Origin of the sequence: uncultured Microbacterium sp. (assembly GCF_963521645.1) — a bacterium.
In the GTDB taxonomy this organism is placed as follows: Bacteria; Actinomycetota; Actinomycetes; order Actinomycetales; family Microbacteriaceae; genus Microbacterium.
This window is the reverse complement of sequence record NZ_CAUQVQ010000003.1, coordinates 57,672-98,705: the sequence shown is the minus strand read 5'-3', so window position 1 is coordinate 98,705 and position 41,034 is coordinate 57,672. Positions and strand designations below refer to the sequence as shown.

Below are 41,034 nucleotides of genomic sequence, written 5' to 3'. Positions count from 1 at the left end.
CCCCCCCCGGCGCCTCCCAGCCCGCGCCGGCGCGCGCCCCCGCCGCCCCGGGCGCCCCCCCCGGCGGGGCGCGCGGTGGGGGCCCCCCCCCCCCCACTTCTCTGTCACATCGAGGTCACTGACCTCGACGCTCGCGCAGCTGGGTCAGAGCGTCTTCGAGGAGCTGGACGGCTTCCTCATCGGTACGGCGCTCTTTCACATATGCCAGGTGGGTCTTGTACGGCTCGGTCTTCGCGAGTGCAGGAGGATTCTCCTTGTCGCGACCGGCCGGGAGCCCCGACTGCGGGTGGTCGATCGTCTCGGGGATCTCCTCTTCGGGCAGCCCCGCCGCGAAGTAGCGCACGGTCTCGTTGCCGAGTCCATCCCAGTAGGAGACCGCGATGCGTTCTGCGTGGTAGCCGTGGTCCTGCTCGCCCATGGGGCCGGAACCCACTCGGGTCCCTCGGATCGCGTTGCCGCCGGTAGCCATCAGATCACCTCGAACTTCGTGATGAGACCGAGCGCGACGATCGACACGAACCACGCGAGTGCGAGGATCACCGTGAAGCGATTGAGGTTGCGCTCAGCGAGGCCCGACGAGCCGACAGCCGACGTCATGCCTCCACCGAACATGTCGGACAGGCCGCCGCCGCGACCCTTGTGGAGGAGGATGAGGAGAGTCAGCAGGACGCTGGTGATACCCAGCACCACCTGCAGGACGAACTCGAGAATTTCCACGAGGAAGAGCCTTTCGCTGGGGCAGGATTGCCCCGGTAACGGTCAAGTATACGGTGCGGCGGGGCCGGAGCCCCGCCGCACACTCATACGCCGACGTGCTTCTCGAAGCGGATGATGGCAGCGAACTCATCGACCACGAGGCTCGCGCCTCCGACGAGTGCGCCGTCGACATCGGGTTCACGCATGAAGCTGGCGATGTTCGCCGCCTTGACCGATCCGCCGTACAGGATCCGAGTGCGCGCCGCAGCATCGTCACCGAGGACCTTCGCGACCACCGTGCGCAGCACGGCGCAGACGTCCTGCGCCTGCTGAGGGGTCGCGGCCTGTCCCGAGCCGATGGCCCAGACCGGCTCGTACGCCACGACGATGTCCGCATCCTTCGAGAGGCCCTGGAGTGCCACCTCGAGCTGACCGACGGGAACGGCGCTCGCGCCGAACTTCTCGAGATCCTCGGCCGTCTCGCCCACGCAGATCACCGGGGTCAGGCCGTGCTTCAGCGCGGCCTTCGTCTTGGCCGCCACGACCTCGTCGGATTCCGCGTGGTATTCGCGGCGCTCGGAGTGACCGATGATGACGTACTTCGCGTCGAGCTTCGCCAGGAACGCCCCCGACACCTCGCCCGTGTAGGCACCGGAGTCGTGAGCCGAGAGGTCCTGCGCGCCCAGCGCGAACGGGATCTTGTCCGCGTCGATCAGCGTCTGTACGCTGCGGATGTCGGTGAAGGGCGGGAACACCGCGACCTCGACCGAGCCGTCCTCGTGCTTGGCATCCTTGAGAGTCCAGTGCAGCTTCTGCACGAACGCGACCGCCTGCAGGTGGTCGAGGTTCATCTTCCAGTTTCCCGCGATCAGCGGGGTGCGGGTGTTCATGCCCATCCGAGCACCTCCAGTCCGGGTAGTTTCTTGCCCTCGAGGAATTCGAGGCTGGCGCCGCCGCCGGTCGAGATGTGACCGAACTGGTCATCGTCGAATCCGAGTTGACGCACGGCCGCGGCCGAGTCGCCGCCGCCGACGACGCTGAGGCCGTCGACCTCAGTGAGCGCCTGCGCGACGGCCTTGGTGCCGCCGGCGAACGCGGGGAACTCGAACACGCCCATCGGGCCGTTCCAGAACACGGTCGCAGAGGAGCGGATGACCTCGGCGAACCGCGCCGCCGTCTCGGGGCCGATGTCCAGACCGATTCCCGACGAACCGAAAGCGGTGCTTTCGATCGCGTCGGCGGCCGTCGTCTCGTGGTCGGCATCGGCCGAGAACGAGGAGGCGACGATCACATCGGTCGGGAGCACGAGCTCGACGCCGCGCTTCTCGGCCTCGGCGATGTAGCCGCGCACCGTCTCCAGCTGGTCCTCTTCGAGCAGGCTCGATGCCACCGCGTGCCCCTGAGCCTTCAGGAAGGTGAAGAGCATCCCGCCGCCGACGAGGATGCGATCCACGCGCGGCAGCAGGTGCGAGATCACGCCGAGCTTGTCGCTGACCTTCGAGCCGCCGAGGACGACCGCGTACGGACGCTCGGGATTCTCGGTGAGGCGATCGAGCACGTCGAGCTCTGTGGCGATGAGCAGGCCGGCAGCCGACGGCAGCAGCTGGGCGAGGTCGTAGACGCTCGCCTGCTTGCGGTGCACGACGCCGAATCCGTCGGAGACGAGGACGTCTCCGAGCTCTGCGAGCTGAGCCGCGAAGGCGCCGCGCTCCGCGTCGTCCTTCGAGGTCTCCCCCGGGTTGAATCGCAGGTTCTCGATGACGACGACGCCGCCGTCCTCGAGCGAGGCGACAGCCTCCTGCGCCGACTCGCCGACGGTGTCGCGCGCGAACGCGACCGGCGTGCCGAGCAGCTCCGACAGTCGCTGGGCGACCGGGGCGAGGCTGTACTGCGGGTCGGGCGCCCCATCGGGGCGTCCGAGGTGCGAGCACACGACGACGCGGGCTCCCGCGTTGATCAGTGCGTTGAGGGTAGGCAGCGAGGCGCGCACACGGCCATCGTCCGTTATGACCCCGTCCCGCAGGGGGACGTTGAGATCACAACGGACGATGACGCGCTTGCCCTCGAGCGAACCCAGTGAGTCCAGGGTGCGCAGAGTCATGGGCGGAGTCTCAGAGACGCTCTGCCACGTACTCGGTCAGGTCGACGAGACGGTTCGAGTAGCCCCACTCGTTGTCGTACCAGCTCGAGACCTTGACCAGGTTGCCGCTGACGTTGGTCAGCGTCGCGTCGAAGATCGACGAGTGCGGGTTGTGCACGATGTCGCTCGAGACGATCTGGTCCTCGTTGTACTGCAGGAAGCCTGCGAGGCGTCCGTCGGCGGCGGCCTTCTTGTAGGCCTCGTTCACCTCGTCGACCGTGAGGTTCTCGCGGTCGGTGATGAGCGTGAGGTCGACGATCGAGCCGGTGGGAACCGGCACGCGGTACGACGAGCCGCTGAGCTTGCCCTGCAGCTCCGGCAGGACCTCGCCGATGGCCTTCGCGGCACCGGTCGACGCCGGGGTGATGTTGATCGCCGCCGCGCGAGCACGACGCAGGTCGCTGTGCGGGCCGTCCTGCAGGTTCTGGTCTGCGGTGTAGGCGTGCGCGGTCATCATGAAGCCGCGGTCGATGCCGAACGCGTCGTTGAAGACCTGTGCCAGCGGTGCGAGGCAGTTGGTGGTGCACGAGGCGTTGGAGATGATGTGATCGGTCTCCGGGTTGTAGGTGTCCTCGTTCACGCCCATGACGAACGTGCCGTCGACGCCGGTGCCCGGAGCCGAGATCAGCACCTTCTTGGCGCCGGCCTCGATGTGCTTCTTCGCGAGCTCGGCCTTGGTGAAGAAGCCGGTCGACTCGATGACGATGTCCACTCCCAGCTCACCCCACGGGAGGCCGGCGGGGTCGCGCTCCGCGAACGCCTTGATCGCCTTGCCGTTGACCGTGATGCTCTCGTCGTCGTAGCTGATGTCAGCGTCGAGGACGCCACCCACGGAGTCGTACTTCAGAAGGTGGGCAAGGGTCTTGTTGTCGGTGAGGTCGTTGACCGCGACGATCTCGATGTCCGCTCCCTGCGCGAGAGCCGCGCGGAAGTAGTTGCGTCCGATACGGCCGAAGCCGTTGATACCGATCTTGACAGACACTCAGGTCTCCCTGTTTCTCGTGCGCTGTGCGCAGCAATCGTGCGTACGCGATGCGCGGGGGTTTTTGGCTGAGATGGCGTCCCGACGAGACTGGGCCCGTCGGGACGCGACCCGATTACGACAGTACCAGCAGGCCGTTCGTCTTCTCGCGGGCGACCTCGAAGCGCTGGGCGACGTTCTCCCAGTTGGCGATGTTCCAGGCGGCCTTGACGTAGTCGGCCTTCACGTTGAGGTAGTCGAGGTAGAAGGCGTGCTCCCACATGTCGAGCTGGAACAGCGGCACGGTGCCCTGTGCCGTGTTCGACTGCTGGTCGAACAGCTGCTGGATGATCAGGCGCTGGCCGATCGAGTCCCAGCTGAGCACCGACCAGCCGGAGCCCTGGATGCCGAGGGCGTTCGCGGTGAAGTGCGCCTGGAACTTCTCGAACGAGCCGAAGAACTCGTCGATCGCCGCCTTGAGCTCGCCCTCGGGCTGTCCGCCACCGGTGGGCGAGAGGTTCGTCCAGAAGATGGAGTGGTTGACGTGGCCGCCGAGGTTGAACGCGAGGTCCTTCTCGAGCTTGTTCACGTTCGCGAGGTTGCCGCTCTCGCGAGCCTCGGCGAGCTGCTCGAGTGCGGTGTTGGCTCCGGCGACGTAGGTCGCGTGGTGCTTGTCATGGTGCAGCTCCATGATCTTGCCGCTGATGTGCGGCTCGAGGGCTGCGAAGTCGTAGGGAAGGTCGGGGAGCGTATAGGTCGCCATGTCGCTTTCATCCAATCCGCGCCGCGCCGCGGCGCTTGCCGATCCTCTGCGCCGCCGAGGTGCGGCGTAGAGCGGACTTTTCTCATCCTAGTGACGACAACACGTCGCCGACTTCGATCCTTCCCCGATATGACGAAGCGAGGCGACCCCTTGACAGGGGTCGCCTCGCTCGGTCATCAGGAGTGATCAGACGTCGAGGCCCGCGGGGACCGCAGCCTCGGTTCCGGGGATCCCCTCCTGCTGAGCGCGCTTGTCCGCCATCGCCAGAAGTCGGCGGATGCGTCCGGCGACAGCATCCTTCGTCATGGGGGGATCCGCGTGATGCCCCAGCTCGTCGAGGCTCGCGTCGCGGTGCGCGAGACGCAGTTCACCCGCGACCTTGAGGTGATCGGGCACATCGTCGGCGAGGATCTCGAGGGCGCGCTCGACGCGCGCGCACGCGGCGACCGCGGCCTGCGCCGAACGGCGGAGGTTCGCATCGTCGAAGTTCACGAGACGGTTGACGCCGGCGCGCACCTCGCGACGCTGGCGCATCTCCTCCCACGCGACGGCGGTCTTCTGCGCCCCCATCTCACTCAGGACCGTGCGGATCGCCTCTCCCTCGCGCACGACGACTCGCGGCATGCCACGCACCTCGCGGGCCTTGGCTGCCACCCCCAGTCGGTGTGCTGCACCGACGAGGGCCATCGCCGCCTCCGATGTCGGGCATGACACCTCGAGCATCGCCGAGCGCCCCGGCTCGCTCAGAGTGCCCGCCGCGAGGAACGCGCCGCGCCACAGTCCCGCGATCTCGGCACGCGAACCCGTCGTGAGGCGGTTGGGAAGACCTCGGACCGGCCGGCGACGCTGGTCGAGCAGCCCCGTCTGACGGGCGAGGGTCTCCCCCGCCGCGATCACCCGGACGGCCCACCGGGCACCGTCGTTCGCGCTGCTCGACTGCACCTGGGCGATCTCGGGACGGACTCCGTAGATCTCCGCCAGATCGCGCGCGACGCGTTGCGCGAGCACCTCGGCATCCACCTCGGCCTCGACGGCGACCCGTCCGGCGATCGAGTGCAGACCACCGGCGAATCGGAGGATCGATGTGACCTCGGCGACGCGCACCGTCGGGGGTGCATTGCGGATGCTGACAAGCTCAGCCTTGACGTCGGTGGTTAGTGCCACGACACTCCTTCACGCTCACGCGCCGGATCGCGACGCAAACCTCCAGCTTACTCGGAACGGCGCGGGTCTTACTCCCGACCGAGGTCCCGGTGACGCACGTTGACGGCCACTCCGGGCACCGCTGCCACGCGCCGCGCCAGTTCCTCGGCCATCGCGACGGAGCGGTGCTTGCCGCCCGTGCACCCGATCGCGATCGTCGAGTGGCTCTTGTTCTCGCGCTGGTATCCCTCCAGCACAGGCGTGAGCGCCGCCGTGTAGGCGTCGAGGAACTCGGCCGCGCCCTCGCGGGACAGCACGTACTCTCTGACCGGCTCGTCCTTCCCGGTGAGTCCGCGGAGCTGCTCGTTCCAGAACGGGTTGGGAAGGAAGCGCATGTCGGCGACGAGATCGACGTCGGTCGGCAGCCCGTACTTGAACCCGAAGCTCATCAGGGTCACCCGATGCCGTGCGGCCCCCGCCTCGGAGAACAGCTCGGAGACCTGGGTCGCCAGTTGGTGGATGTTGAGCGCCGAGGTGTCGATGACGAGGTCGGCGGACTCCCGGATCGGGGCGAGCTTCTGGCGCTCGATGCGGATGCCGTCGAGAAGCGTGCCGTCTCCCTGCAGTGGGTGGGGCCTGCGCACCGATTCGAACCGTCGCACGAGCACATCGTCGGAGGCGTCGAGGAACAGCACTCGCACCGATCCGCGCGACCTCAGGGCGCGCGCCACACCGGGGAAGTCGTCGAACAGGTTGCGACCCCGCACGTCGACCACCGCCGCCACCTTGGGGAGCGCGTTGCCGCCCATATCGGTGAGGTCGAGGAGCGGACGGAGGATCTGCGGCGGCAGGTTGTCGACGACATACCAGCCGAGGTCCTCGAGTGCGTTCGCGACCGTCGTGCGCCCCGCGCCCGACATGCCGGTGACGATGAGGAACTCGCCCTTCTCCCCGTCAGCCATGGTTACTCCTTCTCCCCCGCAGGGACCAGCCTAGCGAGTGGAGAGATGGGTATGGATGTTCTGGGCGAGCACGGGTCCGATCCCCTGCACCTCTTCGATCTCCTCGGGCGCCGCCGCCCGGAGAGCGGTCACGGATCCGAAGTGCTTGAGCAGCACCTTGATGCGCGACGCCCCGAGCCCCGGGACCTCCGAGAGCACCGACGAGATGTCGTTCCGACGACGCTTGCGCTGGTGGGTGATCGCGAAGCGGTGAGCTTCGTCGCGCAGACGCTGCAGGAGGTACAGCGATTCGCTCGTGCGGGGAAGGATCACCGGGAAGTCCTCGCCCGGGAGCCAGATCTCCTCGAGACGCTTGGCGATGCCGCACACCGCGATCTCGGTGTGACCCGCATCGCGCAGCGCGCGAGCGGCGGCTTCGACCTGCGGCTTGCCGCCGTCGACGAGCAGCAGCTGGGGAGGATAGGCGAAACGTGGCTTGCGCTTGACCTCGCCGACGACTCCCTCGGCGAGGGCCTCTTCTGCGACCTGCTCCTCGGGGGTCGTCTCCTCCGGACGGTCGAGATACGCCAGGCGCCGACGCAGCACCTGATACATCGAGTCGGTATCGTCGGTCGTCTCCGCGATGTTGAACGAGCGGTACTGGTCTTTGCGGGGCAGTCCGTCTTCGAACACGACCATCGACGCCACGACGTTGGTGCCGCCGAGGTGCGAGATGTCGAAGCATTCGATCCGCAACGGCGCCTCGCTCATCCCGAGGGCCTCCTGCAGATCGGTCAGCGCCTGGGTCCGCGCGACGTAGTCGCTCGTGCGACGGGTCTTGTGACGGATCAGGGCCTGCTGCGCATTCAGCGTCGCGGTGCGCATGAGGTCTGCACGCTGGCCGCGCTGAGCGACGGCGATCTCGACCTTCTTCCCGCGCCGCTCCCTGAGCCAGAGCTCGAGTTCGGCGGCGTCGTCGGGCAGCGAGGGCACGAGGATGCGTCTCGGCACGTCCTGCGCATCGCCGTAGGCGCGCTGGAGCACCTGGTCGACGAGGTCGGCCGTCGAGATGTCGATCTCCTTCTCGATCGTCAACGCACGGACTCCGCGCACACGCCCGCCGCGGATCACGAAGTGCTGCACGGCTGCTGCGAGTTCGTCTTCGGCGATGCCGAACAGATCGGCGTCTTCGTCGGGCGCCAGCACCAGTGCACTCTTCCCGAGCACGGCCTCGATCGCGCCGAGCTTGTCGCGATACTTCGCCGCGGCCTCGTAGTCCATCGCGGCCGAGGCGGCGAGCATCCGCCTGGTCAGTTCCCGGGTGAAGCGCTCGTCTCCGCCGGCCATGAAGGCGACGAAGTCGTCGACCATCGCCCTGTGCTCCTCGATCGTCACCGTCATCGAGCAGGGGCCGCCGCATTTGCCGATCTGACCCGGGAAGCACGGCCGGCCTGTCGCCATCGCCCGCTTGTAGCTGGCATCGCTGCAGGTCCGGATCGGGAACGCCTTGATCATGAGGTCGATCGTCTCGTGCACCGCCCACACCTTGGGGTACGGACCGAAGTACCTCGCGCCGGGGATCTTGCGATTCCTGGTCACGATCACTCGCGGTGCCTCGTCGGCGAGAGTGACGGCCATGAACGGGTACGACTTGTCATCCTTGTAGCGGACGTTGAACGGCGGATCGAACTCCTTGATCCACATGTACTCGAGCTGCAGGGAGTCGACGTCGGTGGGCACCACGGTCCACTCCACCGACGACGCGGTCGTGACCATGCGACGGGTGCGCTCGTGCAGGGTGCGCAGAGGGGCGAAGTAGTTCGACAGCCGTTGGCGGAGGTTCTTGGCCTTGCCCACGTAGAGCACCCGCCCGTCGGCGTCGCGGAATCTGTACACGCCGGGGTTGGTGGGGATCTCACCCGCCCTCGGTTTGTACGAGAGTGCGTCGGCCATCAGCTGGCCTTCCGCGCAGAGCGCCCCTCATCCAGGATCTCGGCGAGGAACTGCCCGGTGTGGCTCTCCTCGACCCGGGCGATCTGCTCGGGAGTGCCTGTGGCGAGGATCTCACCACCACCCGAGCCGCCCTCGGGACCGAGGTCGATGACCCAGTCCGCCGACTTGATCACATCGAGATTGTGCTCGATCACGATGACCGTGTTGCCCTTGTCGACGAGTCCGTTCAGGACCTCGAGGAGCTTGCGCACGTCTTCGAAATGCAGACCCGTGGTCGGCTCGTCGAGAACATAGATGCTTCGGCCGTTGCTCCGCCGCTGCAACTCGGTCGCAAGCTTGACACGCTGAGCTTCACCGCCGGAGAGCGTCGTGGCGGACTGTCCCAGGCGCACGTATCCGAGGCCGACGTCGACCAGGGTCTTCATGTAGCGGTGGATGGCCTGGATCGGCTCGAAGAACTCCGCAGCCTCGGCGATGGGCATCTCGAGCACCTCGGCGATGTTCTTGCCCTTGTAGTGCACCGCGAGGGTGTCCCGGTTGTACCGCTTTCCGTGGCACACCTCGCAGTCGACGTAGACATCGGGGAGGAAGTTCATCTCGATCTTGATGGTGCCGTCACCCGAACAGGCGTCGCAGCGCCCGCCCTTGACGTTGAAGCTGAAGCGGCCGGGCTGGTACCCCCGGACCTTCGCCTCGGGGGTCTCGCTGAACAGCGAGCGGATCCTGTCGAACACACCCGTGTAGGTCGCCGGGTTGGACCGCGGGGTGCGGCCGATCGGCGCCTGGTCGACGTGCACGACCTTGTCGAGATTGTCGAGACCCGAGACGCGCGTGTGCTTGCCGGGCACCGTGCGCGCTCCGTTGAGCCGCGAGGCCAGCACCTGGTAGAGGATGTCGTTCACGAGCGAGGACTTCCCCGACCCGCTGACGCCCGTGACCGCGGTCAGGACGCCGAGGGGGAAGTCGACGCTCACGTTCTTGAGGTTGTTCTCACGCGCTCCGACGACACTGATCTTGCGCTTCTTGTCGAGCTTGCGGCGCTTCGACGGCGTCGGGATCTCGCGAGCACCCGAGAGGTACTCGCCCGTCATGGAGTCGGGCTCGTTCAACAGGGCCGAATAGGGTCCCGAGTGCACGACCGCGCCGCCGTTCACTCCTGCGCCCGGTCCGATGTCGACGACCCAGTCGGCCGCCTCGATGGTCTCTTCGTCGTGCTCCACGACGATGAGCGTGTTGCCCAGGTCGCGCAGCTTGAGCAGGGTGTCGATCAGTCGCCTGTTGTCGCGCTGGTGCAGACCGATCGAGGGCTCGTCGAGCACGTAGAGCACTCCCGTGAGACCCGACCCGATCTGCGTCGCGAGTCGGATCCGCTGCGCCTCTCCGCCCGACAGCGAGCCGGCGGAGCGGCTGAGGTTGAGATACGAGAGGCCCACCTGGAGCAGGAAGTCGAGCCGGAGCCGGATCTCCCGGAGCACCTGCGCGGCGATCTTGGCCTCTCGGTCGGTGAGCGTCAGCGTCTCCATGAAGGCTCGCGCATCGGCGAGGCTGAGGTGGGACACCTCGGCGATCGAGTGTCCGTGCACCTGCACCGCGAGCACTTCCGGCTTCAGTCTGTTCCCGTCGCACACGGGGCACGGCACTTCGCGCAGGTACTCGCCCCAGCGGGCGCGCTGCGTGTCGGACTCCGCCTGCGCGTACTGACGCTCGATGTACGGAACGACGCCCTCGAAGCCCGAGGCGTACCGCATCTCACGGCCGTAGCGGTTCTTGAACTTCACCGTGACCTTGTAGTTGTCGCCGCGGAGAATCGCGTCCTGCACGTCGACCCTGAGGTCCTGCCAGGGCGTGTCGAGCGAGAACTTCAGATCTGCCGCGAGTCCCTCGAGCAGGCGCTCGTAGTACTGGAACAGCCCCTTGCCCTGAGTCGTCCACGGGATGATCGCGCCCTCGCGGATCGAGAGCTCCTCGTCGCCGAGCATGAGGTCGACGTCGACCGACATGCGGGTTCCGAGTCCCGAGCAGGCCGGGCACGCGCCGAACGGCGCGTTGAACGAGAACGTGCGGGGCTCGATCTCGGTGAGAGTGAGTGCGTGGCCGTTGGGACAGGCGAGCTTCTCGGAGAAGGACTGCCAGGCGTCATCGCCCTCTTCGTCGACGAAGTTGACCTGAACGACTCCCCCCGCGAGTCCGAGAGCCGTCTCGACGGAGTCCGTGACGCGACCGAGGATGTCGTCGGCCGCGACGAGTCGGTCGACTACCACCGCGATGTCGTGCTTGTAGCTCTTCTTCAGCGTCGGCGGCTCGGCGAGCTGGATCAGATCGCCGTCGACGATGGCTCGCGAGTAGCCCTTCGCTCCGAGCTCGCGGAAGAGGTCGACGAACTCGCCCTTCTTCTGGGAGACGATGGGCGCGACGATCTGATACCGCGTGCGCTCGGGGAGACTCATGAGCTGGTCGGCGATCTGCTGCACGGTCTGTCGCTGAATGCGTTCGCCGCACTCGGGGCAGTGAGGGATCCCGATCCGGGCCCACAGCAGACGCATGTAGTCGTAGATCTCGGTGATCGTGCCGACGGTCGAGCGCGGGTTGCGGTTCGTCGACTTCTGATCGATCGACACCGCGGGGCTGAGCCCTTCGATGAAGTCGACGTCGGGTCGATCGACCTGGCCCAGGAACTGTCGCGCATATGCGCTCAGCGACTCGACGTAGCGACGCTGCCCCTCGGCGAAGATCGTGTCGAACGCGAGACTGGACTTTCCGGAACCGGACAGGCCGGTGAACACGACGAGCGAGTCGCGCGGGATGTCGATGTCGACGTTCTTGAGATTGTGCACGCGGGCACCGCGAACACTGAGTTTTCCTGGGGTTGCAACCGGGACGATAGGCACCGATCAAGTCTACGAGGGGCCACGGACATTGGCTCCGTGAGCGCTCACAGGAAGCGCGCGGCGCTCCGACGACGCGTTCGACGCGGTCAGGGCTGAAGCGGGCGACGACCGGCGAAGGCGGACAGCCCGTCGCGCAGAGCAGCGATCTGCGGGAGGTCCATCCCCACGGCCGCCATGACCTGCCGTGGCACGTCGAGGGCGCGCTCGCGCAGCGCCGCACCGGCGTCGGTCAGCGTGATGTCGAGTCGACGCTCATCGTGCGAGCTGCGCTGCCGGGCGACGAGCCCCTCGGCCTCGAGGCGCTTCACCAGCGGCGACGCCGTCGCCGGGTCGAGCGCGAGGTCTGCGGCGAGGTCGTTCAGAGGACGGGGAGAACGCTCCCACAGAGCCAGCATCACCAGATACTGCGGATGGGTCAGGCCGAGCGGTTCGAGGATCGGGCGATAGATCGCCACGACGTTCCGCGCGGCCGTGACCAGGGCGAAGCAGAGCTGGTTGTCCAGCCTGAGGAGATCGTCCGTGTGCGCCACGGCATCGACTATACAACGACCCTAATGGTTAGTACACTAATGAACATGTCGCAATCCGGTGACCGTCCCCCTCTTCGCACCCGCATCCGTGAGGCCGGTGGCCTCTACTCATGGGTCAACGGCAACCTGATTCGTCTCGCGGGTCCCGCCTCGGTGGGCCCTTACGAGAAGACTCCTCCTCCGAGCGCCGCCGAGCGGGCCGAACGCGCATGCCCGCTGTGCGGCGCACCGATGAGTGAGCACGAGATCGACCGTTCAGGCCCGAAGACGCTCGTGCACTGCCCCTGAACTCCGGAGCCCGCGCACGGCGGCCTGCGTCTTCACGCAGACTCGACCGCTGCGCGCCACCGTCGCCGGCGGGGCGTCAGGCGTGCCCCGCCTTCTCCATCGCACGCAACTCCTTCTTCATGTCCTGGACCTCGTCGCGCAGTCGACCCGCGAGTTCGAACTTGAGTTCCGCTGCCGCAGCGAGCATCTGGTCGGAAAGATCCTGGATCACCGCTTCGAGTTGCTGGGCTCCCTCTGCGGCGATCCCGGTTCTGCGGAGGTTCGGCGTGGGCGACTTCCCCTTTCCCGTCGCGCGACCGCGTCCCGAGAGCATCTCGGCCGTGTCGGCTCCCTCGCGAGCGAGCACTTCGGTGATGTCGGCGATGCGTTTGCGCAGCGGCTGCGGATCGATACCGTTCTCGAGGTTGTAGGCGATCTGCTTCTCGCGGCGTCGGTCGGTCTCCTCGATCGCCTTGGCCATCGAGTCGGTGATCTTGTCGGCGTACATATGCACCTCGCCCGACACGTTTCGCGCGGCTCGCCCGATGGTCTGGATGAGCGACGTCCCCGAGCGCAGGAAGCCTTCTTTGTCGGCGTCGAGGATCGCGACCAGCGACACCTCGGGAAGGTCGAGGCCCTCACGCAGGAGGTTGATGCCGACGAGCACGTCGTAGACGCCGGCCCGCAGCTCGCTGAGCAGCTCGACGCGTCGAAGAGTGTCGACGTCGGAGTGCAGGTACCGCACCCGCACGCCGTGCTCTCCCAGGAAGTCGGTGAGCTCCTCGGACATCTTCTTCGTGAGCGTGGTGACGAGGACGCGCTCGTCTCGCCCGACGCGCACCCTGATCTCTTCCAGGAGGTCGTCGATCTGCCCCTTCGAGGGCTTCACGATGATGTGAGGATCGACGAGTCCCGTCGGACGGATGATCTGCTCGACCACCCCATCGGCGATGCCCATCTCGTACTTGCCGGGGGTCGCCGAGAGATACACCGTCTGCCCGATGCGATTCTTGAACTCGTCCCAGCGCAGCGGCCTGTTGTCCATCGCGCTCGGCAGGCGGAACCCGTGGTCGACGAGTGTGCGCTTGCGCGACGCGTCGCCTTCGTACATCGCGCCGATCTGCGGAACGGTGACGTGCGACTCGTCGATCACGAGCAGGAAGTCATCGGGGAAGAAGTCGAGCAGTGTGTGCGGAGGCTCGCCGGGCTGACGGCCGTCCATGTGCCGCGAATAGTTCTCGATCCCCGAGCAGAAACCCAGCTGCTGCAGCATCTCGAGATCGAACGTGGTGCGCATGCGCAGACGCTGGGCCTCGAGCAGCTTGCCCTGTCGCTCGAACTCCTTGAGTCGCTCTTCGAGCTCGTGCTCGATCGTGCCGATCGAACGCTGGATCACGTCGGTCCCCGCCACGTAGTGCGAGGCGGGGAAGATCGGCACCGAATCGAGCTTCTCGATGACCTCTCCGGTGAGCGGGTGCAGAGAGTAGAGGGCCTCGATCTCATCGCCGAACAGCTCGATGCGGATCGCGTGCTCCTCGTACACCGGGATGATCTCGATGGTGTCGCCACGCACCCGGAAGTTGCCGCGCGAGAAGTCGACGTCGTTGCGGTTGTACTGCATCGCGATGAACTGCCTGATGAGAGCGTCCCGGTCGTACCGCTCCCCCACCTGCAGCGCGACCATGGCACGGAGGTACTCCTCCGGGGCACCGAGGCCGTAGATGCAGGAGACCGTGGAGACCACGATCACGTCGCGGCGGCTGAGAAGCGAGTTGGTGGTCGAGTGACGGAGACGTTCGACCTCGGCGTTGATGGACGAGTCCTTCTCGATGAAGGTATCGGTCTGCGGGACGTACGCCTCGGGCTGGTAGTAGTCGTAATACGACACGAAGTACTCGACCGCGTTGTTGGGCATCAACTCGCGGAACTCGTTCGCGAGCTGCGCGGCCAGGGTCTTGTTGTGCGCGAGCACGAGAGTAGGCCGCTGCACCTGCTCGACCAGCCAGGCGGTCGTCGCGGACTTTCCGGTACCCGTCGCCCCGAGCAGGACGACATCGGTCTCACCGGCGTTGATGCGCGACGCGAGCTCGGCGATGGCCTTCGGCTGGTCGCCGGCCGGCGCGTACTCGCTGATGACCTCGAACGGACGGACACTGCGGGTGGGTTGCATACCTCCAGCGTAGGCGCGGCCACCGACATCGGGGTCGTGTCGGACCCCGGGCCTAGAGTGGGCCCGTGATCGAGTTCATCATCGGCACCAGCCTCGCGGCGTCGGCGGGTCTCAACGCCTGGATGCCGCTGTTCGTGCTCGGTCTCGCGGATCGTCTGCTGCCCGCCGTCCACCTGCCTGCCGCATGGGAGTGGCTGTCGAGTGATCTCGCGCTGTGGGTCTCCGGCGCGCTTCTGCTGCTGGAGATCATCGCCGACAAGATCCCCGCTCTCGACTCCGTCAACGACATGGTCCAGAGCATTCTGCGCCCTGCGGCCGGCGGCATCGCCTTCGGTGCGGGATCGGGCGCGCAGACCGTGACCGTCGACGATCCTGCCTCCTTCTTCACCGAGAACGCCTGGGTTCCGGTCGCCGCCGGCATCGGCGTCGCGCTCGTGGTGCACATCGTCAAGGCGACCGCCCGTGTCGCAGCGAATGCGGCGACCGGCGGGCTCGCGGCGCCCGTTCTCAGCGCAGCGGAAGACGGCACCTCCTTCGCCCTCGCGGCGGCCGCGATCATCGTCCCGATCCTGGCCGCGGCCCTCCTTCTCGGACTCGTCGTCGCGCTCGTGGCACTGTGGCGTCGGCGCACTCGCCGACGTGTCGAGCGCACCACCGGCCGAGGCTGACCCCAAGGGAGCGATCCGCTACCTCGGCACGGCTCGGCCCTCCGCCGTATCACCGGCCCCGCCGCGCAGCGCGATGGCGAGCGTCGCCGAGATCGCGCACATCACGACCACCGCGATGATGAACCACGTCCAGTCCGCTCCCCCGTATACGAGTCCGAGTGACCAGCCGAACAGACTCGATCCCGCGTAGTACCCGAAATAGTAGAGCGAGGATGCCTGCGCCCTGTGCTCCGGATCGGCGGAGGCGGGCGCCCACCCCGAAGCGACCGCGTGCGCGCCGAAGAATCCCGCCGTGAAGAGCAGCAGGCCGCCGAGCACGACGCCGGTGACGGGCACGAGCATCGCCACCGCACCCGCCGCCATCACCGCGATCGATCCCCGCAGCACCGGGTAACGCCCGAACCGCGAGGCCAGCGACCCCGCCCAGGGCGACGACACGGTGCCGGCGAGATAGGCGAGGAAGAGCAATGTCACGAGCCAGACCGGGAGGGAGAACGGCGGGTCCGCGAGATGGAAGCCGAGGTAGTTGTAGACCGCGACGAAGGCGCCCATCAGCAGGAAGCCCTGAGCATAGAGGGCGAGTTGCCGCGGCGATCGCAACGGCGTGAGCAACCGGGTGAGCACGCTCGTCGTGCTGCCTTCTCGGTACCGTCCGGGGGTGAACCCGCGGGCTCGGGGAGTGAGCCAGAGGAAGAGCACCGCCGCCAAGGCGCACACGCCGGCGACGGCCCACATGCCCGCGCGCCATCCGACGTGTTCACCCACGACCCCGGACACAATGCGCCCGAGCAGACCACCGACCGTCGTGCCTGCGATGTAGCTGCCCGCCGCGGCCGCTGCGTGTCGTGCACGCACCTCTTCATTCAGGTAGGCGAGCGCGACCGCGGGGAGCGCTCCGAGGGCCATGCCCTCGACGAGACGCAGAGCGAGCAGCATCTCCATCCCGGTGCTGAGCGGCGCCAGGAACCCGGATGCCGTGGCGGCAACCACGCCGATCGCCATGGCCTGCACCCGCCCGATGCGATCGGCGACCATCGACCACGGGATGACCGCCGCCGCCAGGCCCAGTGTCGCCGCCGACACGCTGAGTGCCGCTGTCGCCGGCGGGATGCCGAGATCGGCCGACAGATCGGGCAGGACTGCCTGCGCGGAGTACAGCTGGGCGAACGTGGCGATCCCCGCGAAGAACAGTCCGAGGATCAGCCGTCGGTACGCCTGCGAACCGGGCGCATGCCCCTCGAAGGTCACTTCGCCGAGATCCGCTCCCACAGCTCATCGGTCTGCTCGATGGTCTGCGCGAGCGAACCGGACGTGTCGATGACCACGTCCGCGATCGCCAGCCGCCTGTCGTCGGACACCTGCGCGTCGATTCGTCCCGCCGCTTCCGCCTCGCTCATTCCCCGTAGATCGATGAGGCGGCGGCGACGGACATCGGCGGGAGCATGCGCGACGACGATCGAGTCCCAGGGGTCGTCGACCCGGGCCTCGACCAGCAGCGGCACGTCATAGACGACGACGGATCGCGGATCAGCACGCACGGCTTCGTCGAAACGACGCTGCGACTCGACGCGCACGGCCGGATGGACGATCGCGTTCAACTGCCCGAGACGCTCCTTGTCCGCGAACACGACGGCTCCGAGCGCCGCCCGGTCGAGCGACCCGTCCTCCGCGATCATCTCCTGGCCGAAGGTCTCGGCGATCGCCGACAGCACGGGAGATCCCGGAGCCTGCACGTCGCGGACGATCTGATCGGCATCAACGATGATCGCGCCGCGTTCCGCGAGCCGTCGTGCAATGGTCGACTTCCCCGACGCGATGCCGCCGGTGAGCGCGATGAGAACCATTCGGCCAGTCTAGGGTTCGGTGGGCCGGTGCTCAGCGCCCGAGCAGCTGCCGACGCGAGCTGATGACGCCCGTGTCGAAGCCGGCCAGGTGGAGTCCGCCGTGGAACCGTGCGTGCTCGATCTTGATGCAGCGATCCATCACGACGGACAGCCCGGCGTCTTGGGCGAGGGCCGCCGCGTTCTCGTTCCACGATCCCAGCTGCAGCCACAGGGTCTGCGCACCGATCTCGATCGCCTCGCGGGCGACGCCGGGGAGATCCTCATCGCGGCGGAACACATCGACGATGTCGGGGACGACAGGGAGGTCTGCGAGCGACGCGTAGACCGGCCGGCCGAGGATCGACGACTCCCGAGGATTCACGAGATACACGTCGTACGCGGTGCTGGAGAGCAGGTAGGTCGCGACGAAGTACGACGCGCGGGCGGGGTTGTTCGACGCGCCGACGACCGCGACCGACTTCGCTCGTCGGAGGATGCCGAAGCGCTGCTGCTGGCTCGGCCCCACCCACGTCCGTTCCGCATGCAGGGGCGCGGCCGGGGGCAGAGCGCACGCGGCGGCGTCCTGAGGAGCGGGGAGGGCGCAGGCATCCGTGCCCGTCACGTTCGTGTTGCTCATCGTCGTGCTCCCGTCGCCGCGCTCAGTGCCTGATCCAGGTCCCAGATGATGTCGTCCGCGTCCTCGAGGCCCACCGAGATCCGGATGAGATCCGGACGGACGCCGGCTGCCGCGAGCTGCGCGGCGGTGAGCTGGCGGTGGGTGGTGGATGCCGGATGGATGACGAGCGTGCGCGCGTCGCCGATGTTCGCGAGGTGCGACGCCAGTTGGAGGTTCTCGATCAGCGTCTCCCCCGCTGCGCGACCGTCATCGGCCTTGACTCCGAACGCGAACACCGATCCCGGCCCGAGCGGCAGATACTTCGCGGCGCGCTCATGGTGCGGGTGTCCTTCGAGTCCGGCCCAGGTGACGTACTCCACGCGGGGGTCCGATGCCAGCCAGTCGGCGACGATGCGCGCGTTGGCCAGATGCGCGTCGATGCGCTGCGGAAGCGTCTCGATCCCCTGCAGGAGGTTGAACGCCGACTGGGGGCTCAGCGCAGGTCCGATGTCGCGCAGCTGCTCGGTGCGCAGCTTGGTGAGGAACCCGTACTCGCCGAAGTTGTCCCACCACTTGATCCCGCCGTAGGACTCGACCGGCTCTGTCATCTGCGGGAACCGCCCGTTGCCCCAGTCGAAGGTGCCTTTCTCGATCACGACGCCGCCGAGTGTGGTGCCGTGGCCCCCGAGGAACTTCGTCACCGAGTGGATGACGATGTCGGCGCCGTGCTCGAGCGGACGTGCGAGGTACGGAGTGGCGAGGGTCGCGTCGACGACGAGCGGCACACCGGCGGCATGAGCGACCTCCGCGAGGCCCTCGATATCGGCGATCTCGCCCGAGGGGTTGCCGATCATCTCGACGTAGACGACCTTGGTCTCCGGGCGGATGGCGGCAGCGTAGTCGGCGGGGTCGGTGGACGGGACGAAGGTCGTCTGCACGCCGAATCGACGCAGCGTCACATCCAGCTGGGTCACGGTGCCGCCGTACAGCTGCGCCGAGGCGACCACGTGATCACCGGCTCCGACGAGCGCCGCGAACGTGATGAACTCCGCACTCATGCCGGACGCTGTCGCGACCGCGCCGATCCCGCCCTCGAGCGATGCCAGCCGTTCCTCGAGCGCAGCGACGGTGGGGTTGCCGATGCGCGAGTAGATGTTGCCGTACTTCTGCAGCGCGAACAGGTTGCCGGCATCCGTCGCATCCTCGAAGACGAAGGAGGTCGTCTGGTAGATCGGCACGGCGCGGGCACCCGTCGCGGCGTCGGGAGTGCCGCCGGCGTGGAGAGCCCTCGTGCGAAAGCCGAAGCGGTGTTCTTCCGTCATCATGTCCTCAGTTCAGCGGTCTCGAGCACGGCGGCGATCTCGTCGACGGCCCACGGGTTCTGGAGAGATGTCGTGTCCCCGAGCGGGGCGGGTGCGCGTCCGGCGCGACGATCGTGCTCGGCTTCCCACAGCTGCGCGAGCAGCCGTCGCATGATCTTGCCGGAGCGGGTCTTGGGCAGGTCGGGCACCACGACGATGTGTTTCGGCTTGGCGACGGGTCCGATCGCCGTGGCGACCTGGCCCCGCAGCTGCGAGGTCGAGACCTCCGCGCGTCCTGATGCGGTGACGAACGCGACGACCGCCTGTCCGGTGACCGGATCGGCGACGCCTGCGGTGCCAGCCTCCCCCACCGTGTCGTGCGCGACGAGCGCCGATTCGATCTCGATCGTCGAGAGCCTGTGGCCGGACACGTTCACGACGTCATCGAGGCGGCCGAGGATCCAGATGTGGCCGTCCGCGTCTCGGGTGGCCCCATCGCCGGCGACGTAGTATCCGCCGTGCTCGCCGTGTCCGGCATACGCCGCCCAGTACGCGTCGCGGTAGCGCTGCGGATCGCCCCACACGGTCCGCGCCATGCCGGGCCACGGACGCCGCACCACGAGCGTTCCGGATCGCCCTGGTGTCACCTCGTCGCCGTTCTCGTCGACGACGGTCGCGTCGATCCCGGGCAGTGGCACGGATGCGGAGCCCGGCTTCAGCGTCGTCACTCCCGGGAGCGCCGCGATCATCGCAGCCCCGGTCTCGGACTGCCACCAGGTGTCGACCACGGGGAGCTCGTCGCGCCCGAAGGTGCGGCGGAACCAGATCCAGGCCTCGGGGTTGATCGCTTCCCCGACGGTTCCAAGCAGACGCAGCGTCGAGAGGTCGTGCCCCTGCGGCAGGTCTGCACCGAACCAGGTCATGAAGGTGCGGATGAGCGTCGGCGCCGTGTAGTAGACGGTCACGCCGTAGCGCTCGATGATCTCGAGATGCCGCTCACGATCGGGGGTGTCCGGCGTCCCCTCGTAGATCACCTGCGTCAGCCCGTTCGACAGCGGACCGTAGATCTCGTACGTGTGGGCCGTGACCCAGGCGAGGTCCGCGGTGCACCAGTGCACGTCGTCGGGCTTGGCGTCGAAGTGGGCCCAGTGCGCCCAGCTCGCGTGCGCGAGGTACCCGCCCGATGTGTGGACGAGTCCCTTCGGCTTCCCCGTCGTTCCCGACGTGTAGATGATGAAGAGCGGATGCTCGGAGTCGAACGCCTCGGGCTCATGCCGGGAGGACGCAGTGTCGACCACGTCGTGCCACCACACGTCTCGGCCGTCGGTCCAGGGGATGTCCTGCCCGGTGCGCCGGAGCACGAGGATGTGCTCGAGATCGGAGAGGTCGGCCGCAGCGACGTCCGCCGTGGACTTCACCTCGGTCGCGGTGCCCCGACGAAACTGACCGTCGCTCGTCACGAGGAGCTTGGCTCGCGTGTCGGCGAGTCGGAACCGCACGGCCTCCGCGGAGAACCCGCCGAAGACGAGCGAATGCACCGCTCCGATGCGCGCGCAGGCGAGGGTGATGACGACGGTCTCGATGAGCACCGGCAGGTAGATCACGACGCGGTCGCCCGCCTCGATGCCCAGGGCGAGGAGCGCGTTGGCCGCGCGCGACACTCTCTCCTGGAGGTCTGAGTACGTCACGGCCACGCGGTCACCCGGCTCGCCCTCGAAGTACAGGGCGACCTTGTCGCCGCGCCCCGCCTCGACGTGGCGGTCGACGCAGTTGTACGCGACGTTGAGCCGGCCGCCGACGAACCAGCGCGCTGCGGGTACGGCTTCGCCCACGGGCGGATCCCACTCGTGAGCCGTGTGCCAGGGTTCGGCCCAGTCGAGCCGCTCGGCCGCCTGTTCCCAGAAGAGTGTCGGGTCCGACGCCGCCCGCGCATACGCCTCAGCGGTCACGTTCGCCGTCGCAGCGAACCCCGCAGGCGCCGGATAGGTGCGGGTCTCGTGCAGCCGTGCCTCCGTCACCGTCACACCCATCGCCGGAGCAGGTACTTCTCGACCAGCACGAGAAGCGCGTTCGTGATCGTGCCGAGCAGCGCGAGCAGCACGATCGAGAGGATGATCCGGTCCACGCGTCCGTTGCTCTGCGAGTCCATGAGGAGGAACCCGAGACCCATGGACGACGCGATGAGCTCCGCGGCGACCAGGAACAGCCAGGCCTGGGCGAGAGCGAGTCGGAGACCTGCGACGACCGACGGCACGACAGCGGGCAACTGCACGGTGCGGAACAGCGACCAGCCACTCAGGCTGAACGAGCGCCCGGCCTCGACCAGGAGTGGATCGACGTGACGAAGCGCCGACGCGACCGTGGTGTAGACGGGGAAGAAGGCGCCGATCGCGATCAGCGTCACCTTCGACTCCTCACCGATCTGCATCCAGAGGATGAGCAGCGGCACCCACGCCAGAGACGGGACCGCACGTACCGCCGAGAGCGTCGGGCTGAGCAGCACGTCCCCGATCTTCGAGAGCCCGACGATCCCGGCGATCGCGAGTCCGATCACGGATCCGATCGCGAAGCCGAGCAGCACGCGCTGCACCGAGATCGCGACGTGCGTCCACAGCACCCCGCTCTCGGCCAGCTCGACACCGGCGGTGAGCACGGTGGCCGGCGCCGGCAGGCGATACGGCTCGACCATCCCGGTTGTCGTGACGACCTGCCAGGCGATGATGATGATCGCCGGCAGCAGGAACCCGCCGGCGATGCGGACGGCCGGACGCTCCCACGCGCGCCGCGCCCCCGCTCCGACATCCGTGCGGACACCGCGAGACGCGTCCCGCGCCTCGCGGGTGTCGGCGGGCACCACGACCCGCTGGTCGGGATCAGTCACTCGCCGCCGACCGCCTTCTTCGCGAAGGTGTCGTTGACGATCGAATCCAGCGCCGCATCGACCGAGTCCTTGCCGCCCTGAACATCACCGGATTCGACGAGGACGGGGGCGATCTTCTCGAGCACAGCGAGCTGGTCGTCTCCCGGGATGCCGTCGACGTCGAGGTTCGAGCGCTCCTCGATCACCGTCGTCGCGACCGCGATGTCGATGCCGGCCACCTCCGCCAGCAGCGCGGCCGTCTCTTCAGGGTTCCCGAGGGCCCATTCGCGCGCCTGCTCGTACGCGTCGACGACCGCCTGGGCGAGGTCGGCGTGGTTCTCGATGAAGTCCTCGGTGGCGTTCAGGAATCCGTAGGTGTTGAAGTCGACGTTTCGGTAGATGAGCTGGTCGCCCGACTCGACCTCGGCTGCCGCCATGATCGGGTCGAGTCCGGCCCAGGCATCGACCGACCCGCCGTCGAGCGCTGCACGTCCGTCGGCGTGCTGGAGGTTCTGCACCTCGACGTCGTCGACCGAGAGACCTGCCTCTTCGAGGGACTGCAACAGGAAGAAGTACGGGTCCGTGCCCTTGGTCGCAGCGACCGACTTGCCCGCCAGATCCTCGACCGAGGTGATGTCGCTGTCGGGTCCGACGACGATCGCCGACCACTCGGGCTGCGAGAAGATGTCGATGACCTGGATGGGCGATCCGTTCGCACGGGCGAGGAGCGCGGCGGAACCAGCGGTCGATCCCACATCGATCGACCCGGAGCGCAGCAGCTCGTTCGCCTTGTTCGACCCGGCGGACTGCACCCACTCGATGTCGACGTCGTCGCCGAGGATCTCCTCGAGGATCCCCTGGTCGCGGATCACGAGGCTCAGCGGGTTGTAGGTCGCGAAGTCGATCGACAGCGTGTCGGACGACCATTCGCCGGTCGAGGCCTCGTCCTGCGACGCGTCCGAGGCGGTGGCGTTCTCACCGGCCACGCATCCGGTCGCGACGAGCATGATCGTGCCGGCGACAGCGATCGCAGGGACGATTCGGCGGGTGATGGTGCTCATCGGGTCTCCTCGGTGGCGGTGCGGTGGTGGGTATCGACGCCGAGTCCTTCGAGGAGCTCGGCGCGAAGGTCGGCGAGGCCGCGATCGGCGCGGTCTCGGGGGCGGATGCCGGGAACGCTGATGGTGCGCACGATCGAGTGCTCGTCCGAAGCGGGGTCGGCGTCGAGCGTGCGCAGCAGCAGAACGCGGTCGGCTAAGTAGAGGGCCTCTTCGACGTCGTGCGTGACGAGGAGAACCGTGGTGGGTTCTGCAGCGTGGATCTTGAGCAGCAGATCATGCATCCGCAGGCGAGTGAGGGCGTCGAGCGCGCCGAACGGCTCATCCAGCAGCAGCACTCCCGGGTTGCGAGCGAGGGCGCGCGCGAGCGAGGCGCGCTGCGCCATGCCGCCGGACACTTCGCGCGGGCGCTGCTCGGCGGCCTGTTCAAGCCCGACCAGTTCGAGCAGCTCGCGCACGCGTTCGCGACCGTGGCGGCGTGCCGTGCCACGTGGAAGGCCGAGCTCGACGTTCTGCGAGATCGTGCGCCAGGGCAGCAGTCGTGGCTCCTGGAAGGCGACGGCGGTGCGCTCGTCGACGTCCGCGACACCGGAGTCATCGAGCAGGATGCTGCCGCTGGAGGGCGCATCGAGTCCGCCGATCAGGCGAAGCAGCGTCGACTTGCCACATCCCGAGGGACCGACGACGGCGATGATCTCGCCTGCTGAGACCTCGATGTCGACCCCGCGGAGAACGTCACGGCGTCCTCGTGCGAGCGGGAAGCTCCGCCCCACCTCTCGCAATCGCACGCGCTGCGCCGTGCCGGCGGCTGCCGACTCGTCGACGCGCGGGGTCGAGAGGAGGGATGTCATACCCCCATGCTGGCGGGGCTTGCGCAATGTGACGAATGCCGCCGTAATGTTCGGTCACGGAGCGCCGCGCGCAGCCGGGACGCAGAACGGGCCGCCATCCCGAAGGATGACGGCCCGTTCAGAGCGTGATGCTTAAGCGTTGCCGCCCGACAGCTTCTCGCGCAGAGCCGCAAGAGCCTCGTCGTCAGCGAGCGTGCCCGCGCCTGCGGCCTCGCTCGTGAAGACCTGGCCGCCGAAGTCGTCGCCTGCCGCTGCCTCGGCCTCGGCTGCCTTGGCAACCTGAGCCTTGTGCGCCTCCCAGCGAGCCTGGGCTGCAGCGTACTCCTGCTCCCATGCCTCGCGCTGGGTGTCGAAGCCTTCCTTCCACGCACCGGTCTCGGGGTCGAAGCCCTCCGGGTACTTGTACTCGCCGGCCTCGTCGTACTCGGCGAGCATGCCGTAGAGCGCGGGGTCGAATTCGGTGCCGTTGACGTCGACGGCCTCGTTCGCCTGCTTCAGCGAGAGCGAGATGCGGCGACGCTCGAGGTCGATGTCGATGACCTTGACGAAGACCTCTTCGCCGACCGACACGACCTGCTCGGCCAGCTCGACGTGCTTGCTGGAGAGCTCGGAGATGTGGACGAGGCCCTCGATGCCGTCTGCGACGCGGACGAACGCACCGAACGGAACGAGCTTGGTGACCTTACCCGGCGTGACCTGACCGATCGCGTGGGTGCGGGCGAAGACCTGCCACGGGTCCTCCTGCGTCGCCTTCAGCGACAGGGAGACGCGCTCGCGGTCGAGGTCGACCTCGAGGATCTCGACGGTGACCTCCTGGCCCACCTCGACGACCTCGGAGGCGTGCTCGATGTGCTTCCAGGACAGCTCGGAGACGTGCACGAGGCCGTCCACGCCGCCCAGGTCGACGAATGCACCGAAGTTGACGATCGAGGAGACGACACCCTTGCGGACCTGACCCTTGTGCAGGTTGTTCAGGAACGTGGTGCGCGACTCCGACTGCGTCTGCTCGAGCAGCGCGCGGCGGCTCAGCACGACGTTGTTGCGGTTCTTGTCGAGCTCGAGGATCTTGGCCTCGATCTCCTGGCCGAGGTACGGCGTGAGGTCGCGGACGCGGCGCAGCTCGATGAGCGAGGCCGGCAGGAAGCCACGGAGTCCGATGTCGACGATGAGTCCACCCTTGACGACCTCGATGACCGTTCCGGTGACGACTCCGTCGTTCTCCTTGATCTTCTCGACGTCTCCCCAGGCACGCTCGTACTGAGCACGCTTCTTGGAGAGGATCAGACGGCCTTCCTTGTCCTCCTTCTGGAGAACGAGTGCCTCGACCTCGTCGCCGACCTTGACGACCTCGTTGGGGTCGACGTCGTGCTTGATCGAGAGCTCGCGCGAGGGGATGACGCCCTCGGTCTTGTATCCGACATCGAGGAGGACCTCATCGCGGTCGATCTTGACGATCGTGCCTTCGATGATGTCGCCGTCGTTGAAGAACTTCAGGGTCTTCTCGACCGCGGCCAGGAAGTCCTCAGCAGATCCGATGTCGTTGATGGCGACCTGCTTGGTGGCCGGGGCGGTCGTTGCGGTAGTCATGTAGTGGGTTGTCCTTGTGAATGGAGACTCGGGCTGAGCACTCCGGCCGCGCACGGCCGATCGTGAGCACTTCAGCGATGGATTGGTTTTGTGCCACCGGGCATGCCTAGACACGCCACATGTGACAGTCCAGGTTATCAGATCCCGGGCGGCTGAACGGATCGAATATCGCACGCGAGCGATGCGCTGTCAGACTGTGCGTATGCCTCGCGCCGACAAGCTCCTCCTGCTCGACACCGCCAGCCTGTACTTCCGCGCGTTCTACGGCGTCCCCGACAAGGTCACGGCACCCGACGGCTCCCCCATCAATGCGGCCCGCGGTCTCCTCGACATCATCGCGAAGCTCATCACGCTGTACGAGCCGACGCACGTCGTCGCCTGCTGGGATGACGACTGGCGCCCGCAGTGGCGGGTCGATCTGATCCCGAGCTACAAGTCGCATCGGGTGGTCGAGGTCGTCGCCGCCGGCCCTGACGTCGAAGAGGTGCCGGATCCGCTCGACGCGCAGATCCCGTTGATCCGCCAGACCCTCGACGCTCTGCGCATCCCTGTCATCGGCGTCGCGGAGCACGAGGCGGACGACGTGATCGGCACCCTTGCGACGCACGCGTCGATGCCCGTCGACATCGTGACCGGCGACCGCGATCTCTTCCAGCTCGTCGACGATGCACGCGGCGTACGCGTCATCTACACCGCACGAGGCATGAGCAACCTCGAGATCGTCACGGATGCCGTCGTCGTGGCCAAGTACGGGGTCCTGCCGAGCCAGTACGCCGACTTCGCCACGATGCGCGGCGATGCGTCGGACGGCCTTCCGGGTGTCGCGGGCGTCGGGGAGAAGACCGCCGCCACGCTCCTGCAGGCCCACGGCGACCTCGAGGGCATCCGCGAAGCAGCCGAGGCGGGCGAGGGCATGAGCGCAGGGGTGGGTTCGAAGGTGCTCGCCGCCGCACCCTACCTCGACGTGGCCCCGAAGGTGGTCGCAGTGGCGACCGACCTCGCTGTCACGGCACCGGTCGATGCTCTCCGCCCGCTCGATCCCTCCGAGGTAGATGCCGCGACCGCACTCGCGGAGCGGTGGAACCTCGGCGGATCGATGTCGCGGGCCGTCGCGGCGATCGCGGCTGTGGACGTCTGACTCAGCTCGCCCACGCCAGCAGGCGGTCGAGTCCCCAGGTGGTGACGATCCTCGACGCCGGAACCCCCGCATGCTCCGCGCGTTCGGCGCCATGATCGAGCAGCGAGAGCTGACCCGGCGCGTGCGCGTCCGAGTCGATCGAGAACAGACAGCCCGCCTGCATGGCGATGGCGATCAGCTCGTCCGGCGGATCCTGCCGTTCAGGGCGGGAGTTGATCTCGACCGCGACTCCGTTCGCCGCGCACGCCGCGAACACCGCGGCGGCGTCGAACTGCGACTCCGGTCGCGTGCCGCGCTCCCCCTGCACGAGGCGCCCCGTGCAGTGGCCCAGCACGTTGACCCGCGGATTCGACACGGCCGCGAGCATCCGCGCCGTCATCGCACGCGACTCCATCCTCAGCTTCGAGTGCACGGAGGCCACGACGATGTCGAGCTCGTCGAGGAGCGCGTCCTCCTGATCCAGTGCGCCGTCTTCGAGGATGTCCACCTCGATTCCCGCCAACAGGGTGAAACCGTCACGGGACTCTGCGCGCACCAGGGGGATCTGCTCGCGCAGCCGCTCGGCCGAGAGCCCACGCGCGACCCGCAGTCGAGGCGAGTGGTCCGTGATCGCCTGGTACTCATGCCCGAGCGCGCGTGCCGCCGCAGCCATCACGCCGATCGGCGTCGTCCCGTCGGACCACTCCGTGTGCGCGTGGAGATCGCCACGCAGCTTGGCCCTGAGCGCTGACGTGCGCTCCGGCTCGACCTCGCCTCTCAGTTCGACCAGGTAGTCGGGCACCTCACCGCTCTGCGCCTGCCGGATGACGCCGAAGGTCGACTCGCCGATGCCCTTGGCCGCTCGCAGTCTCGTCGGATCCGAGCGGACGTCCTCGGGAAGCTGCTGCAGCGTCGCCGCCGCCTGACGGAAGGCCTTCGCCCGATAGCGCGATGCACGCTCCCGCTCCAGGAGGGAGGCGATCTCGAGCAGTGCGTCGACGGGGTCCATCACGCGTCCTAGGCGGTGGCGAGTTCCCGGCTGACGCCGATCCACTCGTCGAGCTTCGCGAGGGCGCGCCCGTCATCGACGGCTGCGGCTGCACGGTCGTACCCCTCGCGCAGACGCTCGAGGATCGGACGCTGCACCTGGGTCGCGTCCTGAGACAGCTCGAATGCGACGATCCCGGCCGCCGCATTCAGGAGGACGATGTCCCGCACGGCGCCCTCTTCTCCTTCGAGCGTCCGCCGCAGCACCGCTGCGTTGTGGTCGGGGGTGCCGCCGATCAGATCAGCGAGGTCCGCGAGCGGGATGCCGAGGTCGCGGGGGTCGAGATCATGCTCGTGGATGTCGCCGCGCGTGACCTCCCAGATCCGGCTGTGCCCCGTGGTCGTGAGTTCGTCGAGACCGTCGTCGCCGCGGAAGACGAGAGCCGTCGCACCGCGCGTGCGGAAAACGCCCGTGATCAGCGGCACACGCTCGAGCTGAGCGACGCCGACCGCGTTGGCCTCGGCGCGGGCCGGGTTGCACAGCGGGCCGAGCATGTTGAACACGGTCGGCACGCCGAGCTCTGCGCGCACCGCGCCGGCGTGCTTGAAGCCGGGGTGGAATGCTCCCGCCCACGCGAAGGTGATGCCGGTGCGGTCGAGGATCGTCGCGACGGAAGCGGGATCGAGAGTCAGTTCGAGACCGAGGGCGCTCAGCACGTCGGATGAGCCGGACGAGGAGCTGGCCGCTCTGTTCCCGTGCTTGACGACGGGCACTCCGGTCGCGCCGATGATCACCGCCGCGGTCGTGGAGACGTTCACCGTTCCGACTCGGTCTCCACCGGTTCCGACGATGTCGAGCACATCGGGCGAGACGGGGAGGGGTACCGCCGCCTCGAGGATCGCGTCACGGAATCCGACGATCTCGTCGATGGTCTCGCCCTTCGCGCGGAGCGCCACCAGGAAGCCCGCGAGCTGCGCCTCGGTGACGTCGCCTCGCATGATCCGCCGCATCGCCCACGTCGACTCCCAGACGCTGAGGTCACGACGCTCCAGAAGAGTGGTGAGAACGTCGGACCAGGTCAGGGAATCAGCCATGAGTGCGATCTTATCGGCGCGGGAAAACGTGCAGAGTGTTCCGCACGCGTCCACGCACCCGTCTCACCGCCCGTTTCCCGCGGATTCACCGAGGATTCGCAGCGTTCTCTTAGGGTCGCCTAAGTCGGATCCGAGCTCCTGACGGGCCGTCGGTGCGAGAATCACGCCCGAGGATCGGCCATAATGGAAGGGTGACGACCTCAGCGACGTATGCCCCGGCGGCAAGAACGATCAAGCGCCCCAACCCGGTAGCTGTCGGCACCATTGTGTGGCTCGGCAGTGAGGTGATGTTCTTCGCGGGACTCTTCGCGATCTACTTCACACTCCGCAGCACCTCTCCCGAGCTGTGGGCCGACCGCACCGAACTGCTGAACGTGCCGTTCGCCTTCGTGAACACTGCGATCCTCGTGCTCTCGTCGTTCACGTGCCAGATGGGTGTGTTCGCCGCGGAGGACCTGCAGCCGTACCGCATCGCCAAGGGCCAGAAGAACGGCGCAGGACGCCGACGCCTCTTCGGCTGGGGAATGGTCGAGTGGTTCTTCCTCACGTTCGCTCTCGGCTCGATCTTCGTCGCCGGCCAGGTCTGGGAGTACGCGACTCTCGTCGCTGAGGGCATGCCGATCAGCGCCGACTCCTACGCATCGGCGTTCTACCTGACCACCGGTTTCCACGCACTGCACGTCACCGGCGGACTCATCGCGTTCCTGCTCGTCATCGGACGCGCATACGCCGTCAAGAACTTCCGGCACAAGGAGGCGACCTCCTCGATCGTGGTGTCCTACTACTGGCACTTCGTCGACGTCGTCTGGATCGTGCTGTTCGTCGTTATCTACTTCCTGAAATAAGAGCGGAGCTGATCCCCGAGATGGCACGAGACAAGAAGCGCCGTTCGAACGGTCGCCGCAGCCCCCTGGCCGCGGTCGCCCTCATCGGAGCAGGACTCATGATCACCGGCGCCGTGTATGCGGGCGCTTCGGCCGCGTTCGCCGCGACCGACACCCCGACGGCTGCGGAGAGCACGCTCACGGTGGAGGACGGCGAGAAGCTGTTCCAGGCCAACTGCGCCACGTGTCACGGCCTCGATCTGCAGGGCACCGCCAACGGACCGAGCCTCTACGGTGTGGGCGAGCTCGCGACCGAGTTCCAGCTCTCGACGGGGCGCATGCCCCTCCAGATGCAGGGGCCGCAGGCACCGCAGAAGGAGCCTCAGTTCACCGAGGAGCAGATCCTCGCGATCTCGTCGTTCGTGCAGGAGTCGGCCCCCGGCCCGACCTTCCCGGACGCTCATATCCTCGACGGCGAGGGCGACGTAGCGAACGGAGCCGAGCTGTTCCGCGTCAACTGCGCGATGTGCCACAACGTGGCCGCAGCCGGCGGTGCGCTCACCGAGGGCAAGTACGCTCCCGCACTGACCGAGACCAGCGCGCTGCACATGTACGCCGCAATGGTCACCGGTCCCCAGAACATGCCGGTCTTCGGCGACATGAACCTGTCGGACGAAGACAAGCGCGACATCATCTCGGCGCTGCTCTACCAGCAGCAGTCCGTGCAGATCGGCGGATTCTCGCTCGGTTCGCTCGGCCCGGTGTCCGAGGGCCTGTTCGTCTGGATCTTCGGAATCGGCGCGCTCGTCGCCATCACCGTGTGGATCACGGCGAAGTCCAACTGACGCTTAATCATCGAAGAGGAACGTACGAGGAGCACCATGGCACACGACGACGACTCGCAGGCTCTTGACAGGGCCTACCAGCCCTCTCCTGGGCTGGGTGTCGCAGTCAGCGATCCCGTGCAGAACCCCGGGCTGCCGCCGCACCGCGCGCGGATGACCGACAAGGACCCGCGCGCCGAGAAGGCTGCGGAGCGCACGGTCTACACCCTGTTCTATCTCTCGCTGGCGGGAAGCATCTGGGCGGTCGCCGCCTACATGCTGTTCCCGATCGAGAGCGGCGCGCTCATCGACATCCGTCAGAACAACCTCTTCATCGGTCTCGGGATCTCGCTCGCCCTGCTGGCGATCGGAATCGGTGCGATCCACTGGTCCAAGGCGCTCATGAGCGACAAGGAGCACATCGAGCACCGGCACCCGACCCGCGGCAAGGAGTCGACGCGGGAAGCCGTGATCGAGGCCTTCGCCACGGCCAACGAGGAGTCCGGATTCGGGCGACGCACGATGATCCGCAACTCGCTGTTCGCGGCGATCGTGGCGTCGATCATCCCCGGTGTGACGCTGTTCCGCGGTCTCGCTCCGCACAGCACGCCCGACGACCCGACCGCCGGCGATCCGGTCGCTCTTCTCAAGCACACCATGTGGGAGAAGGGTGCGCGCCTGGTGCGCGACCCCGACGGAACCCCGATCCGCGCGGCTGATGTGACCCTGGGCTCGGCTTTCCACGTGATCCCCGAGGACCTCGCCGATCTCAGCCACCACGACGGCTACCTCGAAGAGAAGGCCAAGGCCATCGTGCTGATGATGCGCCTGCGCCCCGAGCAGCTGATCGAGTCGGAGGACCGCAAGGACTGGTCGTACGACGGCATCGTCGCGTACTCCAAGGTCTGCACGCACGTCGGATGCCCCGTCGCACTGTACGAGCAGCAGACGCACCACCTCCTCTGCCCCTGCCACCAGTCGCAGTTCGACGTCACGGATCACGCCAAGGTCATCTTCGGACCGGCCGCACGTCCGCTGCCGCAGCTGCCCATCACCGTCGACGACGAGGGCTACCTCATCGCACGCAGTGACTTCACCGAGCCCGTCGGCCCGAGCTTCTGGGAGCGCCATTGAGCACCGCAACGCTGTCCAAAGAGGACAAGGACAACAAGGCGCCTCTCGGCGGCCGATTCGTCGGCGCCGCGTCGAACTACATCGACGAGCGCACCAGCATCTCCGGCTTCGTCAAGGAGCTCGGACGCAAGATCTTCCCCGACCACTGGTCGTTCATGCTCGGTGAGATCGCCCTGTGGAGCTTCGTGGTGGTGTTCCTCTCCGGAACCTTCCTGACGTTCTTCTTCCAGGCCTCGATGGTCGAGACGCACTACACGGGCGCCTACGCCCCGATGCGCGGAATCGAGATGTCGGCGGCGCTCGAGTCGTCGCTGCACATCTCCTTCGACCTGCGCGGAGGCCTGCTCGTCCGCCAGATCCACCACTGGGCCGCTCTCGTCTTCGTGGCCGGCATCGGCGTGCACATGCTGCGCGTCTTCTTCACCGGCGCGTTCCGCAAGCCCCGTGAGCTCAACTGGGTGATCGGCTTCGTGCTCTTCATCCTGGCGATGGCGGAGGGCTTCACCGGCTACTCGCTCCCCGACGACCTGCTCTCGGGTAACGGACTCCGCATCATCGACGGCATGATCAAGGGCTTCCCCGTGGTCGGCACCTGGATCTCGTTCCTCCTGTTCGGCGGCGAGTTCCCCGGCACCGACATCGTGGGCCGCCTGTACACGCTCCACATCCTGCTGCTGCCGCTGCTCGTGATCGGCCTGATCGTCGTGCACCTCATGCTGATGATCGTCAACAAGCACACGCAGTTCGCCGGCCCCGGCCGCACGAACGACAACGTCGTCGGCTACCCGATGATGCCCGTGTACATGTCGAAGATGGGCGGCTACCTGTTCATCGTGTTCGGCACGATCGTGCTGATCGCCACGTTCTTCCAGATCAACCCGATCTGGAACTACGGCCCGTACGACCCCTCCCCCGTCTCCGCCGGTACCCAGCCCGACTGGTACATCGGATTCGCGGACGGCGCTCTGCGTCTCGCTCCGTCCAACCTCGACGTGGTCTTCCTCGACCGCACCTGGTCGTTCGGCATCCTGCTCCCCGTCGCGGTTCTGGGTCTGTTCATCGTGCTCGTCGCGATCTACCCCTTCATCGAGGCATGGGTCACCGGAGACAAGCGCGAGCACCACATCGCGCAGCGTCCGCGCAATGCGGCCACCCGCACCGCGATCGGCGTCGCCGGCGTCGTCTTCTACGCCGTGCTGTGGGCTGCCGCATCGTCCGACCTCATCGCGACGCACTTCATGCTCACGATGGAGGGCGTGATCCACACCCTCCAGGCGCTGCTGTTCGTCGGACCGATTCTCGGCTACTTCGTCACGAAGCGCATCGCACTCGCACTGCAGAAGAAGGACCGCGAGATCGTGCTGCACGGCTACGAGTCGGGTCGGATCGTGCGACTCCCGGGCGGAGAGTTCATCGAGGTGCACCAGCCTGTCGACAAGTACGACCGGTGGAAGCTCATCGATGTCGACGGATACGAGCCGCTCGTCGTGCGACCCAATGCGAAGGGACGCATCTCGTGGACCGAGAACCTGCGGTCCTCTGTGTCGCGGTGGTTCTTCGAGGACCGGCTGGCTCCCCTGACGCAGGCCGAGGTCGAGGCAGCGGATGCTCACCAGCACCACGTCACCGCGCAGAACGCGGAGACCGAGGCCGCCGAGATCCAGGGCGCTCACGAGCGCGCAGGCGTTCCGGACGCTCCTCTCGTCGCTAGCGAGACTCATGTCGACGAGACGGCCAACACTCCCAGCACGGTCATCTCGACCGAGCCGGTGAAGAAGCCCCGCAAGAAGGACTCCGAGGACAGCGAGTAACTCTTCGCTCCCCCTCGAAAGTGGCCCTGTCCGATTCTCGGACAGGGCCCCTTTCGCATTCGGAAGTCATCCATGTGGGCGTGACAGGATCGAGCTATGAGCTCTGCAGTCCAACTCATCCGTTCCGCCGACCTCGCCGCGGCTCCCTATGCGTATGCGGCGACCGCTCCCGCCGGCTCCCGCCTCATCTTCCTCGCCGGGGCGTGCCCGCTCGAGGACGACGGCTCCACGACCGCGCCTGGCGACTACGCGGCTCAGGCTGCGCGCTGCATCGAGACGCTGCGCGTGGCTCTGCGTGCCAGTGGGGCCGTGCTGTCTGACGTCATCAGCACACGCGTGCTCGTCGCATCGTCGTCGCAGGCCGATCTCGTCGCGGCGTGGGATGTCGTTCACGAGGCCTTCGGCGACCATGACGCACCGAGCACGCTCATGGGCGTCACCGTGCTCGGATACGGCGATCAGCTGGTGGAGATCGAAGCGATCGCGGCGGTCGCGGAGGACGCACAGTGAGCGAGGTCATCCGCCCCGGCGTCGCGCAGGACGCGGAGGTCCTGCATGCGATCGAGATGCAGTCCGATGCACTCCTGATCGACCGCCTGGGCGCTCCGGAGTGGCCGCCGGCAGGCGATGGCGCTGCGCGACTCGCAGCTCCGGGGTTCGTGCTCGTCGTCGAGGATCCACCCGGCTCCCCCGTCGGGTTCGTGCACGTGCTCGACGCGGACGGCCATGCGCACCTCGAGCAGCTCTCCGTGGTGCCGTCGTCAGGGCGCCGAGGATTCGGGCGCCGTCTCGTGAGAGCCGCTCTCGACGCCGCACGCGAGCGCGGCTACAGCCGGATGACTCTGCGCACGTACGCGGAGATCCCCTGGAATGCGCCGTTCTATACGTCGTGCGGGTTTCTCGAGAGCATCCCCGAGACGTCGTTCCAGCGCGGTCTGGTCGACACCGAGGCCTCTCTCGGCCTCGACAGATACGGACGCCGCGTGCAGATGACGGTCGAGCTCTGACGCTTCGCTCCCCCCGGTGGACGTTGGCAGAATCCGGTCTCCCGCCGTCGGGAATACGGCGGCGACAGCTCGCGCGGCTCCTTAGTCTGAGGAGATGATCGATCGCACTGAGTACTACTCCGCAAAACTCGCTTATGAGACCGACGCCAGTGACGTGCACGCCGCTCTGCAGGCCGACAGCACCCTCATCGTCGTCGATGTACGCTCCGACGAGGCCTGGGCGCAGGGACGCGTTGCCGGGGCTGTGCACATGCCCTACAGCGAGATAGCGGATCGCGCGCCGGCCGAGATCCCGGCCGGCTCCCCTGTGGTGGTCTATTGCTGGAGCCCAGGGTGCAACGCCGGCGCGAAAGGTGCGCTCGAGCTCGCGAAACTCGGATATCCCGCTCGGGAGATGATCGGCGGCTTCGAGTACTGGGTCAGGGAGGGCTATCCCGTGGAGGATGCCGACGGCGTTCACCGCCGCCCCGTCGACCCCCTGACCGGTGTCGCCAGGATCCGCTCTCGCGCCTAGGCGCCAGATGCGAAAAGCCCCTGGGAAGGAATCCCAGGGGCTTTTCGTCTGTCTGTCAGCGGGCGAAGTGACCGCGGTAGTACTCGTAGACCCATCCCACGATCGCGACGACGAAGATCGCGAGCCCGATCGGGAGCAGGAAGTGGCCGACGGCCAGTCCCACCACGAACACTGCGGCCGACCCGGCCAGAACGATCGGCCACCACGACCACGGGCTGAACTCTCCCAGTTCGGGATCGCCGTCGTCGATGTCGCTCGTGAGGATGTCCTCAGGCAGCTCGCCGTTCTGCGCCTTGTGCGTGCGGTCGAGGTAGAACGCGATCATCGCACCCATGAACGCCGCGAAGAACAGCGCGACCGTGCCGACCCACTCGATGCGCTCCGCGAAGAAGTCCGACGGGGTCGCGAGGATGTGCCAGCCGGTGTACACGACACCGACGAGGGCGAAGAAGGCGGTCAGGACCCACCAGAGAATGACGTTGTCGCGCATGGCTCAGTGGCCCTCTCGCTCGCCGGGGGCGGTGGTCGTGAACTCGGCCGCCTCGGGGTGATTCAGGTCGAATGCAGGACGCTCGCTGCGGATCCGCGGGATCGACGTGAAGTTGTGACGCGGCGGCGGGCAGGACGTCGCCCACTCGAGCGACGCACCGTAGCCCCAGGGGTCGTTGACCGTGACCTTGGGCGCCTTCCGCGCGGTGATCCACACGTTGAGGAAGAACGGCAGCATCGAGGCACCGAGGATGATCGCACCGATGGTCGACACCTGGTTTCCCCAGGTCCAGCCGTCGGCTGCGGAGTAGTCCGCGTAGCGACGCACCATCCCGTCGACACCCAGCCAGTGCTGGATGAGGAACGTCATGTGGAAGCCGATGAACAGCATCCAGAAGTGCACGTAGCCGAGACGCTCGTTGAGCATGCGTCCGGTCCACTTCGGCCACCAGAAGTAGAAGCCCGCGAACATCGCGAACACCACGGTTCCGAACACCACGTAGTGGAAGTGCGCCACGACGAAGTACGAGTCGGAGAGCGCGAAGTCGAGCGGCGGTGCCGCGAGGATGACTCCGGTGAGTCCACCGAACACGAACGAGACGAGGAAGCCGAGAGCGAAGACCATCGGAGTCTCGAAGGTCACCGACCCTCGCCACAGCGTGCCGATCCAGTTGAAGATCTTCACACCCGTCGGAACCGCGATGAGCATGGTCATCAGGGCGAAGAACGGCAGCAGCACCGAACCCGTCACGTACATGTGGTGAGCCCACACCGCGACCGAGAGCGCCGCGATCGCGATCGTCGCGTAGACCAGCGTCTTGTATCCGAAGATCGGCTTGCGGCTGAACACCGGGAAGATCTCCGAGACGATGCCGAAGAACGGCAGCGCGATGATGTACACCTCAGGGTGCCCGAAGAACCAGAACAGGTGCTGCCAGAGGAGCACGCCGCCGTTGGCCGGGTCGTAGATGTGCGCACCGAGGACTCGGTCGGCTCCGGCGGCGAAGATCGCAGCCGCGAGCACCGGGAAGGCCATGAGGATCAGAAGGCTCGTGATGAGCGTGTTCCAGGTGAAGATCGGCATGCGCCACATCGTCATACCGGGAGCGCGCATCGTGATGATCGTGGTGATGAAGTTCACCGCGCCGAGGATCGTTCCGAAACCGGAGATCCCGAGCCCCAACATCCAGAGGTTTCCACCGGCACCCGGCGAGAACGATGCGCTTGCCAGCGGCTGGTAGGCGAACCATCCGAACGAGGCGGCACCCTGCGGGGTGAGGAAGCCGGCGACCGCGATGGTCGAGCCGAACAGGAAGAGCCAGAAGGCGAAGGCGTTCAGACGCGGGAAGGCCACATCGGGGGCGCCGATCTGCAGCGGAAGGATCGCGTTGGCGAAACCGGCGAACAGCGGCGTCGCGAACATCAGCAGCATGATCGTGCCGTGCATCGTGAACAGCTGGTTGTACTGCTCCTTGGTCGGGATGATCTGCATCCCGGGAGCGAAGAGCTCCGCACGGATGACCAGGGCCATCACGCCGCCGAGCAGGAAGAACAGCACCGAGGCGATCAGATACATGTACCCGATCGTCTTGTGGTCGGTGGAGGTGATCCACTTGACGACGATGTTGCCCTTCTGCTCGACGCGCGAGGAGCTCATGAGAGCTGCCTGGCGCGCGGGGAGCGCGGAGGGACGGGAGCGAGGTGCCTCGTCGGTACGGGGTGCTTCAGTCGTCGACATGGCTTACTCCTCTCCTTCTTCGGACTCGTTCTGCGCGGTGGTCCCCGGGTAGTTGCCCAGGCGGTCGTACGCGTCGGTGATGTCGCCGGTGTTGCCGGCCTGCTCGAGCGACTCGAGATACGCGTCGTACTCGTCCTGCTCGACGACCTTCACGTTGAAGAGCATCATCGAGTGGTACTCACCGCAGAGCTCTGCGCACTTGCCGGCGTATTCGCCGACTCGGGTGGGGATGAACGACCAGGAGTTGTCCTTCCCGATGTACATGTCCTTCTTGTACAGGAAGTCGATGATCCAGAACGAGTGGATCACGTCGCGCGACTGCAGGTCGATCGTGACCTTCTGATCGACCGGCAGCACCAGCGTGGGCAGCTGCTCCTGATCGATGTTCCCGTCGGCGTCGGGCTGAGCCTGGATCCCCATCGTCCACACGGCGTCGGAGTTGTCCTCCTCGGTGCCGTCGTACTGGAAGTCCCAGGCCCACTGCTTCGCGATGGCGGTGATCTCGACGTCGGGGTCATCCCACTTCGTCTCGATCGCGCTCTGGTCGCGGGCCGTGAAGAAGAACATGCCGAGCACGAGGATCAGCGGCACGATCGTGTAGAAGATCTCGATCGGCATGTTGTACCGCATCTGCACCGGAAGGCCGGTCTGGCCCTTGCGGCGGCGGTACGCGATCGCGGCCCAGGCCATCAGACCCCAGGTGATGACGCCCACCGCGAGGAGGACGATCCAGGAGTTCACCCAGAGCGACGCGACGCGGTCGGTCTGGTTTGTGGCGGCGGTACCGTCCTCTACGAACCCCGGGAGGTAGCCGTGGAGCTCAGTGGGAGTACATCCCGCCAGGGCCACGGCTGCCGCTACTCCCACAGGGAGTGCGGCCCAACGAAGGCGGCGTTTCGAGGGCACGATGCACCTTTCAGATTGCGGACAGGGCACACCCAAGTCTAGGGCAACCTCACACCTGATTCATGCCAACCACGCAGGTTGGCGGGGCCGGTCGGATCAGTGGAAGCTGTCTCCGCAGGCGCAGCTGCCAGCGGCGTTGGGGTTGTCGATCGTGAAGCCCTGCTCCGAGATCGTGTCCTTGAAGTCGATCGATGCGCCGTCCAGATACGGCACGCTCATGTTGTCGATGATGACCTCGACGCCGTCGAAGTCGACGGTCTCGTCGCCCTCGAGGAAGCGCTCGTCGAAGTAGAGCTGGTAGATCAGACCCGAGCAGCCGCCGGGCTGCACGGCGACGCGCAGACGGAGGTCGTCACGCCCCTCCTGCTCGAGGAGGTTCTTCACCTTGGTGGCCGCGGCGTCGGTCAGCTTCACGCCATGCGCCTGGGTGGTCTCTGCGGAAGTCAGTGTGGTGTCGCTCATGTCGCTCCTTGTGACGGGCCGCGCTCGCACGGCAGGTAACTCGATTTTACCCTCAGGCTCGCGGATACGGCTCAGATGATGATGTCGTTCATGCGCGAGAGCAGCAGTGCCTCGGTCGCGACCGCGTGGCGGAACGTGTCGAGGTGCAGAGACTCGTTGGGGCTGTGAGCGCGCGAATGGGGGTCCTCGACTCCCGTGACCAGGATCTGCGCCTCCGGGAACTCCCGCACGAGGTCGGCGATGAACGGGATCGAGCCGCCGACCCCGAGGTCGACGGGCGGCACGCCGTAACCGTCGCGCATGGCATCGCGCGTGAGGGCGACCGCCCACCCGCTGGTGTCCACGAGGAAGCCGTTGCCGAGGTCCACGTCCGAGAAGGTCAGCTCCGAGCCGAAAGGCGCGTTCGTCCGGAGGTGCGCTTCGAGCGCGGCATACGCCTCCTCTCCGGTCTGGCCCGGCGCGACGCGCGCGCTGACGACGACCGTCACCTCGGGCAGCAGAGTGTTCGACGCCGCCGCGACACTGGTGGCGTCGATGCCGATCACGGTGACCGAGGGCTTGTTCCAGATCCGGCTCAGGATGCTGCCGTTCCCGATGGGCGACGTGCCCGCGAGGAGGCCCGCTTCATCGCGCAGCGTCTCCTCGCTGTACTCGGGCGTCGGCGCATCGCGCTCCGTCATCCCCTCGACCGCGACCGAACCGTCATCGTTCCACAGCGTGGAGAGCATCTTGACCGTGGCCATCATGGCGTCGGGCACCGCTCCCCCGAACATCCCCGAGTGCGAGGCATGGTCGAGTGTCCGCACCTTCACCGTGAATCGTGCGTTGCCGCGCAGCGAGACCGTGAGACCAGGAGTCACCGAATCCCAGTTGCCGGAATCCGCCACCACGATCGCGTCGGCGCGGAGCGCTTCCTTGTTGTCGGACAGGAACTGCGCGAAGGATCGGGAGCCGTACTCCTCCTCCCCCTCGATGAACATCGCGATGCCGAGTTCGAGGTCGTCGCCGAGCACCTCCGCCACCGCACGTATCGAGGCGATATGCGCCATGATCCCGGCCTTGTCGTCAGCGGCTCCGCGACCGTAGAGGCGGCCGTCGCGCACCGTCGGCTCGAACGGAGGCGTCTCCCAGAGGGCGTCGTCTCCCGGGGGCTGCACGTCGTGGTGCGCGTACAGGAGGATCGTCGGCTTGCCGTTGCGCGCTGCGCGCGTGGCGAGCACGGCCGGCTGCCCGACCTCATCGGTCCCGGGGATGGCGGCGCGCAGGACGCGCACCTCGTCGAACACCCCGGTGTCCTTCGCCAGAGCGGCGACGGCCTCCGAGCTGCGTTCGAGCTGCGTCTGATCGAATGCCGGCCACGCCATGCCGGGGATGCGCACGAGATGCCCGAGGTCGCTCAGCGCTGCCGGAAACCCTGTGGCCGCCGCTTCGAGCACGGCGGGCTCGCGATCGCTGGAGAGATTCTGGGCACCGGGCTGAGCAGGAGAAGTCATGCGAGTAATCTTAAGGTGATCCGCCTTCACCCGAACCGAGGAATCTCGTGGCCACTTCCCCCTCCACTCCTTCGACGAACGACGACGCCCCCGAGACGCCCCTCGCGGGCAAGGGACGCGCGACGCCGACCCGCGCGGAGCAGGAGGCAGCGCGACGTCGCCCTCTCGTCGCGAACACCAAAGAAGCCAAGGCAGCCGCTCGCGCCGAGCTCGCCGAGCGGCGCAACCGCGCGCAGGCAGGACTCGCGGCCGGAGAGGAGAAGTACCTCCCGCCCCGTGACAAGGGTCCGCAGCGCCGGTGGGTGCGCGATTATGTGGATGCCTCCTGGCAGCCCGCAGAGTTCGTGATGGGCGTCATGGTCCTGGTCATCCTCGTGTCGCTGCTGCCCCCGAGCCTCGCGATCGCCGGGTTCGCGGTCGCCGGCTGGGCGTACCTGGTCATGATGGCGTACTTGATTCTCGCCATCGGCGGGATGATCCTCCTCGGGATGCGGGTCAAGCGCAAGGTCGCGGCGAGGTTCGGCGCCGATCGCCTGGAGCGTGGCCTCGGGTGGTACGCGGCGATGCGTTCGCTGCAGATGCGATTCATGCGCCTTCCCAAGCCTCAGGTCAAGCGCGGTCAGTATCCGGCCTGACCGTCCTCTCTGTGAGAAGGCGTCCGATGCTCTCCGGAGCGTCGGACGCCTTTTCCGTTCCGGAGCCGCGCTCAGCGACGGGCGAGGCCTCGGTTGATCTCGCGCCCCCAGAAGGGGCCCCGGTAGAGGAAGGCCGTGTAGCCCTGGACCAGCGTGGCACCGGCGTTCAACCGCTCCTGGACGTCGGCGGGGGTCTCGACTCCCCCGACGGCGATCACGCAGAAGTCGGCGGGCACTGCGCCGCGGACGAGGCGGAGCACTTCGAGGGAACGCTGCTTCAGCGGAGCCCCCGACAGTCCGCCGTCTCCGGCCGCTGCGACGACGGCCGGATCGGTGATGAGCCCGTCTCGGCTGACGGTCGTGTTGTGCGCGATGATTCCTGCGAGACCTTCCGTCACGGCGAGCTGCGCGATCGCGACGATCTCCTCGTCGGAGAGATCCGGCGCGATCTTCACCAGGAGCGGGGTGTCCCCGGCCGCGCGCTTCACGGCCCGCAGAAGGGGCGCGAGGGTCTCCACCGCCTGAAGGCCGCGGAGACCGGGCGTGTTCGGCGACGAGACGTTGACCGCGAGATAGTCGGCGAGCGGAGCGAGAGCAGTGGCGGAGGCGACGTAGTCGGCCGTCGCATCCTCGACGTCGACGACCCGGCTCTTGCCGATGTTCACCCCGATGATGGTGTCGGGAGCGCCGCGGCGGAGCCTCGCGAGGCGACGGGCGGCGGCATGTGCGCCGCGATTGTTGAAGCCCATGCGGTTGATCACCGCGCGATCCGCGACCAGCCG

Annotated in this window: 40 protein-coding genes (1 of these 40 cut by a window edge); 11 read left to right on the top strand and 29 right to left on the bottom strand. The window is 67.2% G+C overall.

The genetic code is table 11. The features are described 5' to 3' along the window. Positions 1-115: 115 nt before the first annotated feature. The 11 genes from RWO82_RS01990 to RWO82_RS01940 form a co-directional block, all read right to left on the bottom strand. Positions 116-469: an RNA polymerase-binding protein RbpA gene (locus RWO82_RS01990; protein ID WP_314422577.1), complete on the bottom strand. Its 354-nt coding sequence runs from the start codon at positions 467-469 to the stop codon at positions 116-118. Further along, positions 469-717, bottom strand: coding sequence for a preprotein translocase subunit SecG (gene secG, locus RWO82_RS01985; RefSeq protein ID WP_053096652.1), 249 nt, complete (start codon positions 715-717; stop codon positions 469-471). Before secG ends, RWO82_RS01990 begins: the two co-directional genes overlap by 1 nt. Positions 718-800: 83 nt before the next feature. Continuing rightward, positions 801-1,592, bottom strand: coding sequence for a triose-phosphate isomerase (tpiA, locus tag RWO82_RS01980; RefSeq protein WP_314422574.1), 792 nt, complete (start codon positions 1,590-1,592; stop codon positions 801-803). Then, positions 1,583-2,797 (bottom strand): phosphoglycerate kinase, encoded by a 1,215-nt coding sequence (locus RWO82_RS01975; protein WP_314422572.1) that lies wholly within the window; start codon positions 2,795-2,797, stop codon positions 1,583-1,585. The genes tpiA and RWO82_RS01975 overlap by 10 nt, the downstream gene beginning before the upstream one ends. A 10-nt stretch (positions 2,798-2,807) precedes the next feature. After that, positions 2,808-3,818, bottom strand: a complete 1,011-nt coding sequence (gene gap, locus RWO82_RS01970) for a type I glyceraldehyde-3-phosphate dehydrogenase (RefSeq protein ID WP_201470075.1) — start codon at positions 3,816-3,818, stop codon at positions 2,808-2,810. Positions 3,819-3,933: 115 nt separating this feature from the next. Next, entirely contained in the window at positions 3,934-4,560 is a 627-nt protein-coding gene (locus tag RWO82_RS01965) for a superoxide dismutase (RefSeq protein WP_314422570.1), read from the bottom strand. Positions 4,561-4,746: 186 nt separating this feature from the next. Then, positions 4,747-5,724 (bottom strand): DNA-binding protein WhiA, encoded by a 978-nt coding sequence (gene whiA, locus RWO82_RS01960; RefSeq protein WP_314422567.1) that lies wholly within the window; start codon positions 5,722-5,724, stop codon positions 4,747-4,749. 68 nt (positions 5,725-5,792) lie between these two features. Next, positions 5,793-6,665, bottom strand: coding sequence for an RNase adapter RapZ (rapZ, locus tag RWO82_RS01955; protein ID WP_314422565.1), 873 nt, complete (start codon positions 6,663-6,665; stop codon positions 5,793-5,795). 30 nt (positions 6,666-6,695) lie between these two features. Beyond that, positions 6,696-8,597 carry an excinuclease ABC subunit UvrC gene (uvrC, locus tag RWO82_RS01950; protein ID WP_314422563.1) on the bottom strand — a complete coding sequence of 634 codons (1,902 nt, stop codon included), beginning with the start codon at positions 8,595-8,597 and terminating at the stop codon, positions 6,696-6,698. Then, positions 8,597-11,485 (bottom strand): excinuclease ABC subunit UvrA, encoded by a 2,889-nt coding sequence (gene uvrA, locus RWO82_RS01945; protein WP_314422562.1) that lies wholly within the window; start codon positions 11,483-11,485, stop codon positions 8,597-8,599. The genes uvrC and uvrA overlap by 1 nt, the downstream gene beginning before the upstream one ends. A gap of 86 nt (positions 11,486-11,571) precedes the next feature. Further along, a complete protein-coding gene (locus RWO82_RS01940; RefSeq protein WP_314422560.1) occupies positions 11,572-12,015 on the bottom strand; it encodes a MarR family transcriptional regulator in 444 nt (147 codons plus the stop codon). Positions 12,016-12,060: 45 nt separating this feature from the next. Here RWO82_RS01940 and RWO82_RS01935 point away from each other — a divergent pair, with 45 nt between their 5' ends. Further along, on the top strand, positions 12,061-12,303 hold the full coding sequence (locus tag RWO82_RS01935; protein ID WP_314422558.1) for a hypothetical protein: 243 nt from the start codon (positions 12,061-12,063) through the stop codon (positions 12,301-12,303). 76 nt (positions 12,304-12,379) lie between these two features. On the opposite strand, the gene uvrB is transcribed toward RWO82_RS01935, so the two are convergent. Then, positions 12,380-14,452, bottom strand: coding sequence for an excinuclease ABC subunit UvrB (gene uvrB, locus RWO82_RS01930; protein WP_314422555.1), 2,073 nt, complete (start codon positions 14,450-14,452; stop codon positions 12,380-12,382). 65 nt (positions 14,453-14,517) lie between these two features. Here uvrB and RWO82_RS01925 point away from each other — a divergent pair, with 65 nt between their 5' ends. After that, the gene (locus tag RWO82_RS01925; protein WP_314422552.1) at positions 14,518-15,120 is read left to right on the top strand and encodes a DUF4126 domain-containing protein; all 603 of its coding nucleotides are present in this window, start codon (positions 14,518-14,520) and stop codon (positions 15,118-15,120) included. Between the two features lie 18 nt (positions 15,121-15,138). Here the strand turns inward: RWO82_RS01925 and RWO82_RS01920 are convergent, their stop codons facing one another. The 9 genes from RWO82_RS01920 to rpsA form a co-directional block, all read right to left on the bottom strand. After that, the gene (locus RWO82_RS01920) at positions 15,139-16,389 is read right to left on the bottom strand and encodes an MFS transporter (protein WP_314422549.1); all 1,251 of its coding nucleotides are present in this window, start codon (positions 16,387-16,389) and stop codon (positions 15,139-15,141) included. Next, positions 16,365-16,964: a dephospho-CoA kinase gene (gene coaE, locus RWO82_RS01915; RefSeq protein WP_314422547.1), complete on the bottom strand. Its 600-nt coding sequence runs from the start codon at positions 16,962-16,964 to the stop codon at positions 16,365-16,367. The genes RWO82_RS01920 and coaE overlap by 25 nt, the downstream gene beginning before the upstream one ends. Positions 16,965-16,995: 31 nt before the next feature. Continuing rightward, positions 16,996-17,580, bottom strand: a complete 585-nt coding sequence (locus tag RWO82_RS01910) for a CoA-binding protein (RefSeq protein ID WP_314422545.1) — start codon at positions 17,578-17,580, stop codon at positions 16,996-16,998. Then, complete coding sequence (locus RWO82_RS01905; RefSeq protein WP_314422542.1) at positions 17,577-18,881, bottom strand: O-acetylhomoserine aminocarboxypropyltransferase/cysteine synthase family protein; 1,305 nt, start codon at positions 18,879-18,881, stop codon at positions 17,577-17,579. Before RWO82_RS01905 ends, RWO82_RS01910 begins: the two co-directional genes overlap by 4 nt. Next, positions 18,881-20,890 (bottom strand): acetate--CoA ligase, encoded by a 2,010-nt coding sequence (acs, locus tag RWO82_RS01900; protein ID WP_314422540.1) that lies wholly within the window; start codon positions 20,888-20,890, stop codon positions 18,881-18,883. Before acs ends, RWO82_RS01905 begins: the two co-directional genes overlap by 1 nt. Further along, complete coding sequence (locus tag RWO82_RS01895) at positions 20,881-21,741, bottom strand: ABC transporter permease (protein ID WP_314422538.1); 861 nt, start codon at positions 21,739-21,741, stop codon at positions 20,881-20,883. The genes acs and RWO82_RS01895 overlap by 10 nt, the downstream gene beginning before the upstream one ends. After that, positions 21,738-22,781 (bottom strand): aliphatic sulfonate ABC transporter substrate-binding protein, encoded by a 1,044-nt coding sequence (locus RWO82_RS01890; RefSeq protein WP_314422536.1) that lies wholly within the window; start codon positions 22,779-22,781, stop codon positions 21,738-21,740. Before RWO82_RS01890 ends, RWO82_RS01895 begins: the two co-directional genes overlap by 4 nt. After that, positions 22,778-23,629 carry an ABC transporter ATP-binding protein gene (locus tag RWO82_RS01885; RefSeq protein ID WP_314422535.1) on the bottom strand — a complete coding sequence of 284 codons (852 nt, stop codon included), beginning with the start codon at positions 23,627-23,629 and terminating at the stop codon, positions 22,778-22,780. Before RWO82_RS01885 ends, RWO82_RS01890 begins: the two co-directional genes overlap by 4 nt. Before the next feature lie 132 nt (positions 23,630-23,761). After that, on the bottom strand, positions 23,762-25,216 hold the full coding sequence (gene rpsA / locus RWO82_RS01880; protein WP_314422533.1) for a 30S ribosomal protein S1: 1,455 nt from the start codon (positions 25,214-25,216) through the stop codon (positions 23,762-23,764). A gap of 202 nt (positions 25,217-25,418) precedes the next feature. Here rpsA and RWO82_RS01875 point away from each other — a divergent pair, with 202 nt between their 5' ends. Further along, positions 25,419-26,354 carry a 5'-3' exonuclease gene (locus tag RWO82_RS01875; RefSeq protein WP_314422530.1) on the top strand — a complete coding sequence of 312 codons (936 nt, stop codon included), beginning with the start codon at positions 25,419-25,421 and terminating at the stop codon, positions 26,352-26,354. A gap of 1 nt (position 26,355) precedes the next feature. On the opposite strand, the gene RWO82_RS01870 is transcribed toward RWO82_RS01875, so the two are convergent. Both RWO82_RS01870 and trpD read right to left on the bottom strand, forming a co-directional pair. After that, on the bottom strand, positions 26,356-27,342 hold the full coding sequence (locus RWO82_RS01870; RefSeq protein ID WP_314422527.1) for a PHP domain-containing protein: 987 nt from the start codon (positions 27,340-27,342) through the stop codon (positions 26,356-26,358). 8 nt (positions 27,343-27,350) lie between these two features. Then, positions 27,351-28,415, bottom strand: a complete 1,065-nt coding sequence (gene trpD, locus RWO82_RS01865; RefSeq protein WP_314422525.1) for an anthranilate phosphoribosyltransferase — start codon at positions 28,413-28,415, stop codon at positions 27,351-27,353. A 191-nt stretch (positions 28,416-28,606) separates the two neighbouring features. On the opposite strand from trpD, the gene RWO82_RS01860 reads away from it, so the two are divergent. From RWO82_RS01860 to RWO82_RS01830, 7 genes are all read left to right on the top strand, one after another. Continuing rightward, entirely contained in the window at positions 28,607-29,260 is a 654-nt protein-coding gene (locus tag RWO82_RS01860; RefSeq protein WP_194763415.1) for a heme-copper oxidase subunit III, read from the top strand. A gap of 20 nt (positions 29,261-29,280) precedes the next feature. Continuing rightward, positions 29,281-30,084 carry a cytochrome c gene (locus RWO82_RS01855; protein WP_314422522.1) on the top strand — a complete coding sequence of 268 codons (804 nt, stop codon included), beginning with the start codon at positions 29,281-29,283 and terminating at the stop codon, positions 30,082-30,084. Positions 30,085-30,120: 36 nt separating this feature from the next. Then, positions 30,121-31,197, top strand: coding sequence for a Rieske 2Fe-2S domain-containing protein (locus RWO82_RS01850; RefSeq protein ID WP_314422520.1), 1,077 nt, complete (start codon positions 30,121-30,123; stop codon positions 31,195-31,197). Next, positions 31,194-33,008, top strand: coding sequence for a cytochrome bc complex cytochrome b subunit (locus RWO82_RS01845; protein ID WP_314422518.1), 1,815 nt, complete (start codon positions 31,194-31,196; stop codon positions 33,006-33,008). The genes RWO82_RS01850 and RWO82_RS01845 overlap by 4 nt, the downstream gene beginning before the upstream one ends. Before the next feature lie 96 nt (positions 33,009-33,104). Then, positions 33,105-33,518: a Rid family hydrolase gene (locus tag RWO82_RS01840; RefSeq protein ID WP_314422517.1), complete on the top strand. Its 414-nt coding sequence runs from the start codon at positions 33,105-33,107 to the stop codon at positions 33,516-33,518. Continuing rightward, positions 33,515-34,015 (top strand): GNAT family N-acetyltransferase, encoded by a 501-nt coding sequence (locus RWO82_RS01835; protein ID WP_314422515.1) that lies wholly within the window; start codon positions 33,515-33,517, stop codon positions 34,013-34,015. Before RWO82_RS01840 ends, RWO82_RS01835 begins: the two co-directional genes overlap by 4 nt. 94 nt (positions 34,016-34,109) lie before the next feature. Beyond that, entirely contained in the window at positions 34,110-34,529 is a 420-nt protein-coding gene (locus tag RWO82_RS01830) for a rhodanese-like domain-containing protein (RefSeq protein WP_314422513.1), read from the top strand. A gap of 55 nt (positions 34,530-34,584) precedes the next feature. Here RWO82_RS01830 and RWO82_RS01825 read toward each other — a convergent pair whose 3' ends face one another. The 5 genes from RWO82_RS01825 to RWO82_RS01805 all read right to left on the bottom strand — a co-directional run bounded on the left by RWO82_RS01825 (position 34,585) and on the right by RWO82_RS01805 (position 39,617). Further along, on the bottom strand, positions 34,585-35,019 hold the full coding sequence (locus RWO82_RS01825; RefSeq protein WP_314422510.1) for a cytochrome c oxidase subunit 4: 435 nt from the start codon (positions 35,017-35,019) through the stop codon (positions 34,585-34,587). Positions 35,020-35,022: 3 nt separating this feature from the next. Then, positions 35,023-36,756, bottom strand: coding sequence for a cytochrome c oxidase subunit I (gene ctaD, locus RWO82_RS01820; RefSeq protein ID WP_399540697.1), 1,734 nt, complete (start codon positions 36,754-36,756; stop codon positions 35,023-35,025). A gap of 3 nt (positions 36,757-36,759) precedes the next feature. Further along, complete coding sequence (gene coxB, locus RWO82_RS01815) at positions 36,760-37,662, bottom strand: cytochrome c oxidase subunit II (RefSeq protein ID WP_314422506.1); 903 nt, start codon at positions 37,660-37,662, stop codon at positions 36,760-36,762. A 96-nt stretch (positions 37,663-37,758) separates the two neighbouring features. Further along, positions 37,759-38,124 carry an iron-sulfur cluster insertion protein ErpA gene (gene erpA / locus RWO82_RS01810; protein ID WP_053096720.1) on the bottom strand — a complete coding sequence of 122 codons (366 nt, stop codon included), beginning with the start codon at positions 38,122-38,124 and terminating at the stop codon, positions 37,759-37,761. Positions 38,125-38,195: 71 nt separating this feature from the next. Then, positions 38,196-39,617, bottom strand: a complete 1,422-nt coding sequence (locus RWO82_RS01805; RefSeq protein WP_314422500.1) for a dipeptidase — start codon at positions 39,615-39,617, stop codon at positions 38,196-38,198. Positions 39,618-39,664: 47 nt separating this feature from the next. Between RWO82_RS01805 and RWO82_RS01800 the strand changes: the two genes are divergently transcribed. Continuing rightward, a complete protein-coding gene (locus RWO82_RS01800; protein ID WP_314422498.1) occupies positions 39,665-40,252 on the top strand; it encodes a DUF3043 domain-containing protein in 588 nt (195 codons plus the stop codon). Between the two features lie 71 nt (positions 40,253-40,323). Here RWO82_RS01800 and RWO82_RS01795 read toward each other — a convergent pair whose 3' ends face one another. Continuing rightward, a protein-coding gene (locus RWO82_RS01795; protein ID WP_314422496.1) for a quinone-dependent dihydroorotate dehydrogenase crosses the window boundary here: on the bottom strand, positions 40,324-41,034 show its 3' portion. Its footprint extends 312 nt past the window's final position; the window shows 711 of its 1,023 coding nt (coding positions 313-1,023); its start codon lies beyond the right edge, outside the window; the stop codon is at positions 40,324-40,326.

Bases quoted from the DNA above. Each gene is read 5' to 3' on its own strand.
- erpA (WP_053096720.1), bottom strand. From the start codon at position 38,124: ATGAGCGACACCACACTGACTTCCGCAGAGACCACCCAGGCGCATGGC.
- RWO82_RS01840 (WP_314422517.1), top strand. From the start codon at position 33,105: ATGAGCTCTGCAGTCCAACTCATCCGTTCCGCCGACCTCGCCGCGGCT.
- RWO82_RS01890 (WP_314422536.1), bottom strand. From the start codon at position 22,781: ATGAGCACCATCACCCGCCGAATCGTCCCTGCGATCGCTGTCGCCGGC.
- RWO82_RS01990 (WP_314422577.1), bottom strand. From the start codon at position 469: ATGGCTACCGGCGGCAACGCGATCCGAGGGACCCGAGTGGGTTCCGGC.
- RWO82_RS01830 (WP_314422513.1), top strand. From the start codon at position 34,110: ATGATCGATCGCACTGAGTACTACTCCGCAAAACTCGCTTATGAGACC.
- RWO82_RS01965 (WP_314422570.1), bottom strand. From the start codon at position 4,560: ATGGCGACCTATACGCTCCCCGACCTTCCCTACGACTTCGCAGCCCTC.
- acs (WP_314422540.1), bottom strand. From the start codon at position 20,890: ATGGGTGTGACGGTGACGGAGGCACGGCTGCACGAGACCCGCACCTAT.
- rpsA (WP_314422533.1), bottom strand. From the start codon at position 25,216: ATGACTACCGCAACGACCGCCCCGGCCACCAAGCAGGTCGCCATCAAC.
- RWO82_RS01805 (WP_314422500.1), bottom strand. From the start codon at position 39,617: ATGACTTCTCCTGCTCAGCCCGGTGCCCAGAATCTCTCCAGCGATCGC.
- ctaD (WP_399540697.1), bottom strand. From the start codon at position 36,756: ATGTCGACGACTGAAGCACCCCGTACCGACGAGGCACCTCGCTCCCGT.
- RWO82_RS01910 (WP_314422545.1), bottom strand. From the start codon at position 17,580: ATGAGCAACACGAACGTGACGGGCACGGATGCCTGCGCCCTCCCCGCT.
- RWO82_RS01935 (WP_314422558.1), top strand. From the start codon at position 12,061: ATGTCGCAATCCGGTGACCGTCCCCCTCTTCGCACCCGCATCCGTGAG.
- RWO82_RS01905 (WP_314422542.1), bottom strand. From the start codon at position 18,881: ATGACGGAAGAACACCGCTTCGGCTTTCGCACGAGGGCTCTCCACGCC.
- RWO82_RS01885 (WP_314422535.1), bottom strand. From the start codon at position 23,629: ATGACATCCCTCCTCTCGACCCCGCGCGTCGACGAGTCGGCAGCCGCC.
- RWO82_RS01825 (WP_314422510.1), bottom strand. From the start codon at position 35,019: ATGCGCGACAACGTCATTCTCTGGTGGGTCCTGACCGCCTTCTTCGCC.
- RWO82_RS01870 (WP_314422527.1), bottom strand. From the start codon at position 27,342: ATGGACCCCGTCGACGCACTGCTCGAGATCGCCTCCCTCCTGGAGCGG.
- uvrC (WP_314422563.1), bottom strand. From the start codon at position 8,597: ATGGCCGACGCACTCTCGTACAAACCGAGGGCGGGTGAGATCCCCACC.
- RWO82_RS01855 (WP_314422522.1), top strand. From the start codon at position 29,281: ATGGCACGAGACAAGAAGCGCCGTTCGAACGGTCGCCGCAGCCCCCTG.
- uvrB (WP_314422555.1), bottom strand. From the start codon at position 14,452: ATGCAACCCACCCGCAGTGTCCGTCCGTTCGAGGTCATCAGCGAGTAC.
- coaE (WP_314422547.1), bottom strand. From the start codon at position 16,964: ATGGTTCTCATCGCGCTCACCGGCGGCATCGCGTCGGGGAAGTCGACC.
- tpiA (WP_314422574.1), bottom strand. From the start codon at position 1,592: ATGGGCATGAACACCCGCACCCCGCTGATCGCGGGAAACTGGAAGATG.
- trpD (WP_314422525.1), bottom strand. From the start codon at position 28,415: ATGGCTGATTCCCTGACCTGGTCCGACGTTCTCACCACTCTTCTGGAG.
- RWO82_RS01850 (WP_314422520.1), top strand. From the start codon at position 30,121: ATGGCACACGACGACGACTCGCAGGCTCTTGACAGGGCCTACCAGCCC.
- rapZ (WP_314422565.1), bottom strand. From the start codon at position 6,665: ATGGCTGACGGGGAGAAGGGCGAGTTCCTCATCGTCACCGGCATGTCG.
- RWO82_RS01975 (WP_314422572.1), bottom strand. From the start codon at position 2,797: ATGACTCTGCGCACCCTGGACTCACTGGGTTCGCTCGAGGGCAAGCGC.
- RWO82_RS01875 (WP_314422530.1), top strand. From the start codon at position 25,419: ATGCCTCGCGCCGACAAGCTCCTCCTGCTCGACACCGCCAGCCTGTAC.